Source organism: Rhizobium sp. PAMB 3182, assembly GCF_052908355.1.
This window is the reverse complement of the sequence record NZ_CM128607.1, coordinates 3,656,977-3,712,271: the sequence shown is the minus strand read 5'-3', so window position 1 is coordinate 3,712,271 and position 55,295 is coordinate 3,656,977. Positions and strand designations below refer to the sequence as shown.

Annotated in this window: 54 protein-coding genes and 2 pseudogenes (1 of these 56 running past the window's edge); 33 read left to right on the top strand and 23 right to left on the bottom strand. The window is 60.9% G+C overall.

What is annotated here, in order from left to right:
- Positions 1-107 precede the first annotated feature (107 nt).
- Positions 108-428 (top strand): antibiotic biosynthesis monooxygenase family protein, encoded by a 321-nt coding sequence (locus ACU5AZ_RS17825; protein ID WP_446823661.1) that lies wholly within the window; start codon positions 108-110, stop codon positions 426-428.
- Here ACU5AZ_RS17825 and ACU5AZ_RS17820 read toward each other — a convergent pair.
- From ACU5AZ_RS17820 to ACU5AZ_RS17810, 3 genes are all read right to left on the bottom strand, one after another.
- The gene (locus ACU5AZ_RS17820; protein ID WP_446823660.1) at positions 418-1,836 is read right to left on the bottom strand and encodes an MATE family efflux transporter; all 1,419 of its coding nucleotides are present in this window, start codon (positions 1,834-1,836) and stop codon (positions 418-420) included. The genes ACU5AZ_RS17825 and ACU5AZ_RS17820 overlap by 11 nt on opposite strands.
- Positions 1,837-2,119: 283 nt before the next feature.
- Positions 2,120-3,049 carry a KPN_02809 family neutral zinc metallopeptidase gene (ypfJ, locus tag ACU5AZ_RS17815; protein ID WP_446823659.1) on the bottom strand — a complete coding sequence of 310 codons (930 nt, stop codon included), beginning with the start codon at positions 3,047-3,049 and terminating at the stop codon, positions 2,120-2,122.
- 70 nt (positions 3,050-3,119) lie between these two features.
- Positions 3,120-3,605: a DUF2306 domain-containing protein gene (locus tag ACU5AZ_RS17810; RefSeq protein WP_446823658.1), complete on the bottom strand. Its 486-nt coding sequence runs from the start codon at positions 3,603-3,605 to the stop codon at positions 3,120-3,122.
- Between the two features lie 65 nt (positions 3,606-3,670).
- On the opposite strand from ACU5AZ_RS17810, the gene ACU5AZ_RS17805 reads away from it, so the two are divergent.
- Both ACU5AZ_RS17805 and ACU5AZ_RS17800 read left to right on the top strand, forming a co-directional pair.
- Positions 3,671-4,513, top strand: a complete 843-nt coding sequence (locus ACU5AZ_RS17805) for a LytTR family DNA-binding domain-containing protein (protein ID WP_446823657.1) — start codon at positions 3,671-3,673, stop codon at positions 4,511-4,513.
- A 74-nt stretch (positions 4,514-4,587) separates the two neighbouring features.
- Entirely contained in the window at positions 4,588-4,878 is a 291-nt protein-coding gene (locus tag ACU5AZ_RS17800; RefSeq protein WP_446823656.1) for a Dabb family protein, read from the top strand.
- Positions 4,879-4,894: 16 nt separating this feature from the next.
- On the opposite strand, the gene ACU5AZ_RS17795 is transcribed toward ACU5AZ_RS17800, so the two are convergent.
- On the bottom strand, positions 4,895-5,413 hold the full coding sequence (locus ACU5AZ_RS17795) for a MarR family winged helix-turn-helix transcriptional regulator (RefSeq protein WP_446823655.1): 519 nt from the start codon (positions 5,411-5,413) through the stop codon (positions 4,895-4,897).
- 174 nt (positions 5,414-5,587) lie between these two features.
- On the opposite strand from ACU5AZ_RS17795, the gene ACU5AZ_RS17790 reads away from it, so the two are divergent.
- Entirely contained in the window at positions 5,588-7,096 is a 1,509-nt protein-coding gene (locus ACU5AZ_RS17790; protein WP_446826044.1) for an MDR family MFS transporter, read from the top strand.
- Positions 7,097-7,223: 127 nt separating this feature from the next.
- Here the strand turns inward: ACU5AZ_RS17790 and ACU5AZ_RS17785 are convergent, their stop codons facing one another.
- Positions 7,224-7,490 (bottom strand): hypothetical protein, encoded by a 267-nt coding sequence (locus ACU5AZ_RS17785; RefSeq protein ID WP_446823654.1) that lies wholly within the window; start codon positions 7,488-7,490, stop codon positions 7,224-7,226.
- 423 nt (positions 7,491-7,913) lie between these two features.
- Between ACU5AZ_RS17785 and carB the strand changes: the two genes are divergently transcribed.
- Entirely contained in the window at positions 7,914-11,405 is a 3,492-nt protein-coding gene (gene carB, locus ACU5AZ_RS17780; protein ID WP_446823653.1) for a carbamoyl-phosphate synthase large subunit, read from the top strand.
- A 156-nt stretch (positions 11,406-11,561) separates the two neighbouring features.
- Positions 11,562-12,302, top strand: coding sequence for an acetoacetate decarboxylase (locus tag ACU5AZ_RS17775; protein ID WP_446823652.1), 741 nt, complete (start codon positions 11,562-11,564; stop codon positions 12,300-12,302).
- Between the two features lie 12 nt (positions 12,303-12,314).
- On the opposite strand, the gene ACU5AZ_RS17770 is transcribed toward ACU5AZ_RS17775, so the two are convergent.
- Entirely contained in the window at positions 12,315-13,166 is an 852-nt protein-coding gene (locus tag ACU5AZ_RS17770; RefSeq protein ID WP_446823651.1) for a DMT family transporter, read from the bottom strand.
- 198 nt (positions 13,167-13,364) lie between these two features.
- Here ACU5AZ_RS17770 and ACU5AZ_RS17765 point away from each other — a divergent pair, with 198 nt between their 5' ends.
- From ACU5AZ_RS17765 to ACU5AZ_RS17745, 5 genes are all read left to right on the top strand, one after another.
- A complete protein-coding gene (locus ACU5AZ_RS17765) occupies positions 13,365-14,729 on the top strand; it encodes a T6SS phospholipase effector Tle1-like catalytic domain-containing protein (RefSeq protein ID WP_446823650.1) in 1,365 nt (454 codons plus the stop codon).
- Positions 14,730-14,812: 83 nt separating this feature from the next.
- The gene (locus ACU5AZ_RS17760; protein WP_446823649.1) at positions 14,813-15,997 is read left to right on the top strand and encodes a permease; all 1,185 of its coding nucleotides are present in this window, start codon (positions 14,813-14,815) and stop codon (positions 15,995-15,997) included.
- Positions 15,998-16,104: 107 nt separating this feature from the next.
- Positions 16,105-16,455: an ArsR/SmtB family transcription factor gene (locus ACU5AZ_RS17755; RefSeq protein WP_446823648.1), complete on the top strand. Its 351-nt coding sequence runs from the start codon at positions 16,105-16,107 to the stop codon at positions 16,453-16,455.
- Positions 16,439-17,416, top strand: a complete 978-nt coding sequence (locus ACU5AZ_RS17750; protein ID WP_446823647.1) for an SRPBCC domain-containing protein — start codon at positions 16,439-16,441, stop codon at positions 17,414-17,416. The genes ACU5AZ_RS17755 and ACU5AZ_RS17750 overlap by 17 nt, the downstream gene beginning before the upstream one ends.
- Before the next feature lie 51 nt (positions 17,417-17,467).
- Positions 17,468-17,953, top strand: coding sequence for an SRPBCC family protein (locus tag ACU5AZ_RS17745; RefSeq protein ID WP_446823646.1), 486 nt, complete (start codon positions 17,468-17,470; stop codon positions 17,951-17,953).
- Between the two features lie 56 nt (positions 17,954-18,009).
- Here ACU5AZ_RS17745 and ACU5AZ_RS17740 read toward each other — a convergent pair whose 3' ends face one another.
- The 4 genes from ACU5AZ_RS17740 to ACU5AZ_RS17725 form a co-directional block, all read right to left on the bottom strand.
- Positions 18,010-19,344, bottom strand: coding sequence for an ABC transporter permease (locus ACU5AZ_RS17740; protein WP_446823645.1), 1,335 nt, complete (start codon positions 19,342-19,344; stop codon positions 18,010-18,012).
- A 1-nt stretch (position 19,345) separates the two neighbouring features.
- Positions 19,346-20,032 (bottom strand): ABC transporter ATP-binding protein, encoded by a 687-nt coding sequence (locus ACU5AZ_RS17735; RefSeq protein WP_446823644.1) that lies wholly within the window; start codon positions 20,030-20,032, stop codon positions 19,346-19,348.
- Between the two features lie 9 nt (positions 20,033-20,041).
- Positions 20,042-20,509 (bottom strand): hypothetical protein, encoded by a 468-nt coding sequence (locus ACU5AZ_RS17730; RefSeq protein WP_446823643.1) that lies wholly within the window; start codon positions 20,507-20,509, stop codon positions 20,042-20,044.
- A gap of 96 nt (positions 20,510-20,605) precedes the next feature.
- Positions 20,606-22,360 carry an alkaline phosphatase gene (locus ACU5AZ_RS17725; RefSeq protein WP_446823642.1) on the bottom strand — a complete coding sequence of 585 codons (1,755 nt, stop codon included), beginning with the start codon at positions 22,358-22,360 and terminating at the stop codon, positions 20,606-20,608.
- Between the two features lie 264 nt (positions 22,361-22,624).
- Between ACU5AZ_RS17725 and greA the strand changes: the two genes are divergently transcribed.
- A complete protein-coding gene (gene greA, locus ACU5AZ_RS17720) occupies positions 22,625-23,101 on the top strand; it encodes a transcription elongation factor GreA (protein ID WP_446823641.1) in 477 nt (158 codons plus the stop codon).
- A gap of 47 nt (positions 23,102-23,148) precedes the next feature.
- Positions 23,149-24,204 (top strand): glycosyltransferase family 4 protein, encoded by a 1,056-nt coding sequence (locus ACU5AZ_RS17715; protein WP_446826043.1) that lies wholly within the window; start codon positions 23,149-23,151, stop codon positions 24,202-24,204.
- Between the two features lie 3 nt (positions 24,205-24,207).
- On the opposite strand, the gene ACU5AZ_RS17710 is transcribed toward ACU5AZ_RS17715, so the two are convergent.
- Both ACU5AZ_RS17710 and ACU5AZ_RS17705 read right to left on the bottom strand, forming a co-directional pair.
- Positions 24,208-25,233: a glycosyltransferase gene (locus tag ACU5AZ_RS17710; RefSeq protein WP_446823640.1), complete on the bottom strand. Its 1,026-nt coding sequence runs from the start codon at positions 25,231-25,233 to the stop codon at positions 24,208-24,210.
- A gap of 15 nt (positions 25,234-25,248) precedes the next feature.
- A complete protein-coding gene (locus tag ACU5AZ_RS17705; protein ID WP_446823639.1) occupies positions 25,249-26,055 on the bottom strand; it encodes a glycosyltransferase family 2 protein in 807 nt (268 codons plus the stop codon).
- 307 nt (positions 26,056-26,362) lie between these two features.
- Between ACU5AZ_RS17705 and ACU5AZ_RS17700 the strand changes: the two genes are divergently transcribed.
- Entirely contained in the window at positions 26,363-27,340 is a 978-nt protein-coding gene (locus tag ACU5AZ_RS17700; protein ID WP_446823638.1) for a hypothetical protein, read from the top strand.
- Between the two features lie 13 nt (positions 27,341-27,353).
- On the opposite strand, the gene ACU5AZ_RS17695 is transcribed toward ACU5AZ_RS17700, so the two are convergent.
- Both ACU5AZ_RS17695 and ACU5AZ_RS17690 read right to left on the bottom strand, forming a co-directional pair.
- A complete protein-coding gene (locus tag ACU5AZ_RS17695) occupies positions 27,354-28,154 on the bottom strand; it encodes a capsular polysaccharide synthesis protein (RefSeq protein WP_446823637.1) in 801 nt (266 codons plus the stop codon).
- Between the two features lie 151 nt (positions 28,155-28,305).
- The gene (locus ACU5AZ_RS17690) at positions 28,306-29,340 is read right to left on the bottom strand and encodes a glycosyltransferase family 2 protein (protein WP_446823636.1); all 1,035 of its coding nucleotides are present in this window, start codon (positions 29,338-29,340) and stop codon (positions 28,306-28,308) included.
- Between the two features lie 74 nt (positions 29,341-29,414).
- On the opposite strand from ACU5AZ_RS17690, the pseudogene ACU5AZ_RS17685 reads away from it, so the two are divergent.
- Positions 29,415-29,663: pseudogene (locus ACU5AZ_RS17685) on the top strand (hypothetical protein); the annotation flags it as partial.
- A 135-nt stretch (positions 29,664-29,798) separates the two neighbouring features.
- On the opposite strand, the gene ACU5AZ_RS17680 reads toward ACU5AZ_RS17685, so the two are convergent.
- The 3 genes from ACU5AZ_RS17680 to ACU5AZ_RS17670 form a co-directional block, all read right to left on the bottom strand.
- Complete coding sequence (locus ACU5AZ_RS17680) at positions 29,799-30,740, bottom strand: ATP-grasp fold amidoligase family protein (RefSeq protein ID WP_446823635.1); 942 nt, start codon at positions 30,738-30,740, stop codon at positions 29,799-29,801.
- A 62-nt stretch (positions 30,741-30,802) separates the two neighbouring features.
- On the bottom strand, positions 30,803-31,519 hold the full coding sequence (locus tag ACU5AZ_RS17675; RefSeq protein ID WP_446823634.1) for a hypothetical protein: 717 nt from the start codon (positions 31,517-31,519) through the stop codon (positions 30,803-30,805).
- 306 nt (positions 31,520-31,825) lie between these two features.
- Positions 31,826-32,032, bottom strand: coding sequence for a hypothetical protein (locus ACU5AZ_RS17670; protein ID WP_446823633.1), 207 nt, complete (start codon positions 32,030-32,032; stop codon positions 31,826-31,828).
- Positions 32,033-32,515: 483 nt separating this feature from the next.
- Here ACU5AZ_RS17670 and trxB point away from each other — a divergent pair, with 483 nt between their 5' ends.
- The 5 genes from trxB to ACU5AZ_RS17645 all read left to right on the top strand — a co-directional run bounded on the left by trxB (position 32,516) and on the right by ACU5AZ_RS17645 (position 37,555).
- Entirely contained in the window at positions 32,516-33,490 is a 975-nt protein-coding gene (trxB, locus tag ACU5AZ_RS17665) for a thioredoxin-disulfide reductase (RefSeq protein ID WP_446823632.1), read from the top strand.
- Between the two features lie 17 nt (positions 33,491-33,507).
- Complete coding sequence (locus ACU5AZ_RS17660) at positions 33,508-34,410, top strand: LysR family transcriptional regulator VtlR (RefSeq protein ID WP_446823631.1); 903 nt, start codon at positions 33,508-33,510, stop codon at positions 34,408-34,410.
- A gap of 453 nt (positions 34,411-34,863) precedes the next feature.
- Entirely contained in the window at positions 34,864-35,157 is a 294-nt protein-coding gene (locus tag ACU5AZ_RS17655; RefSeq protein WP_446823630.1) for an ArsR/SmtB family transcription factor, read from the top strand.
- Positions 35,158-35,209: 52 nt separating this feature from the next.
- On the top strand, positions 35,210-36,337 hold the full coding sequence (locus tag ACU5AZ_RS17650) for an alkene reductase (RefSeq protein WP_446823629.1): 1,128 nt from the start codon (positions 35,210-35,212) through the stop codon (positions 36,335-36,337).
- 111 nt (positions 36,338-36,448) lie between these two features.
- Positions 36,449-37,555 (top strand): calcium:proton antiporter, encoded by a 1,107-nt coding sequence (locus ACU5AZ_RS17645; RefSeq protein ID WP_446823628.1) that lies wholly within the window; start codon positions 36,449-36,451, stop codon positions 37,553-37,555.
- Here ACU5AZ_RS17645 and ACU5AZ_RS17640 read toward each other — a convergent pair.
- Entirely contained in the window at positions 37,552-38,559 is a 1,008-nt protein-coding gene (locus tag ACU5AZ_RS17640) for an NAD-dependent epimerase/dehydratase family protein (protein ID WP_446823627.1), read from the bottom strand. The genes ACU5AZ_RS17645 and ACU5AZ_RS17640 overlap by 4 nt on opposite strands.
- 98 nt (positions 38,560-38,657) lie before the next feature.
- On the opposite strand from ACU5AZ_RS17640, the gene ACU5AZ_RS17635 reads away from it, so the two are divergent.
- A complete protein-coding gene (locus ACU5AZ_RS17635; RefSeq protein ID WP_446823626.1) occupies positions 38,658-39,554 on the top strand; it encodes a LysR family transcriptional regulator in 897 nt (298 codons plus the stop codon).
- Positions 39,555-39,616: 62 nt separating this feature from the next.
- Here ACU5AZ_RS17635 and ACU5AZ_RS17630 read toward each other — a convergent pair whose 3' ends face one another.
- Positions 39,617-40,819: a pyridoxal phosphate-dependent aminotransferase gene (locus ACU5AZ_RS17630; RefSeq protein ID WP_446823625.1), complete on the bottom strand. Its 1,203-nt coding sequence runs from the start codon at positions 40,817-40,819 to the stop codon at positions 39,617-39,619.
- A 396-nt stretch (positions 40,820-41,215) separates the two neighbouring features.
- On the opposite strand from ACU5AZ_RS17630, the gene ACU5AZ_RS17625 reads away from it, so the two are divergent.
- The 6 genes from ACU5AZ_RS17625 to ACU5AZ_RS17600 all read left to right on the top strand — a co-directional run bounded on the left by ACU5AZ_RS17625 (position 41,216) and on the right by ACU5AZ_RS17600 (position 47,709).
- Positions 41,216-43,594 carry a marine proteobacterial sortase target protein gene (locus ACU5AZ_RS17625; protein ID WP_446823624.1) on the top strand — a complete coding sequence of 793 codons (2,379 nt, stop codon included), beginning with the start codon at positions 41,216-41,218 and terminating at the stop codon, positions 43,592-43,594.
- Positions 43,595-43,631: 37 nt separating this feature from the next.
- Positions 43,632-44,237 (top strand): class GN sortase, encoded by a 606-nt coding sequence (locus ACU5AZ_RS17620; protein WP_446826042.1) that lies wholly within the window; start codon positions 43,632-43,634, stop codon positions 44,235-44,237.
- A gap of 61 nt (positions 44,238-44,298) precedes the next feature.
- Positions 44,299-45,453 carry a PQQ-dependent sugar dehydrogenase gene (locus tag ACU5AZ_RS17615; protein WP_446823623.1) on the top strand — a complete coding sequence of 385 codons (1,155 nt, stop codon included), beginning with the start codon at positions 44,299-44,301 and terminating at the stop codon, positions 45,451-45,453.
- Positions 45,454-45,616: 163 nt separating this feature from the next.
- A complete protein-coding gene (locus tag ACU5AZ_RS17610; protein ID WP_446823622.1) occupies positions 45,617-46,507 on the top strand; it encodes a DMT family transporter in 891 nt (296 codons plus the stop codon).
- Positions 46,508-46,918: 411 nt separating this feature from the next.
- Positions 46,919-47,134 carry a cold-shock protein gene (locus ACU5AZ_RS17605; protein ID WP_261929584.1) on the top strand — a complete coding sequence of 72 codons (216 nt, stop codon included), beginning with the start codon at positions 46,919-46,921 and terminating at the stop codon, positions 47,132-47,134.
- 137 nt (positions 47,135-47,271) lie between these two features.
- A complete protein-coding gene (locus ACU5AZ_RS17600; protein ID WP_446823621.1) occupies positions 47,272-47,709 on the top strand; it encodes a BA14K family protein in 438 nt (145 codons plus the stop codon).
- 70 nt (positions 47,710-47,779) lie between these two features.
- On the opposite strand, the gene ACU5AZ_RS17595 is transcribed toward ACU5AZ_RS17600, so the two are convergent.
- Entirely contained in the window at positions 47,780-48,421 is a 642-nt protein-coding gene (locus ACU5AZ_RS17595; protein ID WP_446826041.1) for an MBL fold metallo-hydrolase, read from the bottom strand.
- A 189-nt stretch (positions 48,422-48,610) separates the two neighbouring features.
- Here ACU5AZ_RS17595 and ACU5AZ_RS17590 point away from each other — a divergent pair, with 189 nt between their 5' ends.
- The 3 genes from ACU5AZ_RS17590 to ACU5AZ_RS17580 are packed head-to-tail and all read left to right on the top strand — an operon-like array spanning position 48,611 to position 51,218.
- The gene (locus ACU5AZ_RS17590) at positions 48,611-49,075 is read left to right on the top strand and encodes a MarR family winged helix-turn-helix transcriptional regulator (protein WP_446826040.1); all 465 of its coding nucleotides are present in this window, start codon (positions 48,611-48,613) and stop codon (positions 49,073-49,075) included.
- Positions 49,076-49,130: 55 nt separating this feature from the next.
- Entirely contained in the window at positions 49,131-49,811 is a 681-nt protein-coding gene (locus tag ACU5AZ_RS17585) for a response regulator (RefSeq protein WP_446823620.1), read from the top strand.
- 30 nt (positions 49,812-49,841) lie between these two features.
- On the top strand, positions 49,842-51,218 hold the full coding sequence (locus tag ACU5AZ_RS17580; RefSeq protein WP_446823619.1) for an ATP-binding protein: 1,377 nt from the start codon (positions 49,842-49,844) through the stop codon (positions 51,216-51,218).
- Positions 51,219-51,230: 12 nt separating this feature from the next.
- On the opposite strand, the gene ACU5AZ_RS17575 is transcribed toward ACU5AZ_RS17580, so the two are convergent.
- From ACU5AZ_RS17575 to ACU5AZ_RS17565, 3 genes are all read right to left on the bottom strand, one after another.
- Positions 51,231-51,572, bottom strand: coding sequence for a tRNA-binding protein (locus tag ACU5AZ_RS17575; RefSeq protein ID WP_261929580.1), 342 nt, complete (start codon positions 51,570-51,572; stop codon positions 51,231-51,233).
- Positions 51,573-51,726: 154 nt separating this feature from the next.
- Complete coding sequence (locus ACU5AZ_RS17570) at positions 51,727-52,227, bottom strand: YbjN domain-containing protein (RefSeq protein WP_446823618.1); 501 nt, start codon at positions 52,225-52,227, stop codon at positions 51,727-51,729.
- Positions 52,228-52,678: 451 nt separating this feature from the next.
- The gene (locus ACU5AZ_RS17565) at positions 52,679-52,939 is read right to left on the bottom strand and encodes an accessory factor UbiK family protein (RefSeq protein WP_446823617.1); all 261 of its coding nucleotides are present in this window, start codon (positions 52,937-52,939) and stop codon (positions 52,679-52,681) included.
- Positions 52,940-53,158: 219 nt separating this feature from the next.
- On the opposite strand from ACU5AZ_RS17565, the gene lgt reads away from it, so the two are divergent.
- The 3 genes and pseudogenes from lgt to pgeF all read left to right on the top strand — a co-directional run.
- A complete protein-coding gene (lgt, locus tag ACU5AZ_RS17560; RefSeq protein ID WP_446823616.1) occupies positions 53,159-54,007 on the top strand; it encodes a prolipoprotein diacylglyceryl transferase in 849 nt (282 codons plus the stop codon).
- A gap of 10 nt (positions 54,008-54,017) precedes the next feature.
- Positions 54,018-55,124, top strand: a complete 1,107-nt coding sequence (locus ACU5AZ_RS17555) for a class I SAM-dependent methyltransferase (protein ID WP_446823615.1) — start codon at positions 54,018-54,020, stop codon at positions 55,122-55,124.
- A 121-nt stretch (positions 55,125-55,245) separates the two neighbouring features.
- Positions 55,246-55,295, top strand: a pseudogene (gene pgeF / locus ACU5AZ_RS17550) (peptidoglycan editing factor PgeF); its annotated part runs 739 nt beyond the window's last position; the annotation flags it as partial.

Below are 55,295 nucleotides of genomic sequence, written 5' to 3'. Positions count from 1 at the left end.
CGCATCGCTCCGGGCTTTTTTTTTCGCGCGCCCGCTTGACCTCAACTTTACTTGAGGCAGCAGAACGCCGTCCGCAGTCATCGCCTCCTGAATCGAAAGGCAAAGAGATGAGCGGAAACCTCTACAGGATCGACAAGTTTTCAGTTCCGACCGCCGCCCGCGACGAGTTCCTCGTCAACGTGCAGCGCATGGATCGCATCCTCAATCAGATGGAAGGCTGTCTCGGGCACCGGATACTGGAACAGGTGAGCGGCCCCGGCGAATTCAACATCGTGACGATTGCCGAATGGGAAAGCGAGGCTGCTCTCAGCAAAGCCCGTGAAACCATGGCAGAGGCCCAGGCGGCCATGAACTTCGATCCGAAGGAACTGATCACCCGGCTCGGCATTCGCGCCGATATCGCCAACTATGCCGAGGTCAGTGGCTGACGGGCGCCATCTCGGTCATCCACCGCTTCTCGCGCTTCACCAGCAGGTAGAAGCGCGCAAGCAGTGCCGCCGCCGCCGTACCGAGCCCGACCATGAAGCCGTACCAGATGCCGGCGCCGCCGAAGCCGAGCTTGAAGGCCAGCACATAGGCGAGCAGAAGCCCGATCGGCCAGTAGGAGATCAGTGCCAGGATCATCGGAATGCGGGCGTCCTTCATGCCGCGCAACAGGCCCGCGCCGACCGCCTGCATGCCGTCCATCATCTGGAAGATCGCGGCGATCATGATCAGCGTCGTCGCGTAGTCCAACACTGCCGGCGCTTCCGGCAGCGACGTGTCGAGATAGAGGCTTCCGAGGAACCGCGGCATGGTGGCAAACAGCGCCGCCCCGGCGCATTGCGTGACGACCGTCAGGCCGAGAATGGTCAGGGACGCCCGCACCAGCGCTTCGAAGTCGCCGCGCCCATGCGCCACGCCAACCCTGACGGTCGCGGCCTGCGACATCCCGAGCGGGATCATGAAGGCGATCGAGGCGAGTTGCAGCGCAATGCCATGCGCGGCAAGCTCGATCGTGCCGATCCAGCCCATCAGCAGCGAGGCGGCGGTAAACAGGCTGACTTCGGCGAGAATGGTAATCGCGATCGGCATTCCGAGCCGGACGACCTCGATCAGGCCCGGCCAGTCCGGCCGCCAGAAGCGGACGAATAGGTCGTAGGCGCGCGTTTCGGCGCGCGTCTGTACGTAGAACACCAGAACCAGGAAGCCGAGCGTATGGACGCAGGTGGCAACGATCGCGGCACCATGCAGCTCCAGACGCGGCAGGCCGAAATGGCCGAGCACGAGCGCATAGGCGAGCACCGCATTCGAGATGAGCATGACCAGCGTCACGTAGAGGATGATGCCGGCCCGACCGATGGCGCTGACCAGCGAGCGCAGCACGTTGAACCCAAGTGCCGGGAAAATGCCGATGCCGGCGATCTTCAGGAATTCGCCGGCAAGGCGCGCAACCTCGGGCACCTGCCCCAGCGCCAGCAGGATTGTCTCGGCGTTGAAGAACAGCAGCAGCGACAACAGCGAATAGGCGATCGAAGCCCACAGGCCCATGCGTACCGACCGGCGGATCGAGACGGCATCATTGCGCCCGTAGGCCTGCGCCACCATCGGCACCACCGCATAGGAGAAGCCGGAGCCGAAGATCAGCAGCGTGAAGAAGAACTGGCTGCCGAGCACGATCGCGGCAAGCTTTTCGGCGCCGAGCTGTCCGACGATGATGACATCCGTCGTGTTGATGCCGATCTGCGCCAGCTGCGCGCCGATCAGCGGCAGCCCGAGCAGAAGCGTCGCTTTCAGATGCGCGGACCAGCGGTTGTCTTCCGCCGTCGCGACCGCCTGAGAACCGGCCATGGACATTGCTGTTCCTCCAAATGCGAAAACGCCGATCCCGGGAATGATCCGGAATGCGGCGCGCATCTGCCCTTAATATATCCCCGCCGGCCCGACCAGCAAAAACGGGAACAGGTCAAAACAATTGATCAGCAATTCAGCCGCTCTGATGGAAGGCAATACGAAGCCCGAACGGACGGGCAACATGCGACCTTGCCCAGCTCGTTTTCCTTGCCTTCAGCACCGCGGAAGCCGGAATCGCGAGTTCATCGTCGCAAGCTGTCTCGCTGCCTGGTATCCAGGGCGACCATCAGACCGGATTGGAAAAGGTATCGCAGGACTCGAGATTGCCGGTGTCGAAGCCGCGCTTGAACCATTTGACGCGCTGGGCCGAAGTTCCATGGGTGAAGCTGTCCGGCACCGCATAGCCCTGCGTGCTCTTCTGCAGGGCGTCGTCGCCGATCTGGTTGGCGGCCTTGAGCGCCTCTTCCAGGTCACCCGGATCCATGTAGCCCTTGTCCTTCTCGGCGCGCCCGAAAATGCCGGCAAAGCAGTCTGCCTGAAGCTCGACGCGGACGGACAGCCTGTTGGCTTCGTCCTGGCCCATCTTCTGGCGCATGCGATGATATTCCGGCAGGATGCCGAGCAGGTTCTGCACGTGATGCCCCACTTCGTGGGCGATCACATAGGCATCGGCGAAATCGCCGGCAGCACCGAAGCGCTGCGACAGTTCGTCGAAGAAGTCCATGTCGAGATAGACCTTGCTGTCGGTCGGGCAGTAGAACGGCCCCATCGCCGAAGACGCCTGCCCGCAGGCAGACGGATAGGCGCCGGAAAACAGCACCAGCTTGGGCGCCACATAGGTCTCACCGCTCTGGTCGAGGATTTTCGTCCACGCGTCTTCCGTATCAGCAAGGACGGTCGCCACGAATGCCTTGGTCTGGCTGTCCGCCGTGCTGCCGGAAGGCGACGTGCTTTGCTCATAGCCGGAGCCTGAGCCGCCAACGCTGCCGCCCCCCTGGTTGAGCAGCTGCAGGACATCGATGCCCATGGCCTTCAGCACGAAGAAGATGATGACGAGCACCACGATGGACCCAATGCCGCCGCGCCGCCCACCGCCGCCGGTGGATGGAAAATTAATACCGCCCCGCCCGAACGGGCTGCGGCCGAATCCGCCCTGGCGCGAACTGCCGCGAACATCCTCAACGTTGTCGGACTGACGGCGTCCCTTCCATTCCATGCTGTTCTCTCCCGAATGTGCTGTGCGAGAGATTATAGGCTTTGCTCGTTGCTTTGGTAGAGCCGAAACGTCACCGGGAGAGCTGTTTTTGCCAGACCGGCCAAAGGAGGAGAACTGCCGCCAGCAGGATGGCAAGGCCGAGCGGCCATGCGGCGAGACTGCCGCTGAACATGGCCGTGTTCATCAGCCGGCCGGGAATGAGAGTGAAACCGCCCGCTACCACGATCCCGCCGACATACATGCCCAGCACATGTCTACGGTGGCCGCGGATATTATGGCGGCGCGCCGCATGGATCGCCCGCAGGGCGGCAAAGATCACGTAGAGCGAGAGGAGATGGATCGGACTGAACGGGCCGACGAGACGGATCGTATGAATGAAGAAGGACGAAACCGCCGTTGCCACCATGAGCCCGAGCCAGATCTTGCCGAGCAGTCTGTGCAGCGCCGTCCCTTTCGGACGAAGCAGGAGATAGGCGCCGAGCACGGCGGCAGGCACCACTGTGGCGACATGGAGCTTTATGGCAAGGCCGGCATAGAGAAGTGGTTCGAGCGTCATGGATTTTTCCCTTGCCATGGACGTGGCGAGTTGAAGTCCCGCGGTTTTTCATCCATCTCTCGGGCATGCTCAAAGGAAAGAACGCCAACGAACCGGAAAACTTCGCAGACGGCGGGCGCCTGCAATTGGCGCTTCGCGAACTGCAGGTCTTCGCCTCCTCCCCACGCTTCTGGCTGACCTTCGCGGCCGTCGTGCTGATCTTCGCGATTTCCGGTCCTTTCGGGACTTCGCAGAGCATGGGGGTACTGCCGCGCTTCGCCTTCTGGCTCATGCTGCACGGCATCGCCTGGTCGCTGGCCGTCATCTGCGTCGTCGGCGCGAAGGTTCTTTTGGCCGAGCATATCGAGAGCAGCCTGATCCGCATGTGCATCGGCGCCATCGTTGCGGCAATTCCGATCGGCATCGCACTGGAGCTGATCCTCTGGTCATGGGAGAGAACACCGCCGAGCCTTGCAGGCTTCCTTCACAATGCCGCGCTGAGCCTGCCGCTTTCGCTCCTTTTCTGCCTCTTGTCTTATCTCGCCATGAGCGGCAGCGCCGCACCGTCGGCCGCAACCGAGATGCCACAGCAGTCTGCCGCACCGACCGGCAGCGACGCCGTGCCGCTGTTGGACCGGTTGAAGCCGGAGCAACGCGGCGCGATCCTGCGGCTCACCGTCGAGGATCATTACACGGCCGTGACCACCAGCCGCGGTCGGGCGCTGGTACTGATCCGCTTTGCCGATGCCATGAAAGAGCTCGGCGAGACCGAGGGAATGCAGGTCCACCGCTCGCATTGGGTGGCGCGCGCCCATGTTGCGGAACTGCTGCGCGACGATGGCCGGCTGACATTGAGGCTCAAGGACGGCGACGAAGTTCCCGTCAGCCGCACCTATGGCGCGGCGGTGCGTGCGGCATTCGGTCCGTGAGCGCGCCGGAGCTTGACCGGCTCCCTCTCAGCTGCGAATGACGGCTTCCGCTCACATCCGATGATCTGTTTCGCATGATACGCCACATCGTCTTCTTCACCGCCAGGAACCCGCAGGACCGTGACGCCGTCTATGAGGGGCTGGCGCTGCTCACCGGCATTCCGGACAAGCTGCATCTTGAAATCGGCCGCAACTTCCGCAACGACCCGATCAGCCCCGGCGGTCCGGATTTCATCGTCTACGGCGAATTTGCGGATGAGGAGCAGCTGGCCCGCTACAAGGCGCATCCGCTCTACCAGACCTCGATCGAGATCGTCCGGCCATTGCGCGACATGCGGATCGCGGCGGATTTCCTGTCCGGCTGACGGGGTCGCCGCCTCGCTATTCCTGCGACGCGTTGCGCACCGTCTCGTCCAGCCCGTCGACGAAGCGCGGGAAGAGCGCGGCGAAACGCTCGATATCTTCTTGCGTCCAGTCGGCGACGATCGTCTCCAGAACCTGAAGCTTGACCGCGTTCATCTCCCTCTTGAAGGAGATGCCCTCCTCCGTCAGTTCAACGACCGTCCGGCGGGCATCCGCCTGGGACACCGTGCGGCGGAAAACGCCGCGCTGCACGAGATCGGCAATCAGCCGGCTCGCCCGTGAATGATCCACCCGCATCAGTTCCGCGACGGCGCCGACGGTCGCCTCGCTTTCCGCACTGCTGCGCCGGACCGCTTCGATGACATCGAGATGCGAGAGGTCAAGATCCGGCGCGGTGCGGCTGATCATAAGCCGCCCGAGCATGCGTCGGCCGATCATCAGGCGCATGCGCGTCATCGCCTCCGAAATGGCCTCGATCAGGCCGGCCAGCTCCTGCGTTTCCAAGGGCGTCACGAGATCGGCGGTATCGGTCATCATTGCTCCAGAATTGCCGCCGCGGGCGGTCACCTTGCCGACAATAGCAAGTTTACGTGCAAAAGTCACTAAATTGTACATTGACAATTATATGTTAAAGTCACATAAATTGCCGTCTTCATTTCACCGTTGCCATAAAGACCCTTTTCAATGACCACCACGACCATTTCCGCGACCATGACCATGCCGGCGCAGCATCAGCCGCTGGTCAGCGACCCGCGCCAGCGCATCGTCGTTTTCCTGATCCTGCTGACCGGCATGTTCATGGCGACGCTCGACAACCAGATCGTCTCCACCGCCCTGCCGACGATCGTCGGCGAGTTCGGCGAACTGGAGCGCTTCGGCTGGGTCGGCTCGGCCTATCTTCTGGCCTCCAGCGCCGTCATGCCGATCTACGGCAAGCTCGGCGACCTGTTCGGCCGCAAATACGTGATGATGGCGGCGATCCTCATCTTCACCGTCGGATCGCTGACCTGCGGGCTGGCCGTATCGATGAACACGCTGATTGCCGCCCGTGTCCTCCAGGCGCTCGGCGGCGGCGGCATCATGGTCTCGATCTTCTCGATCAACGCCGACCTGTTCGAGCCGCGCGAGCGGGCCCGTTACCAGAGTTATGCCAGCCTCGTGCTGATGATCTCCGGCGCCATCGGCCCGACGCTTGGCGGGACGATGAGCGACCTCTTCGGCTGGCGCTCGATCTTTCTCGTCAACCTGCCGATCGGTATCGCCGTCCTTATCGGGCTGGCCATTCTGCTGCCCTACAAGAAGCCGGTCCGCAAGCCAAAGATCGACTATGCCGGCGCCGCTCTGCTGGCCGGAGCGATCGCCAGCGTCGTGCTGTGGGCCGACAGTTCGGAATTGTTCGGCGGTCTGCTTGCCCCCAAAAGCCTCGCAGTCATCGCCTTCGGCCTGGCCTGCCTCGGCGGCTGGATCATGGTGGAAAAGCGGGCGCAGGAACCGGTGGTGCCACTCACCCTGTTTTCCGACTCCACGGTCAGCCTCCTGCTCTACATTTCCCTGATCTCCGGGGCGATCGGCATCGGCATGTCGAACTACTACGCGCTTTACCTGCAATCGGGCCTCGGCATGTCGCCGACGGTCGCCGGCCTCTTCTTCATTCCGTTGACCGGAGGGATTGCGATCGGTTCGCTGTCGGCGGGACGCATCATTTCCCGCACGGGCGACTACAAGGTGTTTTCGATCCTCTCGACCGCGACCGGCGTCGCGACCCTGACGGCCGTCGCATTCTTCGGCGCGACCGTGCCGCTTTGGGCTCTTGTCGTCCTGCTGCTCGTTCAGGGGTTGGGCATAGGCTGCGGCCAGCAGGTTCCTGTCCTCGGCGTCCAGAACGCCGCCCGCCGCTCCGATACCGGGGCCGCCACCTCCACGGTGACGCTGACCCGCATGGGCGGCGCCTCGATCGGCATCTCCATCTATGGCGCCATCCTGTCGGCGGGCGTCGCCGGCCACACGGTGCCGATTGCCGGCGTGGACGATATCGAGAAACTGACGCCTGCCGCAGTCACCGCCCTGCCCGAGGCGGCCCAGCACGCGATCGCCCAGATCTATCTTGCCGCCTGCCAGCCACTGTTCCTGTCCGCCGCCTTCATCAGCCTGACGGGCCTGATAGCGGCGCTGTGCCTGAAGAACATCAAGCTGCCGGTGAAACACGGTGGCGGGGACTGAACGACGACCGCGGGCAGCCGCACCTCCGTTCCATCGCATACCGCCAATCCGGCCACAAAAAGGAAGCGGCGCCTGCAACCGATGCAGACGCCGCTTTTCATTCGTCAGTGGCCTGAAAGCCCGGAAATCAGTTCATGCTGTCCGCGCTGTAGCTGTCGACGCGCTGGCGATCGACGATCATGACCGAGCCATCGGCCTGAACCTTGTAGATCTCCTTGTAGCGCTGGCCGTCATTCACGAACTGATGGTTGAAGATGCTGCCGGCCGGGGCCTTGGTCAGACGCACTTCGCTGGGATTGGTGTAGGTGATGCTGCCCTTGATCGGCTCGATGGCGAATGCCGAAGAGGCACCGATAGCGGAAGCGGCAAGCGTGAGAGCAATAATCTTTTTCATCGTATTTTCCTTTCAGTGTCAGTTTTGCGAACACGGCCACGAGGGGGGCTGGCCGGTCCGGCGTCCGCCAATCGGACGTCTGATACAGATACTCATAACCCCCCGGAAAAGTTTCACTGTCCCGCGGTTTTTTTTGAACAATGAGCCCCGGCGGGCATTTTCTGGGCACCCGCAGACACGCAAAAATCCGGTACGCTTGAAGCGTTGAGGCCGGTGACGATGCCTTAAGGGAAGCGGCAAGTACGACCCGGCGCCTCCCCTCCCCAACTTTCCTGCATCACACCCCATTTTCGGGGTTCCGTTCGCCAAAACATTTGCCTATAAGGCCCACCTAGCCTTTAGACAGATACGCCCTGCACCCGGCCGGTTCCAACCGCGCCGGCTTTTCATGCAGGCTGGACACATAAAAGACGGAAAACGCCCATGCCGAAGCGCCAAGATATCAAGTCCATCCTCATCATCGGCGCTGGGCCAATCGTCATCGGCCAGGCTTGCGAGTTCGACTACTCCGGCACGCAGGCCTGCAAGGCGCTGAAGGAGGAAGGCTACCGGGTCATCCTGGTCAACTCCAACCCGGCGACCATCATGACCGATCCCGGCCTCGCGGATGCGACCTATGTCGAGCCGATCACCCCGGAAGTCGTCGCCAAGATCATCGCCAAGGAACGCCCGGACGCGCTGCTGCCGACCATGGGCGGCCAGACCGCGCTCAACACTGCGCTGTCGCTGAAGCGCATGGGCGTGCTTGAGCGCTACAATGTCGAGATGATCGGCGCCAAGCCGGAAGCGATCGACAAGGCCGAAGACCGCGCCCTGTTCCGCGAGGCGATGGCCAAGATCGGGCTCGAAACCCCGAAGTCGATGCTGGCGAACGCCACCGACATCAAGGACACCGACCGCAAGACGCATGAGGCGCGTCGCGCCGAACTGCGCGGCAAGCTTTCCGGCGACGCGCTGGACAAGGCGCTCGACGAGCTGGAAAACCAGTGGAACCTCGGCGAGAGCGACCGCAAGCAGCGCTACATGAGCCATGCCATGGCGATCGCCGCCCAGGCGCTTGACGAGATCGGCCTGCCGGCCATCATCCGCCCGTCCTTCACGCTCGGCGGCACCGGCGGCGGCATCGCCTACAACCGCTCGGAATTCTTTGACATCGTCTCGGGCGGCCTCGACGCCTCGCCGACCACCGAAGTCCTGATCGAGGAAAGCGTGCTGGGCTGGAAGGAATACGAGATGGAAGTCGTCCGCGACAAGGCGGACAACTGCATCATCATCTGCTCGATCGAGAACATCGATCCGATGGGCGTCCACACGGGCGACTCGATTACGGTCGCGCCGGCGCTGACGCTGACCGACAAGGAATACCAGATCATGCGCAACGCCTCGATTGCGGTGCTGCGCGAGATCGGCGTCGAAACCGGCGGTTCGAACGTGCAGTTCGCGGTCAACCCGGCGAACGGCCGCCTGACGGTCATCGAAATGAACCCGCGCGTGTCGCGCTCGTCGGCGCTCGCCTCCAAGGCGACCGGCTTCCCGATCGCCAAGATCGCCGCGAAGCTCGCCATCGGCTACACGCTCGACGAACTTGAAAACGACATCACCGGCGGTGCGACGCCGGCCTCGTTCGAACCGTCGATCGACTACGTCGTCACCAAGATCCCGCGCTTCGCCTTCGAAAAATTCCCGGGCGCCTCGCCGACGCTGACGACGGCGATGAAGTCTGTCGGCGAAGTCATGGCAATCGGCCGCACCTTTGCCGAATCGCTGCAGAAGGCGCTGCGCGGCCTCGAAACCGGCCTGACCGGCCTCGACGAGATCGAAATTCCCGGCCTGGGAGAGAGCGACAGCGGCGACGACAAGAACGCCATCCGCGCCGCGATCGGCACGCCGACCCCGGATCGCCTGCGCATGGTCGCCCAGGCACTGCGCCTCGGCATGTCGCCTGAGGAAGTCCATGCCGGCTGCAAGATCGACCCGTGGTTCATCGCCCAGCTGAAGGCGATCGTCGACATGGAGGCCCGCATCCGCGAGCACGGCCTGCCGAAGGATGCCGACAACCTGCGCATGCTGAAAGCCATGGGCTTCTCCGACGCCCGCCTTGCCTCGCTGACCGGCGGCAAGCCGAAGGACGTCGCCATGCTGCGCAATTCGCTCGGCGTGCGCCCCGTCTTCAAGCGCATCGACACCTGCGCGGCCGAGTTCGCCTCGCCGACCGCATACATGTACTCGACCTATGAGACGCCCTTCGTCGGCGCCGCGCGCTCCGAAGCGCAGGTCTCCGACCGCAAGAAGGTCGTCATCCTCGGCGGCGGCCCGAACCGCATCGGCCAGGGCATCGAGTTCGACTATTGCTGCTGCCATGCCGCCTTCGCACTGAAGGATGCCGGCTTCGAAGCGATCATGGTCAACTGCAACCCGGAAACGGTTTCGACCGACTACGACACCTCCGACCGCCTCTATTTCGAGCCGCTGACGGCCGAAGACGTGATCGAGATCCTGCGCGCCGAGCAGGAAAAGGGCGAACTCGTCGGCGTCATCGTCCAGTTCGGCGGCCAGACGCCGCTGAAACTCGCCGAAGCGCTCGAAAAGAACGGCATCCCGATCCTCGGCACCGCGCCGGACATGATCGATCTGGCCGAAGACCGCGACCGCTTCCAGAAGCTTCTGATGAAGCTCGATTTGAACCAGCCGAACAACGGCATCGCCTACTCGGTCGAGCAGGCACGCCTGGTGGCGGCAGAGATCGGCTTCCCGCTGGTTGTCCGCCCGTCCTACGTACTCGGCGGCCGCGCCATGCAGATCATCCATTCGGAAGGCCAGCTGCAGAGCTACCTGCTGGATACCGTTCCGGGCCTGGTGCCGGAAGACATCAAGCAGCGCTACCCGAACGACAAGACCGGCCAGATCAACACGCTGCTCGGCAAGAACCCGCTGCTGTTCGACAGCTACCTGACGAATGCCACGGAAATCGACGTCGACTGCCTGTGCGACGGCAAGGACGTGTTTATCGCCGGCATCATGGAGCACATCGAAGAGGCCGGCATCCACTCGGGCGACAGCGCCTGCTCGCTGCCGCCGCGCACGCTGGCGCCGGAAATGATTGCTGAACTGGAACGCCAGACGACCGAGATGGCCAAGGCGCTGAACGTCGGTGGCCTGATGAACGTCCAGTACGCCATCAAGGACGGCGTGATCTACGTGCTCGAAGTCAACCCGCGCGCCTCGCGCACGGTGCCCTTCGTCGCCAAGACCATCGGCGCGCCGATCGCCAAGATTGCCGCCCGCGTCATGGCCGGCGAGTCGCTGGACACGGCCATCGCCGCTTACGGCGAGAAGCCGGACGTGAAGAACCTGAAGCACATCGCGGTCAAGGAAGCCGTCTTCCCGTTCGCCCGCTTCCCCGGCGTCGACACGCTGCTCGGGCCCGAAATGCGCTCGACCGGTGAAGTCATCGGCCTCGACACCGATTTCGCGCTCGCCTTTGCCAAGTCGCAGCTCGGTGCCGGCGTCGACCTGCCGCGCGACGGTGCGGTCTTCATCTCGGTGCGCGACGAGGACAAGGACCGCATGCTGCCGGCAGCGAAAATCCTGTCCGAAATCGGCTTCAAGGTACTGGCGACCGGCGGCACCCAGCGCTACCTCGCCGAAAAGGGCATCGAGGCGGTGAAGATCAACAAGGTTCTGGAAGGCCGTCCACACATCGAGGACGCCATCCGCAACCGGCAGGTCCAGCTGGTCATCAACACGACCGACGGCAACAAGGCGATCTCGGATTCGAAATCGCTGCGCCGCGCCGCGCTGATGCAGAAGGTCCCCTACTACACCACGCTCTCGGGTGCGCAGGCCGCCGCCGAGGCGATCCGGGCACTCAAGGCCGGCAACCTCGAGGTGAGATCGCTGCAGAGCTATTTCTGAGCGCTCCGAGTGCTTTGATCATCCAAAAGGAGGCCTAGCGCCTGCCTTTTCTCTTTGTGCTACACGATTGGCGGCGATCGTCCTCCGCGACGATTTCGCACATGCGAAATGGAAAATGCCGCTCCAGTTTCATGGGGGAGATCAAAGGAGAACACCATGAAGCGCGAAGACGTTGTCAGGAATGCCTTTTCCATGCCGCTCGGCTCGCCGGCCTATCCGCCGGGGCCGTATCGCTTCACAAATCGCGAGTTTCTGGTGATCACCTACCGCACGGATCCGGACAAGCTGCGTGCGCTGGTGCCGGAGCCTCTGGAAATCCCCGAACCGCTCGTCAAATTCGAATTCATCCGCATGCCCGATTCCACCGGCTTCGGGGACTACACCGAAAGCGGCCAGGTGACGCCGGTCAGCTATCGGGGCCGCAAGGGAAGCTACTCGCTGGCGATGTTCCTGAACGACGGCCCGCCGATCATGGGCGGCCGCGAACTCTGGGGCTTTCCGAAGAAGTTTGCCGAGCCGCAGTTGGCCGTCCATCGCGACACGCTGGTCGGAACGCTGGATTACGGACCGATCCGCATCGCCACCGGCACGATGGGGTTCAAGCATCGACCGGCGGACGAGAACGCGATCCTTGAGGGGCTCGCCGAACCGAACTTTCTCCTGAAGATCATTCCGCATGTCGACGGCACCCCACGCATCTGCGAACTGGTCGAATACCCGATCACCGACGTCAAGCTGAAGGGCGCATGGACGGGACCAGCCGCGCTGGAACTTCACCCGCATGCGCTGGCGCCCGTCGCCGAACTGCCGGTTCTGGAAGTGAAAAGCGCGGTGCATTTCGTCGCCGACCTGACCCTCGGCCTCGGCAGTGTTGCCCACGACTATCTTGCCGGGTAAGCCTCGCCGGCCTCACGCCCGCCGCTTGCGCTTGGCGACGATCGCGAATGCGATGCCGCCGAGTACGAAAAGGCCGGCGATGACGAAACGCAGCGTCATCGTCTCGGTCAGAAAGAGGATCGCGCCGAGTGCGGCGATGACTGGAACGGAGAGTTGCACCAGCGCCGCCTGGAAGGTCGAAAGGCCGCCGAGCGCCCTGTACCAGAGCGAATAGCCAAGCCCGGAGGCAACGACGCCAGAGACGATGGCAAGGCCGGCACCCCGCAAGGTGGCGCTGCCGGCGACCAGCGCGTAGATCGCCAGCGGTACGCAGAAGGCGGATGCCCGAAGGAAATTGCCGGCCGTCTCCTTCAGCGGATCCTTCGATCCGCGGCCACGCAGCGTGTAGATGCCCCATGAGATGCCGGAGAGCACCATCAGGAGGCTGCCGACAGGATCCGGCGTGCCGATGCCGGGCAGGATCAGATAGACGAAGGCGAGAAAGGCGACGGTGAAGCCTGCCAGTTCGAAAAGGCTCATCCGCTCGCCGCGCGCCAGGCTGAAACCGACCATGGTCGCCTGCACGGAGGTAAACAGGATCAGCGCGCCGGTCGCCGCCCCGAGCATCAGGTAAGCGAGAGAAAAGGCGATCGCATAGGCAAAGAGCGCACCGGCCGCAATCCAGTTACCGGGAATGGCGGGCATCTTCGCCTCCCCCGGCCGGCGGCAGATGAAGAAAAACAGGAAGAGTGCGCCGGAGACGATGCGAAGCGCGGTATAGCTGGCGGCATCAATGAATTCGTCCCCAAGCGCCAGCCGCGCCAGAAGCGAATTTGCGGCGAAAGCGATCATCGCCGCCACTGTCAGCCCCGCCACCGGATTCATATTGCCCTCCCGGCCGGTTAGACGCGTCCCCCCGGCTCCCCTCTGCCGATACAGTATCCGCCTGCCCCCGTTCACCGTCAATCGGCACAAAGCCGTCAGAGGGCGAGCAGCCCCTGCTTCAATGCCGGGTTCGGTTTGCCCCGCCCATCGCAATCCGCTAATATTCCAGCTGCACACGCTTGAGGGGAGCCGCATGCCATGGCCAAGATCATCGTCATCCTGTTCGACGGCACCTCGAACGAAATCTCCGCCGATCGATCCAACATCCTGAGGCTCTATGGCTGCCTGCGGCGGACGGAGAACCAGCTCGTCTATTACGACCCCGGCGTCGGAACCTTCGGCGCGGACAATGCCTGGTCGAAGCTGTGGCGCAAGACGGTCGAGGTCTGGGGGCTGGCGACCGGCTGGGGGCTCGACCAGAACGTCAAGGAAGCCTACCGCTTCCTCGTCGAGAACTATCAGCCCGGCGCCAGAGACAAGAGCGGCAAGCGGCTGGAGGAAGACGACCGGATCTTCATCTTCGGCTTTTCCAGGGGCGCCTACACCGCCCGCGTGCTGGCCGGCTTCATCCACGCGCTCGGCATCGTCAAGCCGTATCAGCTAAATCTCGTCGACTACGCCTACCGCACCTACAAGGCGATCAGCGACACCGAGACGACGGCGGTGACCGAAATCTCCGCCGAAGAGGAAAAGGGCGGCGAGGCGCCTCCCCCGTCCGCCTTCCTGACCATGCGGCTCTACGAGCGGACACTGAAGCCCTACCGGCCGGCGATCAAGTGCCTCGGCCTGTTCGACACGGTCGCCTCCGTCATCGAAATGGGCAAGTACTTTCCGAGGCTGAAGACCCATCCCTTTACCGACAGGAACCGCAGCGTTGAATTCGTTCGCCATGCACTGGCGATCGACGAGCGCCGGACGATGTTCAATCCTCAGCCATGGCCGGCGGGCGAGCCCTATTGGGGCGGTCCCTTCAAGCCGCGCGACGACAAGAAGGTTCATCTTCAAAACGTCGAGGAAGTCTGGTTTGCCGGCGTGCACGCCGATATCGGCGGCGGATATCCGGAAGACGAAAGTGGCCTCGCCAAGCTGCCGCTCCTGTGGATGATCGAGGAAACGAAACCGCTCGGCCTCGACTATGCCACCCGCACCATCAACGAAATCGTCCGCGGCAAGCGCGGCAAATATATCGAGCCCAATCCGCTGGCCGCCCGGCACAACTCCATGCGTGGCCTCTGGCCGCTGGTCGAGTTCATCCCGCGCCGCATGCCGAAAACCTCGTGGCGCGGCGGCCCTTCCCTGTTCGGCTGGTACGTCCCGTGGTTCGACCGCCGCCGGATCGAGGACGGCGCGACGCTACACACTTCCGTCATCGAAAGGATGAACGGCGTCCCCGTCGACGGCCCATACATGCCACCGAACCTGCCGGAAACATATCGCACCGCACCGCCGGCCCTGCCAAAGAAGCAGACATCGGCACCGCCGATTGACGGCGACATGGTCAGGGCGAAGCCGGCGAAGAGGAGCACCTCCCAAAAGGCGCAGAAGTCGCCCGGCCGGACATAGGGACCTGGCGCCCGGAATTCGTAGCAAAATCGATCGGAACAATCTTCGTCAAAAGCCGTTCGCCTCTAAGACGCAGGGGAACGATGATGCATGATATCTGGACGAAAACCGGCATGGCGCTGTTGATGGCGCTGGGCATGGCGTGGAAGACGGGCTGGTCGCTCGTCCTCGGCTTCACCATTTCTTCCGTCATGCAGTCGCTGGTGCCCTCGTCCAAGATGAAGGATTATCTCGGCAAGGGAACGGCGAAGGAAATCGTGCTCGCCTCCGCCGCCGGTGCCGCAAGCTCCTCCTGCTCCTATGCCTCCGCCGCCATCATGCGCACCCTGTTCAAGAAGGGCGCGGCGCTCGTCAATGCGCTCGCCTTCCTCTTTGCCTCAACCAATCTCGTCATCGAACTCGGCGTCATCCTGCTCTTGCTCATGGGCTGGCAGTTCATGCTCGGCGAGTGGATCGGCGGTGTCGTGCTGATCGCCATCATGGCGGTCCTGATCAAGCTCACCTATCCAAAGAAGCTGGTGGAGGAAGCCCGCAACCGCGAGGAGACCAGCAAGGGTCACGAGCACATGTCGATGGCGGTCGAGGGCGAAACCTGGCGCGAGCGGGTGAAGAACCCGAAGATGCAGGTCAGTGTCGCGCAGAACTTCGCCATGGAATGGTCGATGCTGTGGAAGGACATGCTCGCCGGCTTCGTCATTGCCGGATTTCTGGCCGCCTTCGTGCCGGACAGCTTCTGGAAGGCGCTGTTCCTCACCGACGCCTCCGAATGGATCAAGGTGCCGGTCAATGCCGTCCTTGGCCCGGTGATCGCGGTGCTGACCTTCGTCTGCTCGATCGGCAACGTGCCCTTCGCCGCCATCCTGTTTTCCGGCGGCATCTCGTTTGGCGGCGTGCTGGCTTTCCTCTATGCCGACCTCATCATCCTGCCGTTGCTCAACACCTATCGGCGCTATTTCGGCTGGAAAATGGCGGCCTACATGGCCGGCATCTTGTTCGTGACCATGGTCGCCGCCGCGCTGGTGATGGACGTCGCCTTCTCCGCGCTCGGCCTCATTCCCGAAGGCACGATCGACATCCGCAGCCGGCTGACGGAGTTCAGCATCGACTACACCTTCTGGCTCAACCTCCTGTTCGGAGCGCTCGCCGTCTGGCTGTTCTGGTTGAACCACAAGCACCCGATGGATCACAGCCACCATCATGATCAAAGCGAGCATGATCACGGCAGCCATGACCACCACGCGGCGATGCACCATCAGCACCATCATTGAGATCGCCTGACGGTCAGCGCCTCTTTCGCGGCGCGACCGGATTGACTCCCAAATTGAAAGCGCATATTTAACCATTCAGTTATTTAACTATATGGTTCATTAAAAAAATGCAGATCGACCCCCTTTCGAGCACGCTGCACGCCCTCGCCGATCCGACCCGACGGGCGATCCTGGCGAAGCTTACGCGCGGCGAGAAATCCGTCTCCGAACTGGCGGAACCCTTCGACATGTCGATGCCTGCCATCTCGAAGCATCTGAAGGTGCTGGAGAAGGCCGGGCTGATCTCGCGCGGACGCGAAGCGCAGTGGCGGCCCTGCAAACTGGAGCCCGCGCCGCTGAAGGCGCTGGACGGCTGGCTCGAAGACTACCGGCGCATGTGGGAGGACCGCCTCGACCGGCTGGAAGACTATCTCAAGACACTGCAACAGGGAGGAGAGACCAATGACCCCGGCAAGTAATGCGGAACAGGCGGAGGGTTTCGACACCGTCTTCACCCGCCTGATCGATGCGCCGCGCCCACTCGTCTACCGCGTCTTCACCGACCCGAAAATGCTCACCCACTGGTTCGGCCCGCGTGGTTTCGATGTACCCGAATGCGAAACCGACCTTCGCCCGGGCGGTCGCATGCTGATCGTCATGCGGGGGCCGGACGGTACCCGATTTCCGATCGACGGCACCTACCATGCCGTCTCGGAGAACCGCCTGATCAGCTACACGAACGGCCTCGATGGACACCCGCAAGCCTGGCACGACATGGTCAACGAGATGCGCGGCACGCCCAAGGGGACGCCAGTCACCCCGCCGCTGACGACCATCGAATTCGCCGACAAGGCCGACGGCACGCTGGTGACGATCACCACGTCATTCCTCACAGCTGCGGACCGCGACGCCTTCACGAAGATGCAGATGCGCGCCGGCTGGAGCCACAGCCTCGACAAGCTCGCCGAACTCGCCTCCACCGACTTCAGCGGCAAGGACCACCGGGAGATCGTCATCACCCGCTTCATCGCCGCACCCGTGGCACTCGTCTGGAAGGCATGGAGCGATGTGGACAGGATTTCCGCCTGCTGGGGACCGGAAGGTTTCACCGACACGCCGATCAAGTTCGACTTCCGCATCGGCGGCGAATGGCTGCACACCATGCACGGACCGGACGGCACGGACTATCCGAACCGGGCGGTCTTCACAGACATCGTTGAGCATGAGCGTATCGCCTATGATCTCGGCACCGGCGAACCCGGTGACACCAACATCTTCCACACCACGGTCAGCTTCAGGGCGGTCGAGGGCGGCACCGAGGTCACGCTGCACACCGTGTTCGACACGGCAGCCCAGCGCGCCCACGTGGCAGGCTTCGGCGCGATCGAGCTTGGCTACCAGACGCTCGGCAAGCTGGACGCCTTCGTGATGAAGACTTGAATCAGAACCTCAACCATCAGAATCAACGTCTAAGCGGACAGAGATAACACCATGGAAAAATTCATTTATTCCCGCACACTGAAGGCCCCGCGCGCGCTCGTCTTCGAAGCCTGGACGAAGGCGGAACGCCTCGGACAATGGTGGGGACCGAAAGGTCTCGGCTTGGAAGTCCTTGCCCTCGACGTTCGGCCGGGCGGCATGTTCCATTATGCCATGGTGCCGCCTGGAGGCCAGAAGATGTACGGCCGCTTCATCTTTCAGGAAGTGGATGCGCCGCGCAAGCTCGCCTACATCGTCAGCTTTGCGGATGCTGAGGCAAACGCCATCCGACCGCCCTTCCCCGATCCGTGGCCGGTGGAGATGATGAACGTCGTCACCTTCGAAGAGACGGCTGACGGGACTCTGGTCACACTGACCGGCAACGCCCACAATGCCAGCGCGGAAGAAATCCGCACCTACACCAACAACTTCAAATCCATGGAAGGCGGCTTCTGCGGCACCTTCGACAAGCTGGAAGAGTATCTCGCCACTCTGTAGACCGGCGCCTGACGCTCGCAACAGCGGGTCACCGCCCGCTATTGCCTCGGTTCGTTTTACGCCCTCAACGCGTGCACAGGCGACTGGCGATAGGCCATCAGTGCCGGCAGCAGCGAGAAGAGGGCTGCGGCGAGAAACAGCGCACCGATCGGGCCAAGGTCGGAGCGCGCGAAGACGACCGGCAGCTGTATCCCGCTGTCGGCCATCAGACGCCCGGCGATCAGCCGTGCAGCGGCAAAGCCGACGCCGAGCCCGGCCGCGACACCAATCGCGATCAGCCCGAACAACTCCAGCCAGACGATGCCGAACACCGCCTCGCGCGGCGCCCCGAAGGCCCGAAGAGCGCCGATCTGCTTGCGCCGTTGCGTCACATGCATGACGGTGACCAGCATCAACGCGCAGGCAACCAGGATCTGCGCCCCGATGGCGACGGCGGACAGCACCTGCCGGACATCACCGAGAGTCGCATAAAGCCGCGTCAGCACTTCTGCCGGGAAGACGGCGAGCGTCGTTTCATGCCGGTACTGCTGGCGCAGCTTGTAGGCGTCCCCGATCGACTTCGGCTTGACGACGACCGCCGGCAGCCCCGGCAGCGCATGATCCCAGTCTTCATCGATAGCGGCATCCGCATCGATATGGTGGTCGTCATGCTCTTCGTGTTCGTCGCCACCTGCGTCATGCGCGGCTTCTGCCGCCACCCGCGTCACGGCCGGCGAAGCACCCGCCTCGACATTGCCGGCAGGTTCCGCATGCTCGTCATGCTCATCGTGCTCCTCGCCATCGTGATGGCCGAGGCCATGGATGTCCCACACCGCCTGGATCGGCACCATGATCGCCTTGTCCCAGGCGCTACCGGACGGCTGCAGGCGTCCGACGACCGTGTAGGCGAGCTCGGTATGTGTGTGCCCGCCCTCCGCTTCCGTACCGTGAAGCGGTTTGACCGTCGCACCGATTGACAGGTCGACATCGGCGCCGATCACCGCCTCGCCCTCATGCGCAAAGACCTGCCCGTCGGCAAAGCCCGGCGCCAGATTGGCGACGAGCTTCGTCGTCGTCCCCACGATCGGATAATGGCCGTAGAAATCGCCGAAGCCGATCGGCGCCGCCCAGGCGACGCGCGGATCCTTGTCCAGGTCCTTGAGGATATTGCCGTCCATCAGCGGCAGCGGTGAGGCCTGCAGAAAGACAGACGACAGCACGAGCTGCGTCTCGCTGCCCGCCGCGCCGATGACGAGATCGAATTTTTCAGCGGCCCGCGCCGAGCCGAGGCGAAGCGCCCTCTCCTGCAGCGTCACCGCAACGCCGAGCGCGACGGCAAGTGCCACGATCAGAACGACCACGACGGCGCCAAGTCGAAAGCGGTTGAGATCGGCGAGAATGAAGCGAAACATGTCAGGCCTCCTCGGTGACGGGCTGGGCAGACTGAATCCGGCCGGCAGAAAGTCGCATGCGCCTGTCGAACCGCGAGATCAGCCGCTCGTCATGCGAGACGACGATCAGCGTGCATTTTTCCTGGTCGGCGATCGACAGGAGCAGGTCGGCAACCTGAGCGCCGCTCTCGACGTCGAGGCTGGCGGTCGGTTCGTCCGCGACGACGACGCCCGGCTTGCGCAGCACTGCGCGCGCGACCGCCACGCGCTGCATTTCGCCGCGCGACATGGTCTCGACCTTCTGGTCCGGACGCGAAAGCCCGACGATCTCGATAAGCTGCCGCGCCCGCTCGATCGTCCCGTGTCCAGCCGCACCGGACAGACGCGCCGGCAGAAGAATGTTGTCGATCGCCGACAGGCCCTCGAACAGATGGAAATCCTGCATCACCAGCCCGACATGGGTACCGCGCCAGCGATCGCGCCGGCTTTCGGACAGGCCGGCAAGTTCGGTCCCCGCCCAGCGCACCGAGCCGCGTTTAAGCGCCTGCAAGCCGCAGATGACGTTGACGAACGTGCTCTTGCCGGAACCGGACGCGCCGGTCACCGCAAGCCGCCCACCGGCCGGCAGGTCGAAAGCGTCGATGGCGAGCACGGGTGCAGGCAGGCCCGGATAGCCGACCTCCAGAGAATTCACTTTCAGGTCGATCATGGGGTATCTTCAGCTTTCCCAGAAACGCGCGTCGCGCAGCCGCAGCCGGCTCAGAAACCCCGTATCCGGATCGACCCACGAGCCGACTTCCATGCGCCCCTCAACGGCGATCCTCGTGCCGCCCGGCAGGAAGGTCTGCTTGTCGCCGAGATAGATGACGACGATATTGTCCGGCCAGTCGGCATCCGACGAGCAGAACGGGCAGAGCGCCATCGGAATTTCGGTGAGCACGAAGAAATTGGCCTCGGCTTTGAGCGGCGGCGCCATGAAGCCGCCCATCGTCACCGGCTTGCCGTCGAGCGATTTCACCTTGTCGGAGAACTCCAGCCCGAGCACGGTAACCTTGCTGTAAAGCTCGTCAAACGTCAGATCGGTTGCCGCGAATGCCGGTCGCGCCAGGGCAGCCAGGGGCATGCCGGCAGCAAGCGTCATCAGCCGTCTGCGGGACATCTGGAATGGAGAGGGTTGACGGTTCATCTCCGCCTCCTGATCTTTGATTTGCGGTCGTTGTTCGGTTCGAACGCGGTTCCGGGCGAACGCGCCGCCCGGAACCAACTTGTGTCTGGCGTCGAATTACATCGACTGCGAGCCGAGCGCGAAGGTGTCCATCAACACCTTGTAGACGTCGCTCTGCTCCATGTAGCCCTTGAATTCTTCCGAGCCGGGGCCGGCGGCCTGCAGCACGACGTCATCAACGGTATGGGCAGCGGTGTCGCCGTCAGACGGGATGTTGGCCGGCATCAGCACGGCGCCGGGGATATCCTTGTAGGCCGGGTTGGCGACATACTTGCCGTCGGCATTCTTGATCGACGGCTCGAACGGACCGTCCATCTTCGGGCGGAAGGTTTCGTAGTATTCCGGATGGTTGCCGGCATACATCTGGATGCGGCGAGAAACGTCCACCTTGTCCGGATAGCCGTCGCCGTTCTCGTCCGTGTAGTTCGGGAAGCCGGCGTCGTCATAGGTGCCGACCTTCTCGCTCATCACGTCGCCCGGCTTCTCGTCATCGACGGTGCCGACGATGGAGACGCCATGGGTATGGTCGCCGGTAACGACGACCAGCGTGTCCGGATGGGTCTTGGCGAACTCCATGGCAACGCCAACGGCCTTGTCCATCTCGATGACGTCGAATTCGGAGCGTTCCCAGTCCATCGGGTGGGACATCTTGTCGACCGAAGCGGCTTCAACCATCAGGAAGAAGCCTTCCGGGTTCTTCGACAGCTGGTCGATGGCAGTCTTCGTCATATCGACGAGACCCGGCTGGTCGGGGAACTTGTCGACGGTGCCCTTCTTCAGGAACATGCGGTCAAGCGCGGTATCCATGTTGCCGGTGTGGAACAGGCCGAGCAGCTTGCCGGTGTTGGTGCCGGAAGCGGCGTCCAGTTCGGTCTTCGAAGTTGCGAGCGTATAGCCGGCATCCTTGAACTGGGCGATGTAGTCGTTGTCGTCCTTGCGCTTCGAGCCGGGAACGTCCTTCGACAGGAAGTAGGCCGAGCCGCCGCCGAGGATGACGTCGGGCTGGGTCTGCATGAACATGCCGACGATCTCGGCCTTGTCGGCGCGCTTGCGGGTGTGGGCGATGACGGCGGCCGGGGTCGCATCTTCGATTTCAGCCGTGGAAACGACGCCGATCGACTTCTTCGTGGTGCGGCGCAGCGCTTCGGCAATCGTCTCGACCTTCGGATCGTCAAGGCTTGCCGGCGTACGGTCGGCATAGACGCCAAGGGCATTCACGCGCGACTTGTGGCCGGTCATGTAGGCCGACATGGTGTTGGCGGAATCGGTGGCGATCGAATGGGTCGACGACGTGCCGATGAAGGCCATGTGGTCGAGATCATCCATGTTGAGGCGACCATCGGCCTTACCCTCGGTCATGCCCTTCGACATGATGCGGGCGGCGGTGCGGTGCGCGACAGACAGGCCGTCGCCGAGGAAGAAGATGATGTTCTTGGCCTTCGGCGCAGCCGGCGTGCCGTAGACGTTCCAAGTGACCGACTTCGTTTCGTCGCCAGCCTTGACTTCGACGGTGTAGTCGCCGGCCGAAGCGAGCGCCAGATCGCGCAGGATCAGCGCGGAGCCGAGGACGGCATCGTCCGTGCCGTTCTCTTCGGCGACGAATTCGGCCGGCTTGCCGAAGACGTCGGCATAGGGCTTGCCGTTGACGGTGACAGCGACATCACCCTCGCCGTAGACCTTGTCGAGCTCGACCTTGAAGTCGAAGGGCGAGTTGACGAGGATCGTTGCACGGTCGAGCGGATAGACGGTGGCGGCATGCGCGGCGCCGGCCAGCATGGTCGCGGCGGCGAGCGCCGAAAAATACTTCATCATGGTCTTTCTCCTTAGGCAGGGAATTGCGACACCCGTCCGATAGTCCCTGTCCGTGACACTTGGATGAAGGCCGCAAGCCCCTGGTGGATCGGTCGAGAGGCAGCACGGCAGGAGAAGCCGGCTAAAAAAAACTCGCATTTCACCGGGCGAGTCTGCTATAAACGCTCAAATTGACAGTTTGACATGGTTCCGAAGTTCCTCTTCGGAACCTGTTTTCTTTTGTCCCTATGCAGAACGAGCGGGACGCGCAGTAAGGAAAAGGAAATGGTAGAAAAAGTTCCGATGACCCCGGGTGGTTTCACCAAGCTCAACGAAGAGCTTCGCTGGCGCCAGCAGGAGGAACGCCCGAGAATCATCGAGGCGATCGCCGAGGCGCGCGCCCATGGCGACCTTTCGGAAAACGCCGAATACCACGCCGCCAAGGAAGCGCAGAGCCACAATGAGGGCCGCGTCGGCGAGCTGGAAGACCTGATCGCGCGCGCCGAAGTCATCGACCTGACGAAAATGTCCGGCTCCACCGTCAAGTTCGGTGCGACCGTCAAGCTCATCGACGAGGACACCGAGGAAGAAAAGACCTACCAGATCGTCGGCGACCAGGAAGCCGACGTGAAGGCAGGCCGCATTTCCATCTCGTCGCCGATCGCCCGCGCGCTGATCGGCAAGGAAGAAGGCGATTCCATCGAAGTGAATGCGCCGGGAGGCTCCAAGGCCTACGAAATCCTCGCCGTCAGCTGGGGCTGAGAACGCCCGTGACGGACGGAAACAAGGCCACCGCGAAAGCACATGCGGTGGCCGATCTCCGCGACATCGACATCATCGCCCCGAACCTCAAAAAGCGGCTTTCCGGGGTCACCTCGACGATCATCCAGCTCGTGCCGGTACAGCGCGCGCTCGGCCAGCGCATTGCCGTGCTTGGGCCCGGACTGCCGCCTACCCTGCCCCATATCCGCTACCGCGACCTCTGGCACCTCTGGACGCCGCCGAAGGGCAAGCGCTTCCGCGTCTGGCATGCGCGGCGCAACATCGAAATGCTGCCGGCGATCATCCTGCGCGATCTCCTGCGCATGCCGCTGAAGATCGTCTTCACCTCCGCCTCGCAGCGCCGCCACACCGGCTGGACGAAATTCCTGATTTCGCGCATGGACGCGGTGATCGCCACCAGCGCCAAGACGGCCGCCTATCTCGAGGTCAAAAGCACTGTCAGCTTGCACGGCATCGACACAGCCCGCTTCTCGCCGCCTTCCGACAAGGCCGAGGCGAAGCGCGCGCTCGGCCTTGACCCGGCGCAGAAGATCGCCGGCTGCTTCGGCCGCGTGCGCCACCAGAAGGGCACCGACCTTTTCGTCGACGCGATGATCCGCCTGCTGCCCGAGCGTCCGGACTGGTCCGCGATCATCGCCGGCCGCGCCACGCCGCAGCATGTGGAATTCGAGAACGACTTGAAGGAAAAGGTGAAGGCGGCGGGCCTCGCCGATCGCATCCTGTTCGTCGGTGAGCATACCAACATCAACGACTGGTACCGCGGCCTCGACCTCTTCATCGCGCCACAGCGCTGGGAAGGCTTCGGCCTGACCCCGCTCGAAGCCATGGCCACCGCCGTCCCCGTCATCGCCACCGACGTCGGCGCCTTCCCGGAACTGATCGTCACCGGCGGGTCCGAAACCGGCACCCTCATCCGTCGCGACACCCTCGACGCCATGACGGACGCCGCCCGACAGTTTATGGATGACGAAGTGAGACGCCAGCAGGCAGCCGAAAGCGCGCTCCGCCACGCACGGCAGAACTTCGCGATCGAGAGTGAGGCGATGAGGCTGGGGGCGGCTTATGCGGGGCTGATGGACTGAGCGTCAAGGCTTCCGCTTGAAAAGCTCGATATAGGCATCGCAGATCGCATCCTCGGAAAACTGGCCCTTGACGGTCTGATGACCTCCGGCAGCAATCTTGGCCGCCAGCGCCTTATCGTTGATCAATCTTTCTATGGCCTTCGAAAAACCGTCCTCATCGCCGATATCGACAAGAAGCCCGTTCTCTTCGTCGCGCATGAACCACGACGGCCCTTCTGATCGCGACGACACCACCGGGCGCGTTTGCGCCCAAGCTTCCAGAATGACGTTGCCAAGCGGCTCGTGGTTGGAAGGCATCACGAAGATGTCCGAAGCCGCGACATAAGGGCGGGTATCCTCTTGCCAGCCAAGGAAACGGACGCGGTCACTGATCCCGAGATCAGCGGCAAGTTTTTCGACGTTGGCCCGCTCCTCCCCCTCTCCCGCCAGCCAAAGATAGACGCCCGGCAGCTTGGCAACGGCAGCGGTCAGAAGTGCGAACTCCTTGCGGGGAACAAAGCGCCCCATGGACATAACGACGGGAACACCGTCCGGAGTGTCGACCATCGCCCGATCAATTGGCGCGACTTCCGTCGTATCGGTGAAGTTCGAAATGACCTCCACCCCTCGCGTCCAGCCAAGTGACTCGCGAACATGAACGGCAATATCGGGCGTATTGCAGACAAGCACGTCTGTATTGTCGAAATAGCTCAGATTGGTGGGGTAATCGCCAAGGCGAGAGATCTTGATACAGCCCTTATAGGCGGGCATCAGCCGGCTGGCCCGCGTTGCCCAGGAGAAGAGCGCGTCGGGCCTCTCCCGCTTGGCAATACGCATTACTTTGATGGGCAGGAGTATGCGGTCAGGATGAACGTTGCGGAAATTGCTTTCGATGATCCGCGCTGCAGGTTCAATATCTTTCTTCCAGATCCGGTCGGGCCGGATCACGCAGGTCTGCTTCACGCCGCGTCTCGCGAGCCCATTGACCAGATGAACAAAGAATTTCTCGGCGCCGCCATCCTTGCCAAAGTGGTAGTGCATCACGTTCATGGCTGCCAATCGCTCCTAATGTCTGTCGGCGTCATCGATGTTAGGACGCACTTTCAGGGCTCGGCGTTGATAGATCTTCGCTTGGGTGAGGAAGGCATACACCGCGCCGGTCATCGCCTCGATAAAGCCTGGCCGCCCGCAGCGCCAGAGCCCGTTCCTGAAATAAAGCCGCAAAAAATAGAGCAGCGGGCTGAAAACCAGGCTGGAAAACTTCGCCTTCCGACCTTCCGCCACATTCTGTTCTGCCTTCAGGGATGAATATTTGTTTTCCTTCAGAATCTGCTCGTCGATGATCAGCGGCCGGAAATGCAGAAGACTACCCGAGGCAGCGTTGTCGACTCGACCATCCGGCACAATGCCTTCATGCACAGCCTGGGAGAGATCGTATCGCCCCTTGCCGTTGCGGATCAGCCGCAGGTTCTTGCGTTCCTTTACAGTCTCCGGCGCGTATCCGTAACCAATCAAATACGGTCGTCTCGCCACCCGCCAGCCGACAATCCGCTCTTCCGCATTGACGAGCTCGGGAAGCAGTGCGCGCAGGGCGGCATCCAGCCGTTCATCGGCATCGATATTAAAGCACCAAGGCTGTGTACACTGCTCAAGCGCAAACTGCTTCTGCCCAGCATATCCACGCCAGGGCTCAAACATGAATCGGATCGGCCAACCCATCGCGATGTAACTTTCCACGAGCGCCCTGGTCCCGTCTGTAGATCCGGAATCCACGACGACAATCTCCGCAAAACCTTCAAGGCTCTCGATACATCTTGCGAGATAGTCCTCCTCATTGAGGCAGATTATGAAGGCGGAGATGGGAAGACGCATTTATTTGCTCGGCAATTGCGGACATGGAACACAGCTTCCCGTCCGATCACGGGAACTGGCCTCGAACGCACTTATGCACACAAAGGCGCAGTCGGCCAACCTGTTCGGGAGCGCCAGCTGGCCATGGCCGATATCCTTTGCATTAATTTCGGACGGTTCAATCAAGTGTTACCTCTCTTGGTAATGAACGGCCTCGATAAAAGCGTGAACGCGCAAGCCCACAATCAGAAAATTGTCAGAATTAATTTTTGTGGAAAAATCCCCACTGCATCGATCTCGAAGAAAAATAGCTTCATTGGCGGTAAACATGTCATACCCCTGGGATAGACATCATCTTCAATCTCCATTCGGTCAGAATATGCAAACAGATGTAGACGCCTCCAGCATTTGGCTGCACGTCGGAGCCCATCGCACTGGTTCCACTCGCCTGCAAAGTGCCATCGATGAAAATGCGGCGAAAATCTCCGATTTTGGCATATCTGTATTTACACCGCCTCGGGCAAACAAGAGAAACTCGAAAACCTTCCGGTCGCTCGTAAGGCGCGCGCGGAGAGTTTCCGAAACTTCGTTTCCGATAAAGAAATACTTCAGGAGACGAAAAGCGAAATCATTCTCGCAAGAGTTTTTTCGATCAAATTTATCAAAATATTTGATTTCAGATGAGAATATGCTCGGCGATATTTTCAATGAGCACCGGAATGGCTTCTATTATGAAGCAGAAGACATTCTGACCGAAATAAAGAGACATCTTCCTGCGCCGGTCCAAAAGGTATTCTTGGCTATCCGGCCATATGATGAGTTCTTGACCTCCTCATACGCGATGTCAGCCATCTATCGACCTGCTTCAAGACCACAGCCGCCCTTCGAGGATCTAAAATCCAAGATACTCAATCTGGAGCGGGGCTGGCCGGAGTTGGTGATGGATATCAAGGCGGTTTTTCCGGACGCGGAACTTCACGTTTGGACTTGTCAGAACACACCCTTATCGCTGCAGCTAGCCATAATGCTGGGAGAAGAGCTTGCCACCCAGCTTGCTACGGAAGAGCACAGCCTTGTCAACGCCGCGCCCACTGAGGAAGCCATTGACTACGCCCGCATCAACGGCGGCAGGCAGGGTTACGATCCGGATGCTACGTTAATGCGCTTCAGGGAAGGAAAAAAATTCGCCCCCCTGACAGAGTCGGAAGAAAATATACTGAGATCCCGTTACAATGCCGACGTTGAAAAATTAGAGAAGAACACGCAGATCATCTTTTGGTCGGGGAACCATCAGTTTCGAGCATAGATAAGAGCGAAAACTAAGTGATGGTGTCGTCTGCAAACGTCCACAGCTCATCCGGCCACTGCTTTCGCCAGTCAAGCTTGTGAACAGGAGAGAGGTCCAGCAACGGCAACACGACGTCCTTCGCATTCGGGTAGTCTGAAAGTGCAAGCCAAGCTCTTTGTATCATGTGGGGAGGGAACGCCGACACCTTGGGCACTTGCGACCAGATGGCACGTAAGTCTTGGCGATCCTCCAGCATCCTGCCAAACAGAAAATGCAAGAAGAAATAAGGATAGACTGGCAACAGTGCTCCGCCCGTGGGTGACACGCCCCAAGATGGAGCCTTGTTGTAAATGCTGCGCAATAATTTCGGACACTTGCCAAGAGATACGCGCCGCTTTGACCAATATCTGATCAGAAGAGCCAGCCATTCTTGCAGCAAAGCATGCTTTGGCGTACTGGCCAAAAACCAGCTTGAAATTAGGCGCCGCGGTCCAGGGCGGTCAAAGGCGAAAAAGCCAGCGCCTTCCATATAGGTGTTCAACCATTCATCCAACGGAGTGCGGGGAAGAACTGTCGCGTCGATCCACACTCCGCCATTCTCATAGAGTAAAATAACCCGCAACACGTCAGAGCGTGCCTGTATCGACAACGATACCGGATTAACGCCGTATTTATTAAGTATGGTCTCAGCCTGCGCATTATCTAAAACCAACAGGCGATAGTTAGGATTGAGCCGCTCCCAAAGGTCGAAATTGCGCTTCACCGAATTCGGGGCCTTGTCCCTGCCCTTATCCCAGAAGGCATATATGCTTGGAGTATTTCCGGCTTCCAATATTCACCTCCCGCGATTCAAATGAATCATATTGGCATAATTCACAATTATGCAGGGCCAATTACGACATCATAAGAACGACATCACATCAAAGCCGAGCAAGAAAATTCCAAATAAATATATCCGATCATCCAGATAAAATAAAATCTATTTATTTAACAAAAAAGCCCATATCGGAAAGTTGCTTTTCATTCACAAATACACATGATAAATCTGAATCGAAATTTAGCTCATTCTCACCGCCGAGATTATCCGACATATTCTGGTAGGCGGCAGCATCAGAAAAGTATTGCTTGTCTCTAATCGCTTCCTCGATCTTCTCCCGGTAATCAGAGAAAAATTTGAAATGGAGGAGCACACCGCGAACAGGAATCAGGTTTCTCTCGAAAGGCATAGGCGTGTGTATGTTCGTTGGAAGACCACAGCGATCATCCCAATAGAGAAGCGGATATTTCATCAATTCATTCGCGCCGCCAAATTTACGCGCGCGTGGCCCGCCATTGAGACTGAGTGCTCTCTTCTTCACACGCAAAGAGTAACCGGAAGCGTCGAAATGATCTGCAACCTCCCACGGCATCTGCTCGTCAGCTCCGTCGAATACTGCTTTGGAGAGGTCGCCGACGGGATACATATCCAGCATGGGAGCAGCCAACCGGAGTTCTCCCATTTGCTCAAGCTTCGAGACCAAAGCCCTCAACGATTGCTGCCCGCAGTTGGGAAACATCAAATATTCATCTGAATCGACGTTTAAATACCAGCGCCCCTTTCCATACATTGAAAATAGCTGCAAACGCCAAATGCGCCCCCGCTTGGCGCTTCTATATCGTACAGGCGACGTCCAGAGATCCACATCTGGCTGGGAGAGCAAATATTCCCTGGTGCCATCGCACGACTGATCATCGACACAGATGAACCGAGTGACCCCTAACCCACGATAGTGTTTCAGAAACGAAGGAATGAACTTTCGATCGTTATGCGTGAGGAAGATGAGCGGCATATCTGATTTTGTAAGCTCAGTCGGTCCGCCCGGCCTCTCACATTTCATTTCCACCGCATGCGGCTTTCGCTTCTGCCTTCGGCTTATGCGCCAGGAATCATAGCTCGCAAGCAACAGACGCAACCGTGAAAGTCGTTGAACCTCCGTCTTGGCGTCCTTGGACGGGTATGCATATTCAAAGCGCGTCAATCTACAGTCTCCGGGGCAAGACCTCGTGATCATTTGTAAATAAGCTCTTAGCGAACCGCCATTCAGCTAGCAACATCGCTCTTGCGAACTGTGCCCTCCCTGTTGGCAACCCATACCCCGGCAAGGTCCTGATTACCGGCTCCCGGCCGGCCATACGACGGCGATCTATGCCGAGCGCGTTGCTCGCCGGCATGGAACAAGGCGGCGAGCTGGTGATCACCAAGCATTTGGAAAACTATCCCGGTTTCACCGAACCCGTTCAGGGCCGGTGGCTGATGGATCAGAAGCTGCTGCAGGCTGAGCATGTGGGCGCCGAGCTCGTCTTCGAGGTAGGCTTCCCATTCGGGCAAATGATGCAATCGGATATCGGCACGGGCATCGGCCACACTATCCTGACGACATCAGGGCTTTCGTTCCTTCCCCGCTTTTGTGACCGACGAGCCGTGATTGCCGGCAGCTTACGGCCTCAATCCAATCACGTTCTTGCCTGGTGCACGTGCCGCCGAGGTGACATCACCAAAAATCAGCCTGCTGAACTCAAACTCGGCATTGCGAGGTTCGAATGCTCCCAATGCACCCTGATGGCAATGCGTCACCTCACCCACGAGGAGAGTTTCATCATTGCTGTAAAGGTCGATCCTCACGAAATCAAAAGGTGACGCAAGCTTTTCGGCGACATCAATCATTTTATCCAGGTTCCGCGGCCTTTTTCTCAGAAAATCCGGGCGCGGATATTGAAGCTCAAACTGCAACTCCTGCCACTCAGGCGTAAACAGGCTCCGCCGGTGATCGGAATAGCGGTCAAAATCACACTCGATGACTTTGACGATCCCCTGATGGCAAAAGAATTTTATGTCCTCGACATTTTCAGAATCAAAGATGATGGACTCAACAATCACCTTGGGTGTGAGATACTTGTAGTTTCGCTCTCTGTTTCGAGCATAGTAATCGAGATCAAACCATCCCCGAATCCTATGCAGATCGATTTCCTCGCCATCTTTTCGGATAATCACTTCTCCCGAGGCGTGCGTCGGCTTGATGACGCATCGCCGGGGAAATTCAAAGTCGTCCACGTCTTCAGCTCGCCGAATGACCGCCAAAGTGGGCACGTTGTACGCGCCACCCACCACGGATTCGACATAGAGCTTCACGAATTCCTTATCGGTGGTGAACGTCCGCTCCGGCCGCAATATCTCATCGGAGAACCGTATCTGAAACAAGCGGTCATTGAACAGGTTGGGGTCGGAAGGGAGGCGACGGTGTTGCTTCTGAAATTGTCTCAAACCGACCAGAAAATCCCCGAGAGTCGTATGGCCCGAAACAACCCTTAGAACGTTGAGAAACGGCTTGCTCCAGGAGAATCTGCTCAACCAAAGGATGAAGGCATTCAAATCACGCATCACGTTTATATAAACTCACAACTCAGGAAACGCACCCTTCACGGTACCACCATGTCCGCAGATCAGAACACCTTCATCGGCCGATATTTGCGCATCAACTTCTTGAGCGGCGTCATACGATCAAGGCCATGCCAATGATATATGCGCGGCCTCAGCAGCAGACTGTCCTTGGTGGCTTTTTGTCGCTTCAGCATCTTGTCCCTGATGCGAAGATTGCGGACATTGAATTCCGTTGGCAGGGTATGGATGCGAAGATCGCTCTCCCAAAGTGCGATACGGAATGACGCCTGATCCTGACCTTTGCTTTTATTCATGTGCTCGTAGAACCGTGAGGCCCAGAGGGAAAAGAAATCCGACACGAGTTGATTTTTCCTGAAGAAGATGACCCCGGAGTTGAATTCCGGGAACGCGTACGGAATATCTCTGTAACTATCGATAACTCTCGCCCACTGGCTCGACTTTCGTGAAAAATCCTGGGTGCAAGCGATATCAAATCGATCCAGGACATTCAAATCATCGTCTATCCGCGCAAGGATTTCGGTGTCGTTGTCGAGATAGACTGTATACTCGTAAGGACTTTGACTGATGTAATCGACTTTTGCCCGCTTATGAGCTGGACTGATGATAATCAATTCATCGATATTGCTATCGTCAACGTCAGCGTCAGCAAAGAGCGTGATGGACAGATCATTATACCGTTTCAATGAGGCTGCGGAGTGAAGCGCTTCGCGAATGTGCTGCTCTCCAAATGCGATATATATTGCACCGCGCGAATTCATCCGTCCTCATCCAAAACAAATATAGAAACCACAGGCAACTTCAAACATATCCAAATTTAATACCTGAAAAATAAACACAGTTCTATCAGAGCATTAAATCTAACGTCATGTATTGCAAAAACATCCGCTACTCGCCAAGGCTTTACACATTGGCGACGCTTCGAAAGGCTAACAACGAAGATGCCTTATGGACGGGAAAAGTCACCAGGGACCTTCGGTGGCTGTCAATTTGCAGTAACCAAGCGAGTATCATCAAGCCCGGACGCCCGCAACGTTAAGCTGCATATGTCCCAAATTTGATCGAATTCAGCCAGCAACAAGTTCGCCGGACGAACACCGGTAACCGGCAAAGTTCTCTGGAATTATGTCAAGGACAGCAAACGGAGAATGGCCGAGATGAAGGGATTGTTCTTCCGCATTGTCGGATAAAACAAGATCCTCCAAGTGATCGTGCCTCTCAAAACGCCGTGACAGGCTGCCTTCGAGGGTGATTTGCGGCTCTTTTGCACGCATCCAACATTTCCCGGTACGCACGGCGTCTCGAAAATGCTTTTCGTCCCGCACCGTTTCATGAACTTGTCCCGATAATCGAAGAAGAACTTGAAATGAAGGAGAACGCCGCGAAGCGGAATGACGTTGTGATCATGCGGTACGGGCGCACGAACGCTGATCAGAAGACTGCAATGATCATCCCGGCACATGAAAGAGCACTTCATAACTCGAGTGCCTTGCCGAATTTCCGACGACGTAACCCGCCATGCGAGATTGACGCCAGTTTTGCCGAAAGACAGGAAGCAGGTAAGCTGAAAGCGCGCCACATGCCAAAGGTTGAAAGAGGCAGCGCCCCTTCCCTGTTGGTAACCCATACCCCGCCCTTGAATAAACACGGCAAGCATTCATAAATGAAGCTGGATATTTAGTCGGTTTTGCCTCCGGGCGCTGGCGCGTGTCGGTTATGATGCGCCGCTCCGTTGAAGGGTGTTGAAAGGAAGTGCCATGACCGTGCGTCATACGAAGGTCCTGATTATCGGTTCCGGCCCGGCCGGCTATACGGCGGCGATCTATGCCGCGCGCGCCATGCTGTCGCCGGTGCTGATCGCCGGCATGGAACAGGGCGGCCAGCTCATGATCACCACGGACGTGGAAAACTATCCCGGCTTTGCCGAGCCCGTTCAGGGCCCGTGGCTGATGGATCAGATGCGGCTGCAGGCCGAGCATGTCGGCGCCGAACTCGTCTCCGACATCGTCACAGAGGTCGACCTCACCCACCGTCCGTTCACGGCAAGAACCGATTCCGGCGCGGTCTGGACCGCTGACACGCTGATCATCGCCACCGGCGCCAAGGCAAAGTGGCTCGGTATCGAGAGCGAGCAGACCTTCCAGGGCGGCGGCGTCTCGGCTTGCGCCACCTGCGACGGCTTCTTCTACAGGAACCGCGACGTTATCGTCGTCGGCGGCGGCAACTCCGCGGTCGAAGAGGCGCTCTACCTGTCGAACATCGCCAAGTCGGTCACAGTCGTGCACCGCCGCGATGCCTTCCGCTCGGAAAAGATCCTGCAGGAGCGCCTGTTCGCCAAGGAAAACGTCAAGGTGGTCTGGGACTCGACGCTGGAAGAAATCACCGGCGTGAAGAACAAGGGGCCGCTGCCGCCGACCGTGACCGGCGCAAGGCTGAAGAACGTCAAGACCGGCGAAATCATCGAGGTCGCCACCGACGGCGTCTTCGTCGCCATCGGCCACGCCCCGGCAACCGAGCTCTTCAAGGGCAAGCTGAAATTGAAGCCGAACGGCTATCTTTGGACCGCTCCGGATTCGACGGCCACCGACATTGACGGCGTCTTTGCCGCCGGCGACGTGACGGACGATATCTACCGCCAGGCAGTCACCGCGGCGGGCATGGGCTGCATGGCGGCCCTGGAAGCTGAACGCTATCTCGCCGGCCATCAGCCGGTCGCGATCGCAGCAGAATAACGGAGGCGTAGAGCCAGGTGGGTGTACCTCTCGATTGGGACAAGCTGCGAATATTCCACGCAGCCGCCGAAGCCGGATCGTTCACCCATGCGGCCGACAAGCTACATCTGTCGCAATCGGCCATCAGCCGTCAGGTCAGCGCGTTGGAAATGGAAGTCGGCGTCAAGCTCTTCCATCGCCATGCGCGCGGCCTGATCCTGACGGAACAGGGCGAACTGCTCTACCGCACTGCCAACGAGGTATTGCTGAAGCTCGAAACCGCCCGCGCCCAGCTGACCGAGACGAACGAGAAGCCGAGCGGCAAGCTCCGGGTGACGACGACCGTCGGCCTCGGCCAGGGCTGGCTCACCGACAAGATCCAGGAGTTCCTGCAGCTCTATCCGGACATGCAGATCCAGCTGATCCTCGACAATGAGGAGCTGGACGTGAACATGCGCCAGGCCGACTGCGCCATCCGCCTGCGCCAGCCGCAGCAGTCGGACCTCATCCAGCGCAAGCTGTTTACGGTGCATATGCACGTCTACGCCGCGCCGTCCTACATCAACAAGCACGGCGAACCGCGCAGCATCGAAGAGCTCGACAATCACCGTGTCATCACCTTCGGCGAACCGGCACCGAACTATCTCCTGAACGTCAACTGGCTGGAGATCGCCGGGCGCTCGCCGGACAATCCGCGCCTGCCGCACCTGCAGATCAACAGCCTGACCTCGATCAAGCGCGCCTGCCTGCTCGGCATCGGCATTGCCATGCTGCCGGACTACATTGCAGGCCGCGATCCGGGACTCATTCAGCTGGTCACGAGTGCCGACGTCCCCTCCTTCGATACCTATTTCTGCTATCCGGACGAGATGAAGAACGCCGCCAAGCTGAAGGCTTTTCGCGATTTCATCGTCGCCAAGGCGCGAAACTGGAATTTCTGATCTTTTTTCGAGCGGTCGAAATGCGGCAATCTTGTGGACGCCGCCAAGCACCCTTGTCACCGCGAAACAGGCAAACATCTGTTTTCACGACGCTTTTGGTCGACAGCGCATACGCGCCTATGCACGTTAGCGTATGTTTCAAGGGCTAGAAATTGTTAGCGATGCAACGAACGCATGGCTGACATGCACAAATATTGATTGAAGGCTGCACAAAAAAGCACCATATCGCACATAGCTGATGCACACGGCGGTCTTTTTCCTCCCAGTACCGCCGCACCAGCTGTTCCCCTCTGGAGGTTTTTTGACCTTCTAACTTATAAAGGGCCCTGGTTTTCCGGTGGCCCTCTTTTTTTGCCTTGTCGGCAGTCTCTCCATTTTTTCGCGACCACTCTTGAAACATCGATCCTCGACGATACGTATATCGATGTATCGCGATATACAGAAATGGACACGATGGACAGGGACGAAATATTCAAGGCGCTTTCCAGCCCGGTTCGCCGGCAGATCCTCGAATGGCTGAAGGATCCGCAGGCGCATTTCGGCGGCAAGGGCCATGTATCCGATTATGGCGTCTGCGCGGGCGGCTTCGAATGCTGCGGCCTGTCGCAATCCACCGTCTCCGCCCATCTGGCAAGCCTGCAACGCGCCGGTCTCGTTCACGCGGAAAAAGTCGGTCAATGGATCTACTACAGCCGGAACGAAACCACGATCGAAGCGTTCCGGGCAGACATTGCCTCCACCCTCTAGCCAAACGGCAGACTGTTCCCTCCTAAGACATATCAACCCAAAAGGACTTCCAATGACCAAGCTGTTCGAACCCTTCAAGCTCGGCGACATCACGCTGAAGAACCGCGTCGTCATGGCGCCGCTGACCCGCAACCGCTCGCCGAACGCCATTCCCGGCCCCTTCGCCGTCGAATACTACCGCCAGCGGGCGGGCGCCGGTCTGCTGATCACGGAAGGCACCGCAATAACCCATCAGGGCCAGGGCTATGCCGACGTGCCTGGCCTCTACAAGTCCGAGGCGATCGACGCCTGGAAGAAGGTGACGGACGCCGTGCACAAGGCCGGCGGCCGCATCTTCACACAGATCTGGCATGTCGGTCGCGTCTCGCATACCTCGCTGCAGCCGAACGGTGATGCGCCGGTCGCCCCCTCGGCAGTCACCGCCAAGTCGAAGACCTACATCATCAACGCCGATGGCTCGGGCGCTTTTGCCGAAACGTCCGAACCCCGCGCCCTGACGCTTGAGGAAATCAAGACCACGGTGCAGGATTACGCCCACGCCGCCAAGGCGGCGATCGAGGCAGGCTTCGACGGCGTCGAAATCCACGGCGCCAACGGCTACCTGATCGGCCAGTTCCTCAAGAGCGGCGCCAACAAGCGCATCGATGAATATGGCGGCCCGATCGAAAACCGCGCCCGCTTCCTCGTCGAGGTGGTCGAAGCCGTGGTGGCTGCCGTCGGCGGTGAGCGCACCGGTCTGCGCCTCTCGCCGGTGACCCCGGCCAACGACATATCCGACGACGATCCGCAGGCGCTTTACGATTATGTCGCCAAGGCGATCGCAGCCTATCCGCTGGCCTATGTCCACATCATCGAAGGCGCCACCGGCGGCGACCGGGCCTACAGCCAGGGTCCGAAGCCGTTCGACTATGCGGCGTTCAAGTCCGCCTACCGCCAAGCCGGCGGCAAGGCAGCCTGGATGGTCAACAACGGCTATACCCGCGACCTGGCCATCGATGTCGTCGAGAGCGGCCGCGCCGATCTCGTCGCCTTCGGCAAGCTCTACATCGCCAATCCGGATCTGGCCGAGCGGCTCGAAAAGAACGCGCCGCTCAACACGCCCGACCAGCAGACCTTCTACGGTGGCGGCGCCAAGGGCTACATCGACTATCCGTCGCTTGGCGAAAGCGACGCGGCCTGACCAAAAGCCGGGGGCAGAGCTGCGAATTCGCGCTCTGCCCCTCCAAATTGCCGGCACGATGCCCTAAGCTTCTCAAGGGACAGGTACATTTCCATTCGAGAAGGGGCATGCATGGCCGGTACACTCAAGCAGGAACTGGCGTTTGCAGTCGCGCTCATCGCAGCGCTCGCCGCCTATCTTCTGGAACATTCCGGCGCCCACCTCTCCCAGACCGTCGAACTTGCGGCCGCGGCGGTGCTGATCGCCGCCATTGTCGGGGTATCCATCCGCGTCGCGCACCATGCCGAGGCGATCGCCGCGAAGGTCGGCGATCCTTACGGCACGATGATCCTGACATTGTCTGCGGTCGTCGTCGAAGTGGTGATCCTGGCGATCATGATGAGTTCGGAAAGCTCTCCGACGCTTGCCCGCGACACCATCTATTCGGCGGTCATGCTCGACATCAATGGCATACTCGGGCTCGCCGCCCTGCTCGGCGGCCTGAAACACGGCGAACAGGCCTATAACGACGATTCCGGCAAGACCTATTCGGTGATGATCCTGACGGCCATGGGCATCTCCATGGTGGTGCCGGAATTCGTGCCGCAGGCCAAGTGGCATCTCTATTCCGGCTTCACGATCATCGCCATGCTGTCGCTCTATGCGCTGTTCCTGCGCATGCAGGTCGACCAGCACAGCTATTTCTTCAGCTACCACTACCCACGCAATGCCGCCAAGGCGAAGGCGGGCACCGAGGTCCAGGAGGAGGATCACTCCGATGAGACTTCCATGGGTGTGTCGATTGGCTTCCTGATCGCAGGCGTCTGCGTCATCGGCCTGCTGGCGGAACTGATGTCCGGCTTCATGACCGAAGGGCTGAAAGGCACCGGCACGCCGCCGGCCGTCGCCGCCATCGTCGTTGCCGGTATATCGGCGGCGCCGGAAATCCTGACCGCCCTGCGCGCGGCGCTGGCGAACCGCATGCAGTCGGTCATCAACATCGCGCTCGGCGCCTCGCTCTCGACGGTCATCCTCACCGTCCCGGTAATGGAGGCACTGGCCCTCTTCCAGGGCCAGCCGATCGTCATGGCGATGACGCCGACGCAGACGGTCATGGTGACGATCACGCTGATCGCCTCGGCCATCAATCTCTCCGACGGCGAGACCAACGCGATCGAGGGCATGACCCATTTCGTGCTGTTCGCCACCTTCCTGATGCTCTCGGCAATCGGCCTTTAGGCGGCAACAAGCTCAGACCTCCCGCCGACAGCTGGCGTCGAAGCCAGGCAGCCGAATGAGACAAGCGTGGCGCGAACCGCCTCGTCGAGCGGCGTACGCGGCTCCGCGCCAAGCACAGCTCTGAGTTTGCTATTAGTCATGTGCAGGGGCTCCTGCCAGAGATAACGCATCTCAAGGAGCTCGCGAAACAGCCTGACGAAAGGCGATGCCAGGTAGACGAGCGGCCACGGAAAGCGCCGCACGCGGATACCCGGTTTGCCGACGACACGTCCTACGGCTTTGGCCATCTGCATGCCGTCATGGTCCCAGAACCCTTCGAACTGATAGTCGGCATAGGTCGGCAGGCTTGAAGAGCGTTCGACGAGCCGCACCATGGTTTCGGCCAGATCCGGCAGATAGGCCCATTGATGGCCGACACCCTTCCGGCCCGGATTGACGACGGCCTTCACCGGCCTTCCGGGCGTCACCAGCTGCGAGAACCAGTTATTTGCGGCACCGGCCCCGAAGAAGTCCCCGGCCCGCACCAGGATGACTTGCGTGCCGCTGGCAGATGCCCGGCGCAGCCGTTCCTCGAAGACGACACGGATGCGGCCTTTGCGCGTGACGGGATTTTGAGGGCTGTCCTCGACCGGGTTCGGCCGGGCGTCCGGGCCGAAATTATACACCGTGCCCGGCACCAGCAGCCGCGCGCCGTGCCGTGCCGCTGCCGCGATCGAATTGTCGAGCATCGGCAGGACGAGCTTTTCCCAATCCCGGTAACCGGGCGGATTGACGGCATGCACGATGAGATCGGCACCGCTGGCAGCCGCCAAAACGTCCGCCGCCACCAGGGCGTCGCCTTGCCGCCACTCGAATTCCGGATGCTTGCCCTGCATAGCCGCCGCATTCCGGTTAAGCGCCCGGACCGTCCATCCTCTTGCCTTGAGCGTACGGGCGACCGCGCCGCCAATTCCTCCAGTCGCGCCCAGAACCAGGGCGACCGGCAGTTTCACTTCATTCGACATTGGTAGTCTCCAGTGTTGGGATTTGTCTGGAGCAACCATCGGCGATTTCATGAAAACTCGGAATTGTATAAATTACTTGCCCTGTTATACGTTTTTGTATGGCAAAACATGATGTCGACTGGGATCTCTACCGCACCTTTCTGGCCGTACTGCAGACCGGCTCCCTTTCGGCCGCGGCGCGTCGGTTGAACCTCAGTCAGCCGACAGTCGGCCGACACATTGAAGCGCTGGAACAGGCCGCAGGTTTTCCGCTCTTCACCCGCTCGCAGAGCGGCCTGCAGCCGACCGAAGCGGCCCTCACCCTCCAACCCTATGCCGAAAGCATGGCGGCCACCGCCGCCGCGCTGGCCCGCGCCACCTCCGCCTCGCCCAGCGCGGTCGAAGGCACGGTGAGGATCAGCGCCAGCGAGATCGTCGCCGTCGAAGTGTTGCCGCCGATCCTCGCCAAGCTCGGCCAAGCCCACCCGAAGCTCGAGATCGAACTGTCGGCCTCCGACGCCGTGGAAGACCTGCTGCACCGGCAGGCCGACATTGCCCTCCGCATGACGGAACCGGTGCAGGCAGCCCTCGTCGTCCGCCATCTCGGCGACATCCCGATCGGCTTCTTCGCCCATCGCGCCTATCTTGCCAGGCGCGGCACGCCGCAAAGCCTTGCCGATCTCACCGATCATGACGTCATCGGCTACGACAAAAACCTTGCCTATGTCCGCGACGTGATGCGCAATTTTCCGGGCGTCGCCCTGCCCCGCTTCCACTACCGTGCCGACAGCAACACCGCGCAACTGGCCATGCTCAGAGCCGGCTGCGGCATAGGGCTGTGTCAGAGGCAATTGGGCCTTAGGGACCCCAATCTCGTTGAGATTCTCGAAGGCGTTCTGCCGATCCGCCTGCCCATCTGGGCCGCCATGCACGAGAACCTTCGCAACACGCCACGGTGCCGGGCCGCTTTCGACGCGCTGGTCGGCGGCATGCTGCAATACGTCCGCAGCCTTTAGCGCAGCAAAAAGCCCGCCGGAGCGTCTCCGGCGGGCCTTCGAAATTCGGCTTGCGCCAATGCTTACCTGCAGGCAGCGCAGAAACGCTGGATGCGCTCGCAGGCATCTTCGAGCTGGGCTTCCGACGTCGCATAGGAGATGCGGAAGTTCGGGCCCATGCCGAAGGCCGTGCCATGAACGACGGCGACGCCTTCCGACTGCAGCAGTTCCATGACGAAGTCCTCGTCCGTCTCGATGACCTTGCCCGACGGCGCGGTCTTGCCGATCAGGCCGGCGCAGGACGGGTAGACGTAGAATGCGCCTTCGGGCGTCGGGCACGAAATGCCGGTCGCCTGGTTCAGCATCGAAACGACCAGATCGCGACGGCCCTGGAAGATCTTCTTGTTCTTCTCGATGAAGTCCTGAGGACCATTAAGCGCCTCGACGGCCGCCCACTGGGCGATCGTGTTGGTGCCCGACGTCTGCTGGCCCTGGATCATGTCCATTGCCTTGATAAGCTCGATCGGGCCGGCGGCGTAACCGATACGCCAGCCGGTCATCGCATAGGCCTTGGACACGCCGTTCATGGTCAACGTGCGGTCATAGAGCTTCGGCTCGACTTCGGCCGGAGTGGCGAACTTGAAGTCATCGAAGGTCAGGTGCTCGTACATGTCGTCGGTCAGCACCCAGACATGCGGATACTTGAGAAGCACGTCCGTGAGCTTCTTCAGCTCGTCATGCGTATAGGCGGCGCCCGACGGGTTGGACGGCGAGTTGAAGATCAACCACTTCGTCTTCGGCGTGATCGCCTTTTCCAGGTCTTCCGGCTGCAGCTTGAAGCCGTTGTCGATGGTCGCGTTGACGAACACCGAGGTGCCGCCGCAGATCGCCACCATTTCCGGATAGGACACCCAGTAGGGCGCCGGAATGATGACTTCATCGCCCGGGTTAAGGGTCGCCATCAGCGCGTTGAAAAGAATCTGCTTTCCGCCGGTGCCGACGATGACCTGTGCGGCCGTGTAGTCGAGACCGTTTTCGCGCTTGTACTTCTTGGCGATCGCTTCGCGCAGTTCCGGAATGCCGGAAACCGGCGAATACTTCGTCTCGCCGCGGTTCATCGCCTCGATGGCGGCTTTCTTGATGTTGTCCGGCGTATCGAAATCGGGCTCACCGGCCGAAAGGCTGATGACATTCATGCCCTTGGCTTTCAGCTCGCGGGCTTTCTGGGCCATGGCAATGGTGGCGGAGGGCTTTACGCGGGCAAGTGCATCAGCAAGAAAGGCCATAATGATTGGGTCCTGATGTGGTTTTCAGACGGTCGGCGGAAAACCTGCGGGAAATCCCGAATTTCCGCCCCACGCTCTATGTCGAATGTGACCGCCGGTTTCAAGCCAAACCGTGTCTCGGTGACATATTTTCTGACGTTTCGTCCCGAATTCCGGCGACGCCGGCGTCATTTGCCGCAGCACCAGTTCCCGACGCCACAGGCGATGTCACGATTCTTTCCATGTTGCCGACCACACCACGCCGCAATTTGGTCCATCTCGGGCCATCTTCTGGTGGCCTAGTTCTGCGGAATTATCGCTATCCGTGTTCCCGCATTCAAAGGGACGAGACGGGCCAGGCGATAAGGGTTAATATCGGGGACAAAGACGGGGCGAACGCACCGAGGGGGAAAGACCATGTCATTCGAGCGTGATGACCACGAAATGCGAGAGCGTGAAAGAGTGACTGCCACGGCGTTTCGCCTGGCTTTCTTCGCGCTCGCCGCCTGCATGGTGATGCTGACCGGCCTCGTGTCCGGGCTGAAGGCGCAGGACACCGCCGCAAAGCCTACCGCGCCGCAGAAGATCGCACTGGTGCGGCCCTCCGAAATGATGAGCGGCGCCCTGCTCTTTCCGGCACGCGATCCCGGCCTCTACGTCGAGGCGCCGAAGCTTGCGACCGACGTGAAGATCGATGTCTCCGGACCGATCGCCCGCGTCAAGGTCACCCAGCAGTTCGTCAATCCGTCCAAGGGATGGGTGGAAGGCACCTACGTCTTCCCGCTGCCCGAAAACGCCGCCGTTGACACGCTCAAGATGAAGATCGGCGATCGCTTCATCGAAGGCGAGATCAAGCCGCGCCAGGAAGCGCGCGAGATTTACGAACAGGCCAAGAAGGAAGGCAAGAAGGCCGCCCTTCTGGAACAGCAGCGTCCCAACCTCTTCACCAACCAGGTCGCCAATATCGGCCCCGGCGAAATGGTGGCCGTGCAGATCGAGTACCAGCAGGAAGTCCACCAGTCGAACGGAGAATTCTCCCTGCGCGTCCCCATGGTCGTCGCACCCCGATACAATCCGCAGCCGCTGGTCCAGACGGTCGACTTCGACAACAGCGGATCGGGCTATGCCACGGGCAGCGATCCGGTGCCCGACCGCGAGAAGATCACAGCCCCCGTGCTCGATCCGCGCGAAAACGCCAAGATCAATCCGGTGACGCTCACTGTCCATCTCGATGCCGGATTCCCGCCCGGCGAGGTCAAGACGCCGTTCCACGAGATGGACACCGTCAAGGATGGTGACGGCGCCGAAACTCTGACCCTGAAGAACGGCAGCGTGCCGGCAGACAAGGATTTCGAGATCGACTGGCGCGCTGCCGCCGGCAAGGCGCCGAATGCAGGCTTGTTCAAGGAAAGCGTCGACGGCAAGACCTATGTCATGGCCTTCGTCACCCCGCCCGCAGATCCGGCAGCCGAAAAGGCCGTCGACAAGCGCGAGGTGGTCTTCATCCTCGACAATTCCGGCTCCATGTCCGGCCCGTCTATCGAACAGGCGCAGGCGAGCCTGGCGCTGGCGATCAGCCGCCTGAAGGCCGGCGACCGGTTCAACGTCATCCGCTTCGACGACACGATGACGGACTTCTTCGGCGGCCTCGTGCCCGCCTCGCCCGACAACCGAGAAAAGGCGATCGCCTATGTGCGCAGCCTGACCGCCGATGGCGGCACCGAGATGCTGCCGGCACTGCATGCGGCACTGACTACCCAGGGCAAGCATGAGGATGGAGCGCTCCGCCAGATCGTGTTCCTGACCGACGGCGCGATCGGCAACGAGGCCGAACTTTTCGACGAGATCACCCGCAACCGCGGCGATGCCCGCGTCTTCACCGTCGGCATCGGCTCGGCCCCGAACTCCTATTTCATGACCAAGGCCGCCGAACTCGGTCGCGGCACCTATACCCACATCGGCTCGGAGGAGCAGGTCGCCGCACGCATGGGCGAGCTGTTCCAGAAGCTCGAGCATCCGGCAATGACCGATATCTCCGCCAGGTTCGAAGGTGTCGGCGCGCAGGAAATCACCCCCGATCCGATGCCCGATCTTTATGCCGGAGAGCCTGTCGTGCTGACGGCGGAACTGCAGGAAGCGGACCCCTCCGGCACTTTGCTGATCGCCGGGAAAACCGGCGATCAGCCTTGGCGCGTCGACATGGACATCGCCAAGGCGGCCAAGGGCAGCGGCATCGCCAAGCTCTGGGCAAAGCGCAAGATCGAGGATCTGGAATCGAATGCCTTCCGCATCGGCGACCAGCAGGCGCTCGACAAGCAGATCGAGGGCGTGGCCATGGCCCACCACCTCGTCTCCCGCGTCACCAGCCTCGTTGCCGTCGATGTCACGGCGAGCCGCCCGAGCGGCGAATGGCTGGCGGAAACGAAACTGCCGCTGAACCTGCCGGCCGGATGGGACTACGACAAGGTGTTCGGATCCGACCGTCCGCAGGACAATAGCGTACCCGGCCAGCAACCTGACAAGGCGGAGATGGATGAACCGGCGATGAAGCGCGTGCAGCTGGCCTCCATGACGGCGAACCAGATGCTCGCCGCCCCCAGCGCCGAAAGCGCCGCCCTGATCGCCTCCAACCAGACGGCAAGCGTCGATCTCCCGCAGACGGCGACGCTTGCAGATCGCAACATCCTGCTCGGCCTCTTGATGCTGGCCTTCGCGGTGATGGCCGGCATCTGCCTCGCCATCTGGCGCAAGGGCTTCAAGCGTCTGGCCGCCATGGGAGGCACGCGCCTTGACTGACCGGGCCAAGTGGTACCACCTCGACTTCATACGCCGCATGTCCACGGCGGAGCGGTTGCTGGCCGGCGGCATCGCGGTAGTCGGCGTGACGGGCCTGATGCTGATCGGCGACGGCCTGTACATGAAGGCGAAAGCCTCCCTCTCCCAGGTCCTGCTGGAGCGCAGCTTCGCCGAGCGCCTGGCTGGCGATGCGAACAGCAAACCCTGGCCCTGGGCCGATTTCGTCACGGAAGCGGAAATCCGGGTGCCGAGGCTGCACCGTTCGGCGATCGTGCTGAAGGGCGCGTCCGGCGAGGCACTCGCCTTCGGCCCGGCATGGCTGACTACCACCCCGCCGCCCGGTGAGAGCGGCACGACGGTCTTCGCCGCCCATCGCGACACGCATTTCCGCTGGCTGAAAGATGTGCGGCCCGGCGACATTCTCGAGGTCACAACCGCGAACGGCAACGTCCTGCGCTACCGGGCGGGCGTCGGCCGGATAGCGCGCTGGAACGACAGCGGCATCGACGCCGCCGCCACCGGCCAACACCTGGCGCTGGCCACCTGCTGGCCCTTCGACGCGGTTGAACGCGGTCCATTGCGCTACATCCTCGATGCGGAGCGAATTACCGACGGCACGGAAAACATCGTCGCCGCGCGTTGAAACCTGGAAGAGAATCCCCCACATTTGCAAGACGATTGAAATCCAGCGTTAGGATATCCGCATGGCCCGGCGGAAGTATAAAAGTCTCGCCTTTGCGGCTGCTGCCGCCTTGATCACCACCGCCTCCCTTGCGCATGCGGAAGACGACGTTGCGGAAACCCAGTCGGCCATTCTTGACGTCGCCAAGATCACCGACGGCCTCGCCTCCCCCTGGTCCGTCGAGATCCTGCCGGACGGCGCTTACATCGTCAGCGAGAAAGCCGGCTCCATGCGCATCGTCCGCGATGGCAAGGTTTCCAAGCCCATCGCCGGTGTTCCGGCGGTCTACGACGCCGGTCAGGCAGGTCTCCTCGACATCGCCCTCGACGCCGACTTCGCGCAAAACCGCCGTCTCTACTTCACAGCCGTCGTTACCGATGCCGAAGGCCATGGCACAGCCGTCTACAGCGCCACGCTGTCGCCTGACGAAAGCCGGCTTGACGACCTGAAGCAGATCTTCCTCATGCATCCCGCCTGCACCACCGACATCCAGTTCGGCAGCCGCATTGCGCAGGCGCCGGACGACAGCCTGTTTTTCGGCATCGGCGATTGCGGCGAACGCGACCGCGCGCAGGACCCGATGGACGATGCCGGCAAGATCCTGCACATCAATGCCGACGGCACGATCCCCGCCGACAATCCCTTTGCCGGCGGCAAGATGGGCAGGCCGGAAATCTGGTCGCTCGGCCACCGCAATCCGCAGGGCACCGTCATCGATCCAAAGGATGACCGGCTCTACACCGTCGAACACGGCGCACGTGGCGGCGACGAGATCAACATGCCGGAACCCGGCAAGAATTACGGTTGGCCCGTCATCACCTATGGCAAGGATTATTCCGGCGCCGATATCGGCATCGGTACGGAAGCGGAAGGCTACGAGCAGCCGCTTTACTATTGGGACCCCTCTATCGCGCCCGGCGCGATCACCGTCTATCACGGGGCGATGTTCCCCGAATGGGAGGGCGACTTCCTCGTCGCGGCGCTCAAGTACCAGCTGATCGCCAGGCTGGAGCGCGAGGAAAACGGCACGATCCTGTCCGAGGAACGCATGCTGCAGGGCGACTACGGCCGCATCCGCGACGTCAAGGTGGCGCCCGACGGTTCGATCGTCTTCATCACCGATGACGAGAACGGCGCGCTGATGCGCATCACCCGTTCCAACGACGTCCAGCAATAGGCTTAAATCCCCTCCAGAATTTTGTGTCGGGCGGCAGGCGCGGTTCTTGCCGCCGGTTTTCCCAACTGATATCGCTCGGTTTCTTCCTGTTCGAAAACGGAATGACAGACAGAGCCGTCCCCTCACGCGGAACGGATCGCTAATTTCTTTTTGGAGGTCGCAGATGTCCCGTGTCCAGGCCAACATCGTCCTGTTGATCGCCGCCGCCGTTTGGGGCGGCGGTTTCGTCGCGCAGGCGACGGCGATGGAAACGCTGGGCGCCATGTGGTTCATCGGCCTCCGGTTTGCGATCGCGGCGCTTGCCACCGTTCCCTTCGTCATCCACGAAGCCCGCAAAGCCGAGGCGCCGGCCGGTCCGAAGGCGATCCGCGCCTTCATCCTGATCGGTCTCGCCCTGTTTGGCGGCGCGGCCACGCAGCAGTTCGGCCTTCTGACGACCTCGGTCACCAATTCCGGTTTCCTGACGGGGCTCTATGTCATCATCGTCCCCGTTCTCTTCGTCGTGTTCCTGCGCCGCAAGCCGCACTGGATCATCTGGCCGGCGGCGGTAATGGCGGTTTCCGGCATCTATCTCCTGAGCGGCGGCGACCTCGGCGCGCTGAACAGCGGCGATATCCTCACCATCATCTGCGGTGTGTTCTGGGCGATCCAGGTCACCCTGATCGGCCTGTTCCTCGAAAAATACCCCCGCCCGCTGCTGCTGTCTTGCATCCAGTTCACCGTCTGCGCCGTGCTAGGCCTGGCGATCGCCTTCGTCACGGAACCGATCGACCTCAAGGGCCTGACCGAAGCCCTGCCCGAGGTCATCTATTCTGGCCTCTTCTCGTCGGGTCTTGCATTTGTTCTTCAGGTCATCGGCCAGCGCTACACGACCGCGCCCCAGGCCGCGATTTTCCTGTCCTCGGAATCCCTGTTCGCGGCCGCCGCGGGCGCGATTTTCCTTGGCGAGAAACTGACCGCCATAGGCTATTTCGGCTGCGCGATCATTTTCGCGGCGATGCTGATCGTGGAGATCGTGCCGGAGCTGACACGGCGGCGAACCGCGCCCGCCTGAATCCGATTTGACAAGTGAACCCGGCGGCGTGCGAACCGTTTCGACACAACGGAAGGACTATTTTCGGTTCCGTTGCTTCAAACCCCTGTATTCCAAGGGTTTCAACTGCACTATTTAAGAAAAGTTTCACTTGCCAAAGGCGGATAAACACGACAATCTGTCGCGGTTCGGGCATTTTGCGAACACGGGAAGACCTATAATCACGCGCACCGGAAACGCAAAATCTCCGGGCGGATGAAAGACGAAACGCTTTGATGATGTCAACGCCAGTCACTGTCCGCGGTAAAAACACAGGCCCTTTCCACTCCGTAATCAAGAACTGCCTGCCCGCGCCCCTTTGATAAAAGGGGTCAAATGCAATGATGCAATGCCGCCTATTTCTGGACTGGCGGAGAGAAAAGGACCTGACGCATGGCCGAGACTGGCACCGTAAAATTCTTCAATACTGAAAAAGGCTTCGGCTTCATCAAGCCGGACAAGGGTGGCGCCGACATCTTTGTTCACATTTCCGCTGTCCAGGCATCGGGCCTGACGGGACTTACCGAAAACCAGAAGGTCAGCTTCGAGACCGAGCCGGACCGCCGCGGCAAAGGCCCGAAGGCCGTAAACCTGCAGATCGAGGCTTGATCAGTCGATCGGTTTGAACGCTTCAGAACCCGGCACTCACCTGCCGGGTTTTTCGTTCAGGTTACATTCAGCTTCAAATCGCTAGTCTCCAATCATCGGCGGCACCGATTGGTCCGCACATGAAGAGGAAGCTGAAAATGAACAAGCTTGCAAAAATCACAATCATCAGCGCGACAGCCATCGCTGCGACCCTTTCCTCCTTCGCGCCGTCCTATGCCGACGACTACTGGCGCCATCGCCATAATCGTCACCACGACGATGGCGGCCGAGCCGTTGCAGCCGGCGTCGCGGGACTTGCCGCAGGCGTGATCCTGTCGAATGCGCTGAACCAGCCGCGCTACGTCAATCGCGACTATCTGGAAGGCCCGGTCGGCGCACCGCCGCCGCCGCCGGTTTACCAGCCGGACTACTACCCGGCCTCCCCGCGCGCCTACGGTCCGCCGGAAGCAGACCTGGAGCCTTGGACGACCGCTTGGTACGAGTATTGCTCCGACCGCTACCGGTCGTTCGATGCCCGCACCGGCACCTATATGGGTTATGACGGCCGCAGCCATTTCTGCGAAGCAGGCGGCTGATCACACAGGCACAGTGCCGATCACGAATGCGCTCCTCCGGGAGCGCATTTTTGTTTGTGGAAGGGCGAGATCATATCCCCTTCAGGAACGGATTGGTCCGCCGCTCCTCGCCGATCCGCCCTCCGGGTCCGTGGCCGCAGATGAATCCGACATCATCGCCGAGCGGCAGCACCTTGTCGCGGATCGAATCGAGCAATTGCTGGTGGTTGCCGCCCGGCAGATCGGTCCGACCGATCGAGCCTGAAAACAGCACGTCACCGAGATGGACAAAATTCTGCGCGCGGTTGAAGAAGATCACATGGCCCGGCGCGTGACCGGGGCAGTGAAAGACCTCGAAGGAATGGTCGCCGAACGACACCGTGTCGCCGTCGTCGAGCCAACGGTCCGGCGTCACGTTCCTGACCGCCATCGGCACGTTGAACATCTTGGCCTGGTCTTCAAGGCGGCTGAGCAGCGGCAGGTCGTCCTTGTGCGGGCCGATGATGTCGATGCCCAGCGCATCCTTCAGCTCCTCCGCCCCGCCGGCATGGTCGATATGGCCATGCGTCAGCCAGATCGCTTCCAGCGTGATGCCGTTTTCCTGCACGGTCTGCAGGATCACCTCCACATCGCCCCCCGGGTCGACCACGACGCCATGCTTGGTCTCCGTGTCGAAAAGGATGGTGCAGTTCTGCTGAAACGGTGTAACGGGGATGATGCCTGCCTGAAGCATGCCCATGGAAATTCCTTCCAGATGTGTCGGCATTGACGGGAACGGCGCGGCCGCGTTGAGCCCGAGGCTGTAACAGGCTTTAAAAAAATGTGTCAAGAACACAGACTTGGCACCGGCAATCCGATGGTGAATAGGCTATATTCGCGACCGCACGGCAAAAAGAAAAAGGAAAACCAGGTGCCAGCAGCACTGACCAAGAAGACACCCGCCGATGAGACCACCCCCGCGCCGTCCGCGGATGGTGGCGGCATCGACTTCGAGATCATCGAACTTCTGTTTTTCGCCTATCGCGACTTCACGTCCGATCCGGATGCCATCCTCGAACAGAAGGGCTTCGGCCGGGCGCATCACCGCGTCATCCACTTCGTCAACCGCAATCCGGGCATGACGGTCGCCGATCTCCTCGACACGCTGAAGATCACCAAGCAGAGCCTTGCTCGCGTTCTCAAGCAGTTGCTCGACGGTGGCTATGTCCGCCAGTTGAACGGCCCCGAGGACCGCCGCCAGCGCCGTCTGTACACGACACTCGCGGGCAAGGAGCTCGCCATCGCCCTCGCCGCGCCCCAATCCGCGCGCATCGCGAAGGCATTGGACGCCCTGCCGGCCGACAGCCGCAAGCATGTGGTCGGCTTTCTGAAAGGCCTCCGGGACTGAGGCAATTCGGCGAGAGGAGCCCCGTGAATTGAATGCGAAAGTGAAAGCCGACATCATGGACGACGCCCCTCATCTTCTGGTCGTGGACGACGATACGCGAATCCGCGACCTTCTAAGCCGCTATCTCTCGGAAAACGGCTTCCGGGTCACCGTGGCTGGCAGCGCCGCCGAGGCACGCCGCAAGCTGGAAGGCCTCGAGTTCGACCTCATCGTGATGGACATCATGATGCCGGGCGAAACGGGGCTCAGCCTGACCGAATCCCTCAAAGACCATGGCCAGGTGCCGATACTGATGCTGACTGCACTTGCCGAGGCAGAAGCGCGCGTCGCCGGATTGCAGGCGGGTGCCGACGACTATCTGTCCAAGCCCTTCGATCCGCGCGAACTGGTCTTGCGCATCCGCAATATCCTCAAGCGCCACATGCCTTCCGGCGGCCCGAAGATCGAACAGGTGATCTTTGGTCCATACACGTTTTCCCTGGTCCGCCGCGAATTGAAGAAGGGCGGTGAAACCATCCGGCTCACCGATCGCGAGCAGGACATCATGGTGACATTCGCAAGCCGCGCCGGCGAAACGGTTCCGCGCCACGAGTTGATCGGAGAAGACGTCTCGGTCGGAGAGCGGACGATCGACGTTCAGATCAACCGGCTTCGGCGCAAGATCGAGGACGATCCTGCCAATCCCACATGGCTGCAGACGGTACGCGGCATTGGCTATAGACTGACCATCGACTAGGCCTCCGACAGGACGACCGCGCGACAAACCATGGCAAACTTTGATTTCCTCAGAAGCGAATTCGGCAGTCGCCACTCCGGGCTGAAAGCCATATCCATCTGGCTGCGCCGACGACTGCCGACAGGCCTTTACGGACGTTCGCTGCTGATCATCATCCTGCCGATGGTGCTGCTGCAGACGGTCGTGGCTGCCGTCTTCTTCGAGCGCCACTGGCAACTCGTGACCTCCCGGCTTTCCGATGCCGTGACTGGCGACATTGCCGCAGTTGTCGAATTGCTCGAAGACATGCCGCCGGGCAGCGATTACTCGAAGCTTGTCGGTATTGCCAGGAACGATCTCAGCCTGACGATCTCCATCGAAGAAGGCGGCAAGCTGCCGCCACTGCAGCGCAAGCCGTTCTTTTCGCTTCTCGACGAGGTCCTCAGCCAGAACATCAGCAATAAGGTGAAGAGACCCTTCTGGATCGACACGTTCAGTGATCCGAAACGGGTGGATATCCGCATCAAGCTGGGCGAACGCATCCTGAAGATCAGTGTCGACCGCTACCGGACCTATGCCTCCAACAGCCACATCTTCCTGGTCTGGATGGTTTCGACCTCGCTGGTACTGATAACCATCGCCATCCTGTTCCTGCGCGGACAAATCCGCCCGATCCTGACCTTGGCCAAGGCCGCCGAAAGCTTCGGCAAGGGCCAGAAGATCGCCGGCTACGTCCCGCGCGGAGCCGACGAGATCCGACGCGCCGGCCTGGCTTTCATCTTGATGCGCGAGCGCATCGAGCGCCAGTTGGAGCAGCGGACCGCCATGTTGTCGGGCGTCAGCCACGACCTTCGCACGATCCTCACCCGTTTCAAGCTGCAACTGGCGCTGGCCGGCGACAATCCTGATCTCAAGCCGCTGCATCAGGACATCGAGGACATGCAGGCCATGCTGGAGGGCTACCTCGACTTCGCCCGCGGCGAGGTTTCCGAGGATGCCGCGGAAGTGGACCTGGACGAGATGTTTGCACGATTGCAGGACGAGGCGGAACTGCATGGCCGCAGCCTCGAATATGAAATCGAGGGCGGCGGCAGGATCGTCGTCAAGCCGAACGCCTTCAGCCGGCTTGTCGCCAATCTCACATCCAATGCGCGCCGCTATGCCAACCATCTCAAGGTCACGGCCGTGCACAGCGACAAATGGCTGACGGTCACCTTCGATGACGATGGGCCCGGCATTCCGGCAGAAACCCGTGAAGACGTCTTCAAGCCCTTCTTCCGCATGGACGAGGCTCGCAACCTCGACGCATCCGGCACGGGCCTCGGCCTCACCATTGCCCGCGACATTGCCCGCGCCCATGGCGGCAACGTCACGCTGGACGACAGCCCGATGGGCGGCCTGCGCGCCATCATCAAGATCCCGCTGTAAGGCAGCCCTCGGCTACATCAGCTTTTCGCCGTTCGGCACCGGCTTGTCGGAGGCTGCTAGAACGATCGCGCCCTTGTCGTCGGCAAAGCCCAGTGTGAGGACTTCCGACATGAAGGGACCGATCTGGCGTGGCGGAAAGTTGACAACGCCGAGCACCTGGCGTCCGACGAGGTCTTCCGGCTTGTAATGCACCGTGATCTGTGCGGACGAACGCTTCACGCCGATCTCCGGCCCGAAATCGATCTTCAGCTTGATGGCGGGCTTGCGCGCCTCGGGGAAATCCGACGCCTCCAGAACGGTGCCAACCCGAATGTCGACGCGCTCGAAATCCGCATATGAAATCTGTTCGCTCATGAAAATCGTCTCCTTGATGGAAAAGACCGTCATAGCAACGGAAACACCGGCGGCAAAGGGTGCCCGGAAAAGCAGACGGAGCCGCTATCGCAGGGACGGCGGCTCCGCAGAATTGTATCGGCCCATGAGGGCCGGATGAAAACCGCGCTGCCGATCAGGCTTCGCCGACGGTCTCGAAAAGCACGGCGGCCATGGCACTCGCAGCATCCATGCCGGACCAGACGACGAACTGGAAGGCCTGGAAATAGGCCTCGCAGGTCTCGAGCGCGTTGGAGAGCAGAACCTCGACCTGCTGGTTGGTCGGCTCCGCGCCGCCCGACAGCAGCAGCGATTGCCGAAAAATCACCACATCCTCGTTGCGCCACAGGTCGAAGTGCCCCATCAGCACCTGGCCGTTGATGTGCGACAGGAGCCGGATGACTTCATTGACCCGGCTTTCCGGGACCTTGATGTCAAAGGCACTGGCGATATGCAGGGCTTCGAACTCTTCCATCCAGGAGAAGGAGACGTGATAATCCGCCCAGCGACCTTCTACGGTCATGGCGATCTCGTCCTCTCCGGAACGCTCGAACGACCAGTCGTTGTTCGAGGCGACAAATTCGATCATGTCGACCGGATTTGACTGGCGTTCAATTTCAAAATCCACAAGGCTCATGCAGCACCTTTTTGACCGGAATGATTGTGGCTCTTCGGGTTTGCGAACAAACTGAAGGACGCTCATACAACTGACCGGAAACTCTCCCGCGATGATTGTCCGACGGAATCGAGCCTAGGCGGCAGAGCATGCCCGGAACTGACCAACACCGTTTCGAATCATCATTTAAAATCAGCATATAATGGCGGAGTCAGTGGAACAGCCCCTTCACCGGGCTTTTACACCCAAACCCCGTTTTTGAGCTTTGGGCGAGGTTTCAAACCTGACTCATAAGGGATTCAGGCAATTGCGTTTTTTGGGCCTGTCCACAGGGTGTAAATAAAATCCTTGAAAAGGCTTGGGAATCGGGCGGCAACGACCTTCGTCCTGTGGACGAACGCCGCGGAAACGAAAAATGGCCGGGATTTTACTCCCGACCATCCAGCATAGTCGCAACATAAAGACGGTCGGCTTACTTGCCCGACGCCTCGAGTCTCTTTTCGAGGGCTTCGATCCGGGCGGCAAGCGCGTCGTTTTCCTCACGCGCCTTCACCGCCATTTCCTTCACCGCCTCGAACTCCTCGCGCTTGACGAGATTCATGCTGTTTGCCCAACGCTCGGCCTGGGTATGAAACATCGTTTCGACCTCTTTGCCGAGTCCCTGCGCGGCGCCCGCCGCATCGGTCATCAGCTTGGCGAATTCATCCATGAAACGGTTCGGTCCGGTCGACATCTTCGTGCTCCTCTCGGCGTGCCGCGAAAGGCCACCCGTCTGCGGTGGCCGTCAGATAATGCTCTTCTTATCAGGTAAGACGCCGCCATGAAGGTTGCAAGACAAATCCGGCAAACCCGCCATCCGCCAAGCTTCGGACATCTTTGGCTGCGTAAAGATTCGCCTTGACCAGGCAGACATTGAGCGGCATGTTCCGCAAAAATCGGACGGATCACAAATTTGCTGTTAATTGCCAACGCCTTAGCACTGATCAATTTTCCCAACATCGATCCGGTTGCCATCCGGCTCGGTCCGATTCCGATTCACTGGTATGGCCTGGCATATGTCGCCGGCATCATAGGCGGCTGGTACTACGCCCGGCTGCTCGCGAAAAACAACCGGCTGTGGGCCGGCGACAAAGCGCCGCTGACGCCGGATCAACTCGACGATTTCATTCTGTGGGTGGCGCTCGGCATCGTGCTCGGCGGACGCATCGGCTACATCCTGTTCTACGACCTGCCGTCCGTCATAGCCAATCCGCTGCGGGCCCTGGAGATCTGGAACGGCGGAATGTCGTTCCATGGCGGGCTGACCGGCACGTTGATCGCCATGCTGCTGTTTGCCCGCAACAATGGCATTCCCGCCTGGAGCCTGATCGACACCGTATCGGCCGTCGTGCCGATCGGTCTCTTCTTCGGCCGCATCGCCAATTTCATCAACGGCGAACTCTGGGGACGGCTGGCCGACGTGCCGTGGGCGATCATCTTCCCGACCGGAGGCCCCTTCCCGCGCCATCCGAGCCAGCTCTACGAGGCAGGCCTCGAAGGCATCGCCCTCTTCACGCTTCTGGCAATCGCGATCTTCCTCTTCGGCGCGCTGAAGAAGCCGGGACTGGTCGCCGGCCTGTTCGTCACCTTCTACGGCATCTCGCGCATTACGGTCGAATTCTTCCGCGAACCCGACGCCCAGCTCGGCTACCTCTACGGCGGCTGGCTGACCATGGGCATGCTGCTCTCGCTTCCGATGGTGCTTGCGGGCGTATGGGCGATCGTGCGCGCGCTTCGCGCTGCCCGCACGGTCGAGGCCTGAGGCAAACCCTATGGCGCAGAGCACCCCGCTTGGAGAGAAAATCAAGTCGCTGATCAGGGCGTCCGGCCCGATCAGCGTCACCGATTACTTCGCCCTTTGCCTCGCCGACCCGCAATATGGCTACTACAAGACGCGGGAACCGTTCGGCACGAGCGGCGACTTCATCACCGCGCCGGAAGTCAGCCAGATGTTCGGAGAGATCATCGGGATCTTCATGGTGCAGGCGTGGCAGACGCATGACAGGCCGGAGTCCGTACGCCTTGCCGAGATCGGCCCTGGCCGCGGCACGATGATGTCGGACATGCTGCGCGTCATCGCCAGGACCGCTCCGGAGCTCTATGCCGGCCTGACCATCCATCTGGTCGAGACCAGCCCGAGGCTGCGCGAAATGCAGGCCGCCACGCTGGCCCAGCACGAGGGCCGCATCAGCTGGCACGACAGCTTCGACGAACTGCCCGACGGCTTCACCTTGCTCGCCGCCAACGAACTGTTCGATGCGATCCCGCTGCGCCAGTTCGTCAAGACGGATACAGGGTTCCGCGAACGCCTCGTCGGTCTCGACGCGGAGGACAATCTGACGTTTACCGTCGGCGCCGCGACCCTCGACAAATCACTGCTGCCCGATGATGCCCGCGCCCGCCCCTATGGCACGGTTTTCGAGATCTCCCCTGCCCGCCAGTCGGTGATGATGACGATCTGCGAGCGGCTGAAGGGTTTCGGCGGCACGGCGCTCATCATCGACTACGGCCACCTGGTTTCCGGTTTCGGCGACACGCTGCAGGCCGTGCGCATGCACGAGTTCGATCCGCCGCTCGCTCATCCGGGCGAGGCGGACCTGACCAGCCACGTGGACTTCGAACATCTGGTCCGCACCGCCGCCGCAGCCGGCGTCCACATCAACGGCATGGCCCACCAGGGCGAGTTTCTGGTGAGCCTCGGCCTGCGCGAACGGGCCGCCGCCTTGGGACGGGACAAGAGCCCCCCCATCCAGCAGGAGATCATGAACGCGGTCGCCCGTCTGGCCGGCGAAGGCGAAGGCTGCATGGGGGAACTCTTCAAGGTTCTGGCGGTTTCCTATCCGATTGCCGGACTGAGGCCGTTCAGCCGCCCGGATTGACACGGGCCTTTGCGATAAGCCAACATCCCGCGCAAGAACGACAAGATGATTTGCGAGACCCGGCACGAACCGGGTCCGGGCGAAACACCATTTTTTCCTGCAACAACAAGAACATGGCCCCATGCACAAGGACACCCAGCCTGAGCCGGTTATCAGCCCCATGCTTGCCGA

Excerpts from the sequence above, each read along its gene's own strand:
- ACU5AZ_RS17800 (WP_446823656.1), top strand. The coding sequence starts at position 4,588 with ATGATACGCCACATCGTCTTCTTCACCGCCAGGAACCCGCAGGACCGT.
- greA (WP_446823641.1), top strand. The coding sequence starts at position 22,625 with ATGGTAGAAAAAGTTCCGATGACCCCGGGTGGTTTCACCAAGCTCAAC.
- ACU5AZ_RS17555 (WP_446823615.1), top strand. The coding sequence starts at position 54,018 with ATGGCGCAGAGCACCCCGCTTGGAGAGAAAATCAAGTCGCTGATCAGG.
- ACU5AZ_RS17810 (WP_446823658.1), bottom strand. The coding sequence starts at position 3,605 with ATGACGCTCGAACCACTTCTCTATGCCGGCCTTGCCATAAAGCTCCAT.
- ACU5AZ_RS17795 (WP_446823655.1), bottom strand. The coding sequence starts at position 5,413 with ATGATGACCGATACCGCCGATCTCGTGACGCCCTTGGAAACGCAGGAG.
- ACU5AZ_RS17575 (WP_261929580.1), bottom strand. The coding sequence starts at position 51,572 with ATGAGCGAACAGATTTCATATGCGGATTTCGAGCGCGTCGACATTCGG.
- ACU5AZ_RS17805 (WP_446823657.1), top strand. The coding sequence starts at position 3,671 with ATGCTCAAAGGAAAGAACGCCAACGAACCGGAAAACTTCGCAGACGGC.
- ACU5AZ_RS17595 (WP_446826041.1), bottom strand. The coding sequence starts at position 48,421 with ATGCTTCAGGCAGGCATCATCCCCGTTACACCGTTTCAGCAGAACTGC.
- ACU5AZ_RS17645 (WP_446823628.1), top strand. The coding sequence starts at position 36,449 with ATGGCCGGTACACTCAAGCAGGAACTGGCGTTTGCAGTCGCGCTCATC.
- ACU5AZ_RS17610 (WP_446823622.1), top strand. The coding sequence starts at position 45,617 with ATGTCCCGTGTCCAGGCCAACATCGTCCTGTTGATCGCCGCCGCCGTT.
- ACU5AZ_RS17675 (WP_446823634.1), bottom strand. The coding sequence starts at position 31,519 with ATGAATTCGCGCGGTGCAATATATATCGCATTTGGAGAGCAGCACATT.
- carB (WP_446823653.1), top strand. The coding sequence starts at position 7,914 with ATGCCGAAGCGCCAAGATATCAAGTCCATCCTCATCATCGGCGCTGGG.
- ACU5AZ_RS17600 (WP_446823621.1), top strand. The coding sequence starts at position 47,272 with ATGAACAAGCTTGCAAAAATCACAATCATCAGCGCGACAGCCATCGCT.
- ACU5AZ_RS17825 (WP_446823661.1), top strand. The coding sequence starts at position 108 with ATGAGCGGAAACCTCTACAGGATCGACAAGTTTTCAGTTCCGACCGCC.
- ACU5AZ_RS17580 (WP_446823619.1), top strand. The coding sequence starts at position 49,842 with ATGGCAAACTTTGATTTCCTCAGAAGCGAATTCGGCAGTCGCCACTCC.
- ACU5AZ_RS17770 (WP_446823651.1), bottom strand. The coding sequence starts at position 13,166 with ATGAATCCGGTGGCGGGGCTGACAGTGGCGGCGATGATCGCTTTCGCC.
- ACU5AZ_RS17635 (WP_446823626.1), top strand. The coding sequence starts at position 38,658 with ATGGCAAAACATGATGTCGACTGGGATCTCTACCGCACCTTTCTGGCC.
- ACU5AZ_RS17655 (WP_446823630.1), top strand. The coding sequence starts at position 34,864 with ATGGACAGGGACGAAATATTCAAGGCGCTTTCCAGCCCGGTTCGCCGG.
- ACU5AZ_RS17640 (WP_446823627.1), bottom strand. The coding sequence starts at position 38,559 with ATGTCGAATGAAGTGAAACTGCCGGTCGCCCTGGTTCTGGGCGCGACT.
- ypfJ (WP_446823659.1), bottom strand. The coding sequence starts at position 3,049 with ATGGAATGGAAGGGACGCCGTCAGTCCGACAACGTTGAGGATGTTCGC.
- ACU5AZ_RS17730 (WP_446823643.1), bottom strand. The coding sequence starts at position 20,509 with ATGAACCGTCAACCCTCTCCATTCCAGATGTCCCGCAGACGGCTGATG.
- ACU5AZ_RS17605 (WP_261929584.1), top strand. The coding sequence starts at position 46,919 with ATGGCCGAGACTGGCACCGTAAAATTCTTCAATACTGAAAAAGGCTTC.
- ACU5AZ_RS17750 (WP_446823647.1), top strand. The coding sequence starts at position 16,439 with ATGACCCCGGCAAGTAATGCGGAACAGGCGGAGGGTTTCGACACCGTC.
- ACU5AZ_RS17785 (WP_446823654.1), bottom strand. The coding sequence starts at position 7,490 with ATGAAAAAGATTATTGCTCTCACGCTTGCCGCTTCCGCTATCGGTGCC.
- ACU5AZ_RS17620 (WP_446826042.1), top strand. The coding sequence starts at position 43,632 with ATGTCCACGGCGGAGCGGTTGCTGGCCGGCGGCATCGCGGTAGTCGGC.
- ACU5AZ_RS17745 (WP_446823646.1), top strand. The coding sequence starts at position 17,468 with ATGGAAAAATTCATTTATTCCCGCACACTGAAGGCCCCGCGCGCGCTC.
- ACU5AZ_RS17630 (WP_446823625.1), bottom strand. The coding sequence starts at position 40,819 with ATGGCCTTTCTTGCTGATGCACTTGCCCGCGTAAAGCCCTCCGCCACC.
- ACU5AZ_RS17760 (WP_446823649.1), top strand. The coding sequence starts at position 14,813 with ATGATGCATGATATCTGGACGAAAACCGGCATGGCGCTGTTGATGGCG.
- ACU5AZ_RS17670 (WP_446823633.1), bottom strand. The coding sequence starts at position 32,032 with ATGCGTGCAAAAGAGCCGCAAATCACCCTCGAAGGCAGCCTGTCACGG.
- ACU5AZ_RS17740 (WP_446823645.1), bottom strand. The coding sequence starts at position 19,344 with ATGTTTCGCTTCATTCTCGCCGATCTCAACCGCTTTCGACTTGGCGCC.
- ACU5AZ_RS17615 (WP_446823623.1), top strand. The coding sequence starts at position 44,299 with ATGGCCCGGCGGAAGTATAAAAGTCTCGCCTTTGCGGCTGCTGCCGCC.
- ACU5AZ_RS17705 (WP_446823639.1), bottom strand. The coding sequence starts at position 26,055 with ATGCGTCTTCCCATCTCCGCCTTCATAATCTGCCTCAATGAGGAGGAC.
- ACU5AZ_RS17585 (WP_446823620.1), top strand. The coding sequence starts at position 49,131 with ATGGACGACGCCCCTCATCTTCTGGTCGTGGACGACGATACGCGAATC.
- ACU5AZ_RS17710 (WP_446823640.1), bottom strand. The coding sequence starts at position 25,233 with ATGAACGTGATGCACTACCACTTTGGCAAGGATGGCGGCGCCGAGAAA.
- ACU5AZ_RS17735 (WP_446823644.1), bottom strand. The coding sequence starts at position 20,032 with ATGATCGACCTGAAAGTGAATTCTCTGGAGGTCGGCTATCCGGGCCTG.
- ACU5AZ_RS17725 (WP_446823642.1), bottom strand. The coding sequence starts at position 22,360 with ATGATGAAGTATTTTTCGGCGCTCGCCGCCGCGACCATGCTGGCCGGC.
- ACU5AZ_RS17650 (WP_446823629.1), top strand. The coding sequence starts at position 35,210 with ATGACCAAGCTGTTCGAACCCTTCAAGCTCGGCGACATCACGCTGAAG.
- ACU5AZ_RS17755 (WP_446823648.1), top strand. The coding sequence starts at position 16,105 with ATGCAGATCGACCCCCTTTCGAGCACGCTGCACGCCCTCGCCGATCCG.
- ACU5AZ_RS17570 (WP_446823618.1), bottom strand. The coding sequence starts at position 52,227 with ATGAGCCTTGTGGATTTTGAAATTGAACGCCAGTCAAATCCGGTCGAC.
- ACU5AZ_RS17790 (WP_446826044.1), top strand. The coding sequence starts at position 5,588 with ATGACCATGCCGGCGCAGCATCAGCCGCTGGTCAGCGACCCGCGCCAG.
- ACU5AZ_RS17820 (WP_446823660.1), bottom strand. The coding sequence starts at position 1,836 with ATGTCCATGGCCGGTTCTCAGGCGGTCGCGACGGCGGAAGACAACCGC.
- trxB (WP_446823632.1), top strand. The coding sequence starts at position 32,516 with ATGACCGTGCGTCATACGAAGGTCCTGATTATCGGTTCCGGCCCGGCC.
- ACU5AZ_RS17700 (WP_446823638.1), top strand. The coding sequence starts at position 26,363 with ATGTCATACCCCTGGGATAGACATCATCTTCAATCTCCATTCGGTCAG.
- ACU5AZ_RS17775 (WP_446823652.1), top strand. The coding sequence starts at position 11,562 with ATGAAGCGCGAAGACGTTGTCAGGAATGCCTTTTCCATGCCGCTCGGC.
- ACU5AZ_RS17625 (WP_446823624.1), top strand. The coding sequence starts at position 41,216 with ATGTCATTCGAGCGTGATGACCACGAAATGCGAGAGCGTGAAAGAGTG.
- ACU5AZ_RS17765 (WP_446823650.1), top strand. The coding sequence starts at position 13,365 with ATGGCCAAGATCATCGTCATCCTGTTCGACGGCACCTCGAACGAAATC.
- ACU5AZ_RS17565 (WP_446823617.1), bottom strand. The coding sequence starts at position 52,939 with ATGTCGACCGGACCGAACCGTTTCATGGATGAATTCGCCAAGCTGATG.
- ACU5AZ_RS17680 (WP_446823635.1), bottom strand. The coding sequence starts at position 30,740 with ATGCGTGATTTGAATGCCTTCATCCTTTGGTTGAGCAGATTCTCCTGG.